This window comes from Psychrobacter communis, assembly GCF_014836505.1.
Lineage (GTDB): Bacteria > Pseudomonadota > Gammaproteobacteria > Pseudomonadales > Moraxellaceae > Psychrobacter > Psychrobacter faecalis.
Genome location: NZ_JACSQR010000007.1, coordinates 1 through 57,671, shown reverse-complemented (window position 1 = coordinate 57,671; position 57,671 = coordinate 1). Strand labels below are relative to the sequence as shown.

The window sequence follows — 57,671 nt, the reverse complement described above, 5'->3', positions numbered from 1 at the left end:
CAATGATAGGTAGCGCGGTTAAAGAACCAGTTTTACCAACCACTTCACCATTGGTGAATTTTTCTACGTATGCCGCGTTTACGCGTGATGCACGCTCAAGTAAACGTGAGTGTAAGTAGAATACGTCACCAGGATAGGCTTCACGACCTGGCGGACGACGTAGCAATAGTGAGATTTGACGATAAGCAACGGCTTGTTTTGATAAGTCATCAAATACAATCAGTGCATCTTCGCCGCGGTCACGGAAGTATTCGCCCATCGTACAACCTGAGTACGGTGCGATATATTGAAGTGCTGCTGGCTCTGACGCTGAAGCGACCACCACAGTGGTATATTCAAGCGCACCAGTTTGCTCAAGCTTACGTACGACGTTAGCAATGGTAGAACGTTTCTGTCCGATTGCGACGTAGACACACTTAATACCAGATGCTTTTTGCGCAATGATCGCATCGATAGCCATGGCGGTTTTACCCGTCTGACGGTCACCAATAATAAGCTCACGCTGACCACGACCGATTGGAATCATGGTATCAACGGCTTTATAACCTGTCATGACTGGTTGATCAACTGATTGACGGTCGATTACGCCTGGGGCGATTTTTTCGACTTTATCAGTCATCTTGGCATCGATAGGACCTTTGCCATCAATAGGGTTACCTAAAGCATCAACAACACGGCCTAGCAACTCAGGACCTACGGGTACTTCCAAAATACGACCAGTACAATAGGCTTTTTGACCTTCTTGTAGTTTTAGGAAGTCGCCTAATACTACTGCACCAACAGAATCACGCTCTAAGTTAAGCGCCATTCCGTAGATTTCACCTTCAAACTCAATCATTTCGCCGTACATGGCATCTTCAAGACCATGAATCTGCACGATACCGTCAGATACTTTGACAATCGTGCCTTCATTCTTTGCAGTTGCACCCGCATCAAGGTCTTGAATACGCTGCTTAATCAGATTACTGATTTCCGCTGGATTCAATTGTTGCATTGCCTTGTTTCCTTTAATTTATGATAACCCGCCACTGACTTAAATGCTCTTATATCACGCAAGCTTTAGTAAGCTGCACGGATGATTGGCATTAGGCCGTTAGCTGTGTTTTTAACTGTTGTAACTTGCCACGCATCGAATCATCAATGACTTTGTCACCGACTTTAATCGTAGCGCCCGCCAAAAGACTAGGATCAACCGACTCATGAATCACCACGCTCGCATTGAGCGAGTCAGCAAGACGCGTTTGCAGCGTCTGACGCTGAGCATCAGTTAATGGATAAGCAGAGGTCACATAAGCGTCAAGCTGCTTTAAGCTTATTGCCTTGTGACGGCGATAATGCTCATAAACTTCAGGAAGCAGCGCCAGACGCTCTTGTTCTGATAACTGTTTAACGAAGTTACTAAGTGCTACTGATACTTTAGGATAGCTGGCGTTTTGGTCATGACGAGCCCCTTGGGTCTCACCTAATAACTGCTTAAAAGCAGAATCATTCACGCTAGCTACTTGCGTATCATAAAGATCGACCAAAGCAGCTGACTTATGCTCAGCAGAAACAGCTGGATTGTCTAGCCAAGTACTGAACGACTTGTCATTGACAACGGTAGCGGCAATAAATAAGAAGTTTTCCCACTCATTTACTACCCCGTTTTCATTGGCATAGTCAAACGCGGCTTTAGCGTACGGTCGTGCTAAGGTTGATAAGTCAGCCATGATATCCTCACAATTACAGCTTCGCCGCCAGTTGGTCTAACATACTGGCATGTTTTTGCACATCGACTTTGTCTTGCAAAATCTTTTCAGCACCAAGTACAGCCAGTTCAGCAACTTGGGCACGCAATGATTCACGCGCTTGATTGATTTCTTGGTCGATAGAGGCTTGCGCTTGTTGACGAATGCGTTCGCCTTCTGCTTGGGCTTGCAATTTTGCATCTTCAACAAGCTGATTGGCGCTCTTGTTCGCTTGCTCAATTAGCGCAGCAGCTTTAGTTTTTGCAACATCAAGCTCCTGCTGTACATTTTGCTCCGCGGTCGCTAAATCTGCTTTTGCTTTTTCTGCGGCGTTTAAGCCTTCAGCGATTTTACGCTGACGCTCATTAATGGCACCGATAAGTGGTGGCCACACGAATTTCATGCAAAAAATAACAAATATTGCAAAAGCAATGGCTTGACCGATGAGGGTAGAATTGATATTCACGTGATCACCTCTTTGTTAATGAAAAATCAGTTTCATTGATCATATTTGATAGCCAAACTTTGGCTATGTTTAATATACAAACTTTGACCACCAAACATTTACAACTGAGCTTTCTGATTAACCTGCTAGAGGGTTAGCGAACAACAATAGCATAGCAATACCAACACCAATCATCGGTACGGCATCAAGTAGACCTGCCACGATGAACATACGAGTTTGCAGTTGTGAACCAAGTTCTGGTTGACGTGCAACACCTTCTAAGAACTTGCCGCCTAGAATAGCAAAACCAATGCCTGTGCCAAGTGCGCCAAGACCGATAAGCAGTGCTACTGCGATAACTGTGTAACCACCTAATACTGGATCCATTGATGTATCCTCATTTACCTATTGAATGTATATAATTAATGTTCAGTTGATGATGCAAGCGACATATAAACTATCGTCAACATCATAAATACGAACGCTTGAAGGGTAATAATTAAGATGTGGAAAATCGCCCACGGCACCGATAACGCCCATTGAATCCAAAACGGCATCAGGGCAATCAATACGAAGATTAGCTCCCCAGCATACATGTTACCGAACAGACGCAAACCTAGTGAAATGGGTTTGGCAATCAAAGTAACAAACTCTAAGATAAAGTTGATGGGGATTAAAATGATTTGCATGATTGGGTTTTTGGCGCTAAACGGATGCAATGTTAACTCACCGATAAAACCACCCAACCCTTTTTCTTTAATACTGTAGTAAATAATCAACGCAAAGACAGAAAATGACATGCCTAGGGTGATATTAGGGTCAGTCGTTGGTACAATCTTGAAGAACACGTGATGTGGATCATGACCCATCGCAGCGCCAACTTGACCTGCTAGACTTGGAATGAAGTCGATAGGCAATAAATCCATCAAGTTCATTAAGAAAATCCATACAAAAATGGTCAACGCTAGCGGCGCAATCAATTTTGACGTACCACTATAAGAATCGCGAACGTTGTTATCAACAAACTCAACGATCATCTCAACCGCTGCTTGAGTTTTGCCGGGAATGCCTGAAGTAACTTTTTTGGCAACCATCCAAAAGATGGCACAAAATAAAATACCCAGACCGATTGACCATAACATGGAATCAAGATGGATAGCTTTAAAACCCATTAACCCTGCTTCTTCAGCAGTATAGGCAACTTTCCAACCTTCGCCCGGCAGATAGCCGTACGTCCAATTCGTTAAGTGGTGAGAGATATATTCTGATGATGTTTGCTCGGATGCCATAATGTAAGCTTCTTATTAATCAACGATTTAATCAACTACCAAAAAATATGGTTGTCATCTGATGAGGCGTTTGCGTTGTCACCAATCTGCGATTAAGCAAATCCAGAAAAACACTTACAGCCCTCATGTAACCAATAACATCCAACCCATAGCTCTATAACTACTCTGTTATTCTTAAATAATTAAGCGGAATAACCAATTTTTTTATTGCGGCGGCTCAATTTGATAGTCATGGATAAATTTTAGCTATCAAAAAAGGGCGCACGATTATTCATTAATGGCCCTTGCATATCTACGCAAATTTTTAAGTATGTGTTTACTTATCTTATTTTCATCACACCCAATACGGTGCTCAGCAGCAAGACAGTTAGCTGTCTATATTAATGCAGCGTTGTAATCGTGTAAAGTCAATTATGACTTTTTTATTTACGGTATGAATACGTTAAGCGCTGTTAACGTTCGCTACTATGGCTTTGCGTCTATCCATCAAAGCCGATAATTCAATTGTATTTGAACACCCTATTTAAAAAGAGGGTTCCTTATCGCGATTTTTACGCTTAGCTCTAATTAAGCGTCTTTATTCATACTTTTATTGTAAAAACAGTTTTCAGTCACTTAATCATTGATTGATGACTTTTTAACAGTAATCTTAGAGAAGCTGGACCGCAGGATGACAAATGTATGTGCTGTATTATTGAGCTATTAAAATTATAATAGCTTATAAAGTTAGCGTATCTGCCACAACATCCAACTGTGACTAATCTGCATTACCATAAAACCGACGAATAGCGCAGGCGCTGATAGAGGTTGTATGGTAATAAAAATTAGTGCAAAACCACATACGGTCAGTAGCCATTTGACCATTTGACCACGATATAGCTGGCTGACAATGTGTCTGCGCGCGCGATATCCGGTATACCAAAAGATAAATCCAGCAAAGACCGCTTGGATGGCAAAACTGAGTAGCGCCCCAATAGCGTTGCTCTTTGCAATAACAAGCGTATTGCCGTTATTACCCAACCAAGTAACATCTACTATCCAACCGAGCACAATCAGGATAAATAAAATCCATGCTTGGCGTTTTAGATAAATAGCAATCTTATCTCTTTGGGTGCGTTTGGCAGGTTTGGTCATTGATATTTCTATAGCTCTATAACGTGGGGACAATGCCGCACCGTTGCGACAATATTATCCGTGAATGGCTCACTCTACAGACGTTATCTTTTAACCAAAATAAAACGCCACTTATTATAGGGAGCAAGCAGATTTTAAGCAAGTGAAATATGACTTTTATCAAGCATTTAGTTATTTAGCGCTGAAAATCTCTCTACAGAGTCAATAAAGTAGCACTAATAACCTCTAAATCCATCTATTCTACCGTTAATTTAACTTGCATCATTTCAAATAGCCTAAAAGCTCAGCTTGCTATTAGGGTTACCGATATTTAGGAAATACACTGACGGATTTGCTGTGCCATTGTCTGCCAGCCGCTAACAAAATCTTTACTGTTGCTCATGTCTTCCGCTTGCACGGTACTCTTAACTGGCTGTAACTTTGTAAGCAAACCTTTAGCAGGCTGACTTGGACTAACCAAGCACATTTGTTTTGCTGGGCGCTGCTCATTTAACCAGCGCAACTGACTGGCTTTTGGCGCTAAATGATGGTCAGTACTTAAGCTGCCAATTAATTGGAACTTGGCGCTGTCTTCCATATATTGATAAGCATCATGATAGGCCCAATACGGCAAAGGTTTTTGCGCGTGGTTTGCATGAGCTGACGCCACGGCTTTATTCATGCGCTGGGCAAATTTTTGCGCATTGGCATGATAGAGCTTTTTATATTGCGGATTGGCATGACTGTGAATGACAGCAAGCGCTCGCGTAATGGCTTTAGCGTTTTCAGGATCGAGCCAAATATGCGGATCGAGCGTACCAGCAATGGCTTTGCCTTTAACATCGCGCAGCGGATGACGATTAAAGGCATCGAACTTAAATAACGCAATCGCATTGGGCGCGCTATTGAGCGTGGTGGCTAGGTTGTTTTCTAGCGGCTCGCCAAACCAAACCACAAACTTACTATTTTGAATGGCCTTGATATCGCCGGGACTGATACTGCCGTGATGTCCGACCTCCCCTGCTTGCAATAATTGCTTGGCTGATGGCGCGCCTTCCGTCACCGCTTGGCTTAATAAAAACAGCGGATAGTTACTGACGCTCACTGTTGCTGCTTGCGCGCTCATCATGAACGAGGCAAATATAAGCACACCAGTTATGAGCAATCGCGGTAAGCGCAGAGGTAAATGCATAAAGTTTTTAAATAATGGAATCATAATGGCGGCTTTTAAGGTTCAAGGATAAATGACAAAGATAGTTATAAATATTTTGCAACGTTATTCTAGTTATAAAACAGCAGACCTGTGAATAAATGCAAAGGACCTCTCTGTTTTACGTTTTAGTATGTTATACTATAACAATATAAAAAACCATTATAAAATATCCATTAACTAAAAATACTGTTCATCACACCGCTAAACCGTCTTTAGGAGCTTGCTGCATGTCTACTCATTCATCTGTTTGCGCTCATGTCCATGATGTGCAAGATTTTACAGCGTCCGATGTCAATGAGCGTTTACTAGCAGCCAAAGAGCAATGTCGCTCAAGCGGCGCGCGCTTTACGCCGCTGCGTCAGCAAATCTACCAGTTGGTGCTAGAAGCCAATAAACCAGTGGGCGCTTATGATCTAATCACTCAATTGCAGCAGATGCGCCTTGCCGAGCCTGAAGCAGAAAGCGACAGCTCGAACAATCAAGCAAATACTCAAACGCCAAAAAATGTCGCGCCGCCGACGGTTTATCGCAGCTTGGAGTTTTTATTGAGCGAGGGCTTGATTCACCAGCTAACCTCGATTAATGCTTATGTGCCTTGTTGTCACCCACGCGCCCAACATACAGCGGCGTTTTTAATCTGTGCCCAGTGTCAGCGGGTACAAGAATGCAGCAGTTTGCCAGTACAAGAAATGATGAGCTTTGCAGAGCAAGACGTTGGCTTTACGGTCGAGCGTAGCGTCATTGAATTGAGCGGTCGTTGCCAAGCGTGTCAGTAAAATAACGGTTTGCTTATATTTTTAACCTGAATTTTAGGTTTACGCTTTCATGCTGAATCATTATTCTGCCATTTCTTAATTGTCATTAATACATCAGTACTATCCTATGAGCCTAGCAATTTTACCAACCAAGCCCTCTGCTATGAATATAAGCGATAAAACCATGCCTAACGCGGCTAAACTGCTGAGCTTAAGTAATATCAGTTACCATATCGGGCAGCAACGTATCCTCTCGCATATCGATATTGATATCGCTGTTAATGAAACGGTTAGTCTGATCGGACCCAATGGCGCGGGTAAATCCACCTTAGTTAAACTAATTTTAGGTTTAATCGAACCGACCAGTGGCCAGATAACGTCGCACCAAAACTTGCAACTTGGCTATGTGCCGCAGCGCTTTGCCGTGCCGCCTATTTTACCGTTACGCGTTTGCGATTTATTGGCGCAAGCCGATAAAAAACGCTTAACGGCTGAGCAGCGGCAATTTATCTTTGATAATTTGTCGTTGACGCATTTATTGTCGCGGCAAATGCTGCATTTATCAGGCGGTGAAACCCAGCGAGTATTATTGGCGCGTGCCTTATTAGACAAGCCCAATTTATTAATTTTAGATGAGCCGATGCAAGGACTAGACCCTGATACCGAGGTTTGGCTGTATCAGTTTATCGATGAGCTGCCGGAGTTTTTGCGCTGTGCCATGCTGGTGGTGTCGCATGATTTGCATTGGGTCATGAAAGGTAGCAGGCGTGTCATTTGTTTAAATAAGCACATTTGCTGCGAAGGGCAACCAAGCGAGCTTGCGATTAGTTCGGAGTTTCAGAAGCTTTTTGGCCATCATTATGAGCAGCCATATGTGCATCAACCGCACGCTTGCGAGCATCACGCCCCGAGTGAGATATAATTAAAAAACCAAGCTTTTTAGGCAAATTGCCTTGTTCCTTTTATAAAAACGTTACGGATATCTATTATGACCGCTTGGTTAGCCATCATAGCTCCTGCTTGGATTGCTGGTAGCATTTTAGCGCTACTTTCTGCGCCTTTAGGCTGCCTAGTCTTATGGCGGCGCATGGCATTTTTTGCCGATGCCTTGGCACATGGCACGTTACTTGGTGTGGCATTGGCAGTTTTGTGGCAATTACCAATGGGCATTGGCATTGGCATCGTCAGTATTTTGGTCGTACTGGGCTTAGTATTCATCGATGATGAGCGTCTGCCGGTCGATGCAGTGCTGGCCGTGGTTGCAGTATCGCTGCTGTGTTTAGGTTTATTAACCTTGACGCAGCTTACCGATCAGCAAGCCAATGTTTTAGGTTTTTTATTTGGCAATTTGCTCGAGCTTGACTGGGCAGATTTGCCGTTGATTGCAGTAAGTGTTTTGGTGGGCTTAGGATTACTGATTTATATATGGCCAGCACAAATCAAGCTTGCCACCCACGAAGCTTTGGCACGCACTCAAGGAATTAATCCGATGCGCCAGCGCTTGTTTTTTATGGGCGTATTAGCTGGGTTTTGTGCTATTGCCTTGCAAGCGGTTGGGAGTTTATTAATCAGCGGCCTATTGGTGTTGCCAGCATTAACAGCACGTTTATGGTCGGCCTCACCAAAACAAATGGTTGTTATCTCTTTAATCATTGCCCAGCTCGGCGTTACGCTTGGCGTTTGGGGCAGTATTTGGCTAGATATCCAAACGGGGCTTGCTATCGTTTTGGTACTGGCTATTTTATTTTTTGTGGCGCTCATTATCTCAAAGCTAATAAGCAAAAAATCAGGGTCGGAATCCATATTAGCAAAATTCTGGTCCCCACGCCGTTAGCGTTATTTACATGTAGCACCAAATTACCACGTACCTCAGCCATGACATTTAGGTCGTGATTTTGATATTTACTTGGCCTTTGTCGAACTTTATTTCATCAATATTGCTAGAGCTTTAATGCCCATTATGTTATAAACTTTCCTGAATACTATCAATGCGATAGTTGGCGAATTTTTGAGTTAATAAATACTCGGTACACCAATTTAAGATGTTTTTTTAACGAACGTTTTCGTTTCATCATATTTTAATTTATTATCGTTTTGCTTGATAAGGGACTAACCCCCATGCTTAGCTACCCCGCCAGCGCAGTCAGCACGCCCGACGGACAAGTCAATGTTTTGCAAATTACCGATTTGCACTTATCCTCCCACGTGCCTGCGGCGGCTGACGAAACCAGTAGTGAAGTAGCGGTTTGCCAATACAATTTTGAGGCGATTATTAAGCAAGCGTTGAGCGCAGAGCGGCGCTGCGATTTGATTCTCGTGACAGGCGATTTGGTCGATAAAGTACAAGCAGAGATTTACGATCATATTTTTGACGTACTACAAGCAACGGGCATTCCTTTTGCTTGTATCGCCGGTAACCATGACGTTACCGATGAAAACAACAGCGAGCTGCCATTTTTTCAGCGTGAACTGATTGCCAGACCCGCGGACAGACGCTTATTGAACCGTCATGTTATCGAAACCGACCATTGGCAGTTGTTGTTAATAGATTCTTCGATGACAGGCAAGGTAGAAGGTGAAGTGACGCTAAGCGACATTGATTGGCTCTGTGAGCAGTTAGAGACATGCGCGAAGCCTGCGCTTATTGCGCTGCACCATCATGTGATAGCGGTCGATTCAGACTGGATTGATCAGCATATGGTGGAAAACGCCGATATTTTTTGGCAACGGCTGGCAACATTTGAGCATCTCAAAGTCATTATCAGCGGCCATACCCACCAAGAGCAAGTCCGCCATCGGCATGGGGTAACGGTTTATAGCACGCCATCCACTTGCTATCAGTTTAAGCCTTTTGAAGATGATTTCGCTTATGATAAAAGCGCCCTGCCCGGCTATCGCTGGTTGCAATTAGCCAACAATGGAGAGGTTGCAAGCTGGGTCGAAAGACTAGATACTTGACAACCAGTTTTATTGGCAGAAATTTGGCTAGTATTTAGCTAGTATAATACCGCCAGAGTGTGTATGTTATAGGGCTAGCTAAAATTACTGGTTATAGACAGCCACAGCGTGATTGCTAATACTAGTAACCTAACCGTAAAGCTAAAAATGATAAATAAGTTATATCATAAATAATGTAAAAAATGAGAACGGTCTACATTTAGACAAAATTATAATAGCTAGGACGGCTAAATTGACCACAAGCTAAGTTTCCACAGTCAGTGATTTGTATCTTTATTTAATGGCTAGCATTTAAATAAAAAGATTCATAACAATATACCTGACCATTGATAATCGATAGATCGCTAGCAGCATATCGAAATAACCGTATGTTTAGATCAGCTGTGTTACTTGTGTCACTAAGTGGTAAAACGCTTATAAAAGAAACCATTTATAGCGTTTGGTAAATTGATAACGCCTTGTCTGTCGATAGGTCGTTTTATTGAATTAATTTGAAAAAGTAGGATACCCATATGAGCACCCTGGCCCCAAACCCAAATCCAAGTGATGTAAAGTTCACCCCTTATGCGCCTGCCGAAAACGAAGAATACATGTCGGATGAACAATTGGCGCACTTTAAAGCCATTTTATTAGATTGGAAGCATCAATTGATTGGCGAAGCAGATCGTACCAAGACTTATATCCAAGATGAGTCCAGTGCCATGCCTGATATCAATGACCGCGCCACTCAAGAAGAAGAGTTTGCCCTAACCTTGCGAACGCGTGATCGTGAACGTAAGCTGATTCGCAAAATTGATAAATCTATCGCTGAAATTGAAAACGAGGATTATGGATTTTGTGAAACTTGTGGCGTCGAGATTGGCCTGCGTCGTCTTGAAGCCCGTCCAACTGCGACCCAGTGCATTGACTGTAAAACTCTATCTGAGATTAAAGAGCGTCAAAACCAAGGCGCTTAAATCCAGTTATTTTAATAGTCATTAATCATTTAAATACAAATACGAGCGACCATTCATTGGTCGCTCGTTGCGTTTTACGGCGTTATTTTTTATTAAATAGCTTTTAGTGGTTGACACGGCACCAACAAAATACGCATATTTAGCAAATATCTTTTTGGCATCGATTTATTTATTCTATCTATTTCCACTTTCGCTAAGTGTCTATTTTGAAAACATCTGCTACCTCTATGGCAAACACGCCTATTACTCCTACTCTGCCCCAACCTATTGGCCGTTTTGCGCCGTCACCAACCGGTGAGCTGCATCTTGGTTCCTTAACCACCGCGCTTGCCAGCTTTTGTCAGATCAAATCTCTTGGTGGCAAATGGCTACTGCGTATCGAAGACACCGATACCGAGCGCTGTGATCGACAGTTTACTGAGCAGATTTTGATTGATTTAGAAGTGCTTGGGCTGCACTGGGATGGCGATGTCATCTACCAATCTGAGCGCCTTGATATTTATAATGATTATTTATCTTCAAGCCTATATCCGCTGACTTACGGCTGTCAATGCTCGCGTAAAAGCCTTGAGCGTTATTGGCAGCAAAAAGCGATGGGAGAAAGCATGGACGCAGAGCAGGCACAGGAAAAACTGCTGAACAGACAACGCTATCCGCGCTGTTGTCTAAATGCCAATCTTGATAAAGAAAAAAACAAACTGCGTATACAGCTACCAGATTACCGTATTGGCTTTAAAGATGGTATTCAAGGTGTGCAATGGAGCAATCCGCAGCAAAGCTTGGGAGATATGGTGGTGCGTCGCCAAGACGGCATGATCAACTATATTTTGGCTGCCAGCCTCGATGATGGCTTGCAAGGTGTGACGCATATTATGCGTGGCTTGGACATTTTACCGATGACCACCGCGCAAATTAGCATTATGCATGCAGCGCATTTGCCAGCTATCGATCATTGGTACCATTTACCATTGATATGCAGTCCTGATGGTCAAAAGCTCTCTAAACAAAACCTTGCCCAGCCAATTGATACCCGTGACCCAAGTCATCTAATTGCCCATGCTTTGCAGCTATTACAGCAACCTGCCGTTGATAGAGACACGCCGACAAACATGCTTACCCAAGCAATTGCGCAATGGGACAACTCGCCATTACAAAATATGCAGACTTTTAATACAAGCGACATTTAACAAAAAACGCCGCTATAAGCGACGCTTCTTTATCATCAATAACTGGATTGCCGTAAACACTCTAATCATTACACGACTTAGTAATAACGGCACTGGCTCTTTTCAATCTCAGGGCTTTCTTTATAAATCCTTAGCAATACTGCGACCATTACTAAGCTAATCAGCATCGATGAGCCGCCATAACTGAAAAACGGCATGGTCAACCCTTTGGTGGGAATCGCGCCCATATTCATCGCCGCATTAATAATTGTCTGCGCAATAAACACCACCGCGATACCAAAGGCGGTATAGCTCATACGCATTTGCCGGCGTTTTAGGGCATTATAACTGATGCGCATCGCACTTCCGATAATCAGCGCCTCAAAGATGAGAATCATGGTCACCCCAACGAAGCCCAACTCCTCACCAGTAATGGCTAGTAGAAAATCGGTATGCGCCTCTGGTAAATGCGACAGTTTTTGCACGCTTTCGCCATAGCCGACGCCAGTAAACTGACCGCGACCAAAGGCAATTAAGCTACGGGCTAGCTGATAATCGGTATCTTGTACATCATCAAAAGGGTCCAAAAACGACATTACCCGTACCAGTCGGTATTGTACGGTCGCCACCATTAATACAGCACCGCCAACGGCCACAGCGCCGAGCGCGATAAATTGTTTATAAGGCGCACCAGCAATATAAAAGATGGCAAAGACCGTCCCAATAATAACCACAAACGAGCCAAAATCTGGCTGCGCGAGCAACAGAACGGTGATTAATCCAACCACGATGGCTATGCGTAAAAACCCATCCCAGCCGTTACGTACCTCAAATGAGCGCCGTACAACGAAGTCTGAAACAAAGATAATCATCACCAATTTGGCAAGCTCTGCGACCTGAAAATTAAAACCGCCGAGCGTGAGCCAACGCTTCGAGCCATTAATAGGCGTACTAAATAAAGTGGCAAATAACAATAACCCTGTGATGGCCAAGAGCATAAACTGGGTTTCGGTTTTATAAAGCCTTTTTAGCGTTACTGCTTTATAAGAAATACCAGCGATAACCAGCCCAATCGCCATGTATAAAAGCTGATTATAAAAGAAATGCAGCTCGCTCATGCCGCGACTAAGGGCAAACGGGATAGAAGCAGAAGCTACCATCAATAAGCTGAGCACCAACATACAGCCAACGCTTGCTAATAAAATGGCGCGCGCTGAGGGCATGGAGAGAACGCCATCTGAGCCAGTAGCTCGCGGCGATTGAGAGTTTGATCGAAAAAAAGAAGAGAGCGCCATAATTTTGTATACACTAGCAAACGAGAAAACACGGCGTTATAAAACGCCACCGTTTAAAAAAATGAAGTTGATTTTATCCAATAGATAATAGCAGACAGCAAAGCGGCGACAAACCCCGATTGTTAATCGTTTAGCTTGTCAGTATTAATGGTACAGTGGTTAGCAACATGAATAGCAACGATGGTTTGCAAATCGTTTGTCGTCCGCTTTATTACCTAGTTGACAGTAGCAGCAATTTATAAGCAAAACAATCATTTATCAAAAAACGCTTTCCATTTTTATAACATCAGTAAAACTACTTAAAACCTAACGCTGATACTACTTTAAGTCAAAACGTATGATAAAGCGTCAAGATGCTTTATGAAGCCTTGTCTAACTGGTTGACCAGCTGACTAAAGTACTTGCCGCGTTCGGCAAAACCACTAAACTGATCGAAACTGGCACAAGCTGGTGATAAGAGCACCGCTTGTACCTGCGATAAACTGCTTTTTGTGACTTGCTGTATCGTCGCAAAAGCGCCTTCTAGCGTTTGACATTGATGCATATAGACATCATCGTCGTTGATACCAGCGGCGCGTAAATGTTGCTCAATCTGCTGGCTATCTTCGCCAATAAACAACACTTGGCTGACGTATTGATTGATAAATGGCGTTAATTCGCCAAATTGCTGACCTTTACCCTGCCCACCTAAAATTAATAGTAGCTTACCATCTTTAGGCGCATATACCGCTCCTAAGCCCTCGACTGCCGCCATGGTTGAGCCAATATTAGTACCCTTAGAATCATTAAAATAATCAATGCCATCGACCGTAGCCACATATTCGCAGCGATGCTCAAGTCCTGTAAAATTCTGCAAGGTGGCGAGCATACTATCAAGCGGTAAGCCTGCAAGCTCGCCAAGTGCTAAAGCTGCTTGCGCATTGAGTAAATTATGCCGACCTTTGATACGCAGTTTGTCTGCCGACAGCAAACGCTCTGTCCCGCGGGCCAAATACGTCTGCCCTTCTGAGTCGGTAATCAGTCCATATTGACCTTTGTCAGGGGCGTGAATGCCCGTGCTTAAGCGTGGCAAATTATCCGCCACTAGCGGCCGCGTCAAGGCATCTTCGCGATTTATCACTACAGACTTGGCGCCTTGAAAAATACGATGCTTGGCTTGATGGTAGCCGAGCATATCGCCATGGCGGTCTAGGTGGTCAGGCGACATGTTCAGTACCGTTGCCACTTGTGCGCCTAAATTGGTCACCGTTTCTAACTGGAAACTTGATAGCTCGAGAACTGCCAATTCCATCTCGGTATTGGACAGTAACGTCAGTGCTGGCACGCCAATATTGCCGCCTACGCCAACATTGACCCCAGCATCGGCGGCCATTTGTCCAACCAAGGTGGTGACGGTACTTTTAGCGTTAGAGCCTGTAATCGCAACAATCGGTACGCGGCACGCTTCACAAAATAGCTGAATGTCACTGACAACGGCAATATTCGCCTCTCGCGCCGCAGCAACCGCTGGGGTTTTTAAAGAGATACCTGGACTGATGATAATACGAGCCGCTCGCTGCAATAAATCGGCGTCTATCGCGCCAAACTGGCGAATCTCAACAGCAGCAGGCAATTGGTCTGCTAAAGTGGGACTGACTTGATTGTCGGTGACAGCGACTTGGTAACCTTGCTTGGTCAAATACTGCGTAACCGACAGCCCCGACTGCCCCAAACCGACCACGACTTGTAAACCACTGCCCTTATGGAGTAAGGCTTCTGTTGCGGTGTTAGTGGTCATATCTATTCCTTTTATCTATTGGACGAACAAAATTGTATCAAGCATCTTGGCTTTATCAATAGTATTGATATTGGGCTTTACGCTAAACGTCAGGGCTACAACTAATCTCAGCCAGTTTTAGCAAGTCTGAACCAGCTTGAACCAGTATGAGTAAGCTGCTGTGGATGATGAGCATCATAAAGCCATTGCCGCAATTTCGGTACTGGTTTTTTGAGGCTTTGTGTTATTATGCACCTGTTTTTATATTGCGCCGCTAATGCTATAATAGCCGCCTTAATAAGAACCGCTACGATAGTAAACGCTCTTTAACCAAATCTTTAATTTAGTATTTTAGTTTAGCATGTTGTCACCTTTATCGCGCCATTGTCATCGTCCTGCAGTTATGTTTTTTATGCTGAGGTGGATATGACAGGCAACCGCTGCCCCATATTTTGGCGTTTTTTCTGACAAGAGACGTATCTTCTTCCGCCGTATTTCACGGCAAACACTTATTCATGTTTTTAAGAGCTGTTATCCTAATGATTAAGGGTAACGGTTTGTGCGATACCGCTATAAAGGTCGATAACCCTTAGTTTCGATACAATCATTTTAGGGTGACGCTTTATTGCTCGATCATAAATGGTTGTTTTTTTTGCCTCTAACCCTATACAGTTTACTTATGACATCTTTTTTTGGCAGTTTGCGTGAAGAGTGGTTTTCCAATATTCGCGGTGATACGTTATCAGGTTTAGTGGTCGCACTAGCCTTGATTCCAGAAGCGATTGCCTTTTCTATTATCGCTGGTGTCGACCCAAAAGTCGGTTTATATGCTTCATTTTGCATCGCCGTGGTCATTAGTTTTGTCGGTGGACGTCCGGGTATGATTTCGGCGGCGACTGGCGCAATGGCACTGGTGATGGTTGATTTGGTCGCCGAGCACGGGCTGCAGTACTTGCTTGCCGCTACGCTACTTTGCGGCGTCATTCAAATCATCATGGGTATTTTAAAACTTGGTAACTTGATGCGCTTTGTGTCGCGCTCGGTGGTCATCGGTTTTGTCAATGCGCTGGCGATTTTAATCTTTGCCGCCCAGCTGCCTGAGCTGAACCCGATGACTGAGCGCGTCGGCATGACGGTTTATATCATGACGGCGGCAGGCCTTGCGATTATTTACTTATTTCCGCTGCTTCCTAAAATCGGACGCGTGATTCCCTCACCTCTGATTTGTATCGTTGGTTTGACTGCGGTTGCCATGTATATGAATCTTGATATTCGTAACGTCGGTAGTATGGGCGATTTGCCCGATTCTTTACCGGTGTTTTTATTGCCTGACATTCCGCTTAACTTTGAGACCCTAATCATTATCGCGCCTTATTCTATCGCGCTTGCCATCGTAGGTTTATTAGAATCTATGATGACCGCGACCATCGTCGATGAATTGACTGATACGCCAAGTGATAAAAACCGTGAGTGCCGTGGTCAAGGCATGGCCAACGTCGTGTCAGGCTTCTTTGGCGGTATGGCAGGCTGCGCGATGATTGGGCAATCAATGATTAACGTCAAATCTGGCGGCCGTACGCGTTTATCAACACTTATTGCTGGCGTGGTGCTACTCATCCTGGTGGTATTTTTAAGTGAGTGGGTCAGCCAAATTCCGATGGCGGCATTGGTAGCGGTGATGATTATGGTTTCTATCGGTACCTTTAATTGGCAATCTATTCGAGAGTTTAAAACCCACCCGCTGTCCTTTAATATCGTGATGCTGGCGACCGTGATAACCACTGTGTTTACCCATAACCTCGCGTACGGCGTCGGCGTCGGCGTGCTGCTCTCAGCGTTGGCGTTTGCCAATAAGATCGGGCAATTCTTAACGGTCTTTAGTGAGTATGACGACAGTAGCAACACTCGTTATTACTATGTGCAAGGACAGGTTTTCTTTGCGTCAACGACACAGTTTCTGCAAAGCTTTGATACCAAAGAAGCGTTGGACAGCGTACAAATCGATGTTAGCCACGCCCACTTTTGGGACGTGAGTGCCGTCGATACCTTGGACAAACTGGTCATGCGTTTGCAGCGCGAAGGTATTGATGTCAAAGTGGTTGGACTCAACAGCGCCAGCCGTACCCTTATCGATCGCTTTTCGATTCACGATCGCCGAGATATTGGACTGTTAGATTAAACAAAACGGTATTGCTGTTATCAAGCTGAGCGCAATAGTGTTTTTATTGTTCAGCAATTATATTGGTATATAAAATCAGGCTCGCGGCTTAAAGGCACTCCTTTAAGCCGCGAGCCTGTGTTTTTATTATTGAGATATGTGGTGCCCTTATGAGTAATTTGAAGCCAGATAGTGTGATTGCTTGCTTGGACTGCCCCAATCATGTGCAAGCGGTATTAGACGCCAGTATGTGGGCCTCTATTCGTCTGCAGGCACCCATTGGTCTACTGCATTCTGTACCAAGTTTGCAACAAAAAGCTGCCGTTGATTATTCTGGTTGTCTCAATATTGACGATGAAAATGTCTTGCTAGACCAATTCACCGCACAAGAGCATTTGAGCAATAGCGAGCTAAAAGCCCAAGGTAAACTGCTGCTGCATCAGGCCAGCACTTATTGTGAGCAACAAAGTCACAAGCTTAAAACTTATACCTTACATCGGCATGAAAGTCTGAGTGACAGTATTGATTACGTCGATGACAAAGCACAATTAATGGTCATCGGTCATCATGTGACTTGCAAATCAACCTTGAGTCAGCTGATACGTTTGAGCCACTGCCCCATTTTGGTGACGCATGCACCATTTTTGCCCCCAACGACGGCGTTATTTGCTTTTGATAACAGTCCAACTTCGCATAAGCTGCTCAATTGGCTGTGTAAAACGCCGCTTATTCGTGCGTTGACCGTACATATTGTCATGGTTGCTAAAGAAAACTCAGAAAACTGCGATGCACTGCGGGAAGCCTATGCGCGCCTTAAACAAGCGGGTATCAAGTGTAAAAAAGCCTTGCTCGACTGCCGTGATGTGACCGCTGCCTTAAATTACTATCAAAGCAAAAATGATATTGGGCTGCTGATGACCGGCGCCTTTGGGCAACCGCGTCTGCTTGAGCTGCTAAAAGGTAGTGAAACCAAAAAACTACTTGGCAGTACCAAAACCCCGTATTTACTCTTCCCCAAAGCTTAAAACCTTCTTTTTATGTATAAACTTTTGATTTTAAACGCTATTATTCATAATGGCGTTTTTAATAATCGACGTTTTTACAATGCTTACGCGCTTACTTTTCTCCTATCTCTTCCCATTTTTCTTATCAAACCTCTTATCAAATCGTCACATGAAATAAAGCGATAGCCTCCCCAAGGGCTTAAAAAGTTGGTTATAATAAAGTGTTTATTCTCCCAACGTTAAAGGTTGATAACTCCAACTTATATCCCTAAAAGCATAGTTATTGTTGCGATATAGGCAAGAGTTTTTGTCATTATCATGGTTATTTTTAAGCAAATGCGCGCAACCCTACCAACCCCCTTGAGTAGGTTTGGCACAATTCTTGAACTATTTACCATGAGCCTGACAATAATACGAACCAGCAAACGGTCTCTATTAACCTGCGACATCATCTATATAAGGATTTTTTTATGAAGCTAATCACTGCGATCTTAAAACCATTTAAGCTCGATGATGTGCGCGAAGCGCTTTCTGACATCGGTGTAAAGGGTGTCACCGTCACCGAGGTCAAGGGTTTTGGTCGTCAAAAAGGTCATACCGAGCTCTATCGCGGCGCTGAATACGTGGTGGACTTTTTACCTAAGGTGAAAGTTGAGGTAGCAGTGACGGATGAGATGGTCGAGCCTGCTATCGAAGCCATTACGCGCATTGCCAGTACCGGCAAAATCGGTGACGGCAAGATCTTTGTGACCAATCTTGAACAAGTCATTCGTATTCGTACGGGTGAGACAGGTCCTGACGCTATTTAGTAGTTAAGAATAATTAAGCGCTAGACCACTTATAAACACAGATTTATAGGTTATCTCGATCACTGTATTGCATCTATTCAAGGGGGAATTAATATGCAAAACCAAATCTTTGAGCTCCAGTACGCGCTAGATACATTTTATTTTTTAATCTGTGGCGCGCTAGTCATGTGGATGGCCGCCGGCTTCACCATGTTAGAAGCTGGACTGGTACGCTCAAAAAACACCGTCGAAATCCTCACCAAAAATATCGCCCTCTTTGCCACCGCCTGTACCATGTATATGATATGCGGTTATGCCATTATGTATGATGGCAATCTGTTTTTGAGTGGTATTGCTGGCACTGAAACTTTAGTAGCAGATGCATTAGCGACCTCAGCTGAAAATGGCTTTGCTGGCGATGCCGTATATTCGGCCGCCTCTGATTTCTTCTTCCAAGTGGTTTTTGTCGCCACCTGTATGTCAATCGTTTCAGGTGCCGTAGCTGAACGCATGAAGTTATGGTCTTTTTTGCTGTTTGCCGTTGTTATGACCGGAGTTATTTACCCATTAGAAGGCAGCTGGACGTGGGGCGGTAAAGCCGTGTTTGGCCTATTTAGCCTTGGCGATTTGGGATTTTCTGATTTTGCGGGCTCAGGTATCGTCCATATGGCAGGAGCTGCTGCTGCGCTATCAGGCGTATTACTGTTAGGGGCGCGTAGAGGTAAATACGGTCCCAATGGTGAGATACGTGCTATCCCTGGTGCCAATTTACCCTTGGCCGCACTTGGTACTCTTATCTTATGGATGGGCTGGTTTGGTTTTAACGGCGGCTCAGTACTCAAGCTTGGCGATATTGCCAGCGCCAATGCAGTTGCGGTAGTGTTTTTAAATACCAATGCCGCTGCTGCGGGTGGTGCCATCGGCGCCCTTATTATCGCGCGCGTTATCTTTGGTAAGGCAGATTTGACCATGCTCTTAAATGGTGCATTAGCCGGTCTTGTCGCTATCACTGCCGAACCCTCTACGCCATCGGCGCTTCAGGCAACCCTATTTGGAATGGTGGCAGGCGTCATCGTTGTACTATCCATCTTAATATTAGATAAAATAAAAATTGATGATCCAGTTGGTGCTATTTCGGTGCATGGCGTGGCAGGCTTATTCGGTCTACTAATTGTCCCTCTGACCAATCCAGCCGCTACATTGCTCGGTCAAATTGCTGGTGCTGCAACCATCTTTACTTGGGTGTTTATCAGTAGCTTGCTTGTTTGGAGCATTATTAAAGTCGTAATGGGTCTGCGTATCTCTGAAGAAGAGGAATATCAGGGCGCAGATATTGCAGAATGTGGTATGGAAGCCTATCCAGAGTTTATAAGGTAAAAAGTATTTAAGAGGGTTTTATTGTTGATTTGCTAATCATCGATAAAACCCTTTTATTAGAAATCTATCCCATTAAAAATCCCGCAAAACCTTTCGGTCTTGCGGGATTGTTTATTCTTTAACACTATAGTCTTTAACAGTTTGTCTTTTTATAATGCCCAGTCTAATAGCTGAACTTTATAGAGTAAGATTATATTGGCTTATTTCTTTTTCCACGTTTGACTGCGTGAGAACGGGCCGATATAACCTTTTAGTTTTAAGCTGTTGCCACTTAGGTTAGCCGTCATACGATAATCTTTGCCTTTTTCAGGGTCAGTAATTGTACCGCCGCTATATTTGCCACCGCCGTCAGCTTTTAAACCTTTAATGATAGTCGTACCAATATGCTTTTTACCTTTGGCTGAGTTGGTATCGATAAGCTTACCCGTCAATACACCATTTGATTCAGTGATTTTAACCAAACCTTTTGGCTTACCTTCATCATAAGTCTGCCAAGTGGTGTTATGTAATGGGTCAGCAGCAAATGCCATGCTTGCCATACTGATACCAGCAACTGCTAAAGTGGTTTTTGCAAATAATTTCATAAATTGACTCCCTTCATTCAATGATTACTAGAAACGGTGTGTTTCTGATGTCCCACGCTTATCCTTTTATCAACAATCTTTTAATGCAAGCACTGCGGTTCTATTCTAATTTCAAGTTAGTCACCGACATTAATACTCAATTAATGAGTAGCTTTCCATAAAAGTTTTGATCGACATAAGCGATGTCTTGACCCATTATAAGCAATTTTAAGATTTTGCCTAGTAATTTTTTTGTAGTTTATTATTTCTCTAAAATCAAAAGCATATCAAACAGTTACAGGAACGGATTGTCTATAATTTTGCCCGATTGGTCATCTTTTTCTTTTGACTTATCCTTACTATTGCTATATTGGTTTCGGTTTTTAAATGCCAGCATAATTTTACTGGTAAGCTCGTGTAACTGCTGTGCTTGCTCATATCCAGCTTCATCAAATACCAGATTAATGTCTCCATAAATAATTATTTTATCTTCTTGGTTTTCAATGACCAGCTCGCCAATTTGCATACTTTCATGATTATTCATAAATGGTTCAATCATTTGAGCTTCCTCTACCTTAACAGCAATTTACGTGATTTTGCAATACTGTGAGAATATGGTGATATTTAGACGCCTTATGCTTTTAATTGTGCCATGAGCCAATCGATAATAGCCAGCACAAATAACATCCAAGTAGGCTCTTGTGGTGAGTCTTCGGGTAAATCTGAGCTGTCACCTGCTTTTAACGGCAGATCAAACGCGCGTGCTTTGGTTTGAGCATCTAATACGGGCAACACGTCGATGCCAATCTTGGCGGTTAATTGATCCAGACTAATCACTTCTATACGCTCTGATTCATCATTGGGCGCATAATACACGCCTGCTTGGTTGCTCGCTGGAATATAGACCGCTTTAAAAAAATGACTGGGCACCAGCACACGATCCGCCAGTTGTTTGGTCTTTTTATTCGTAAACGCCACCCCAGTAATGGTATAAACTTCACCGTATTGCTGGGTCAAATAGCGCGTGGCTGACTCGATATTACGCCAAATATAGCGGTTATTGCGCGGCGATTGCGGCGCGATGTTGGCAAGGCTAAAGCTATCGTATTGCTGACTGCGATTGGCCATATTACCATTGGGCGCTAAATGCCCGCGATCATAACCTGAGCCTGAGTAATCGGACAGTTTGGCGCGCATGGATTTTGGCAGGCGGCTTTCTTCATGAAAGCTGTCTTCACGATCAATCTGTTTGGCTTGCTGCAAGCGCTTACGGTCGAGATATTCTGCTGACCACAGCGGGGTACGTGATACGCCTGAGTACATAACGGCAAAACCGTCCATGCATAGCGCTTGGGTATTATTACTGAGCTTAGGATTGGTAAATTCAGGATAGACGCCACCATAAAACGATTGGCTACACTGGCTAAGGTCATCCGCTTGTGCAGCCGATATTCCTATTAAGACCGTGAATACGGTCATTATGGTGTTATTTTTGACCCGTGCTTTATCTTTAAAAAAACTTATCATGCCACTTCCAACCATCTATGCCTGCCATTACGTATGCGCTATCCTAGCAGGCCGTTAGTAATAAAGAAAGATGCTGCGCAGGCCGTGACATTTTAAATGCTATCCGCTATACTTAGGCAGCCAAAAATCTTGGTCTTGCAAAAAACGGTGAAGTGGGTGAGTGGCTGAAACCGCACGCCTGGAAAGTGTGTATACGTTCATAGCGTATCGAGGGTTCGAATCCCTCCTTCACCGCCAATCCTATATTGCTTAATCAAAGACTGCAGTTTTCCTATTTTTTTCTACTCTTTCACAAACTCCCTAAACACTCGGCAATTTAGGCAGCCAAAATACCAACGCCAATAGCGTGGCTAATAATACGGGCGGCGTTATCAGCAGACCAACCTTCATATATTGTCCCCAGCTGATTTTATAATCCTTTTCTGCCAATACGTGTAACCACAATAGCGTCGCCAAACTACCAATAGGCGTGAACTTTGGGCCCAAATCATTGCCGATGACATTGGCATAAATCATCAGCTCTCGAGTAGCAGCGGGCACTTGGGCACTATCAATTGCCAGCGCGCCTATCAGCGTCGACGGCATATTATTCATCACAGACGCTACGATGGCGGACAAGAACCCTGTGCCGACCGTCGCAACGAGCGCGCCTTGTTGACCTAGCCAATTAAGTATTCGTGCGCCATAGGCGGTAAGCCCTGCATTGCCCAAACCATAAACCACCAAATACATACCGATTGAAAACAATACAATTTGCCACGGTGCTTTTTTAAGAATATTGACGATAGAAAACTTAGCATCACGCCCGCCTTGCCACCAGCGTCCAGCTATGGCTATTAGGAGAAGCGCCGCTGCACCTGTTACTACAGAGATAACCAGCCCGAGCGATTCAGTCGCGAAATACGCCACTAATAATGATGCTAATAGTGGAAAAGCCGCCCGAAATACCAGAGGATCTTTGATAGCCGATTGAGGTGCGCTAAGATTTGCCGTTGAGTAGTGCCTCGGAATGTACCGCGCATAAGCAAGCCACAATACCGATAGCGTCGCTAGAACAGAGACGATATTTACCGGTACCATCACCGCCGCATAGCGACCAAAACCAATATCAAAATAATTGGCACTGACGATATTAACCAAATTAGAAGTCACTAATGGCAAGCTTGCGGTATCAGCAATAAAACCAGTGGCAATAATAAAAGCTAAAGCAGATTTGGGGGGGAAATCAAGGCGCAGTAGAATAGCAATCACAATTGGCGTCAGCAGTAAGGCCGCCCCATCATTGGCAAAGAAGGCGGAGATAAACGCTCCTAGCAGCACAATCATCGGAAATAGCAAACGCCCCCGCCCATTGCCCAGCCGAGCGACGTGTAATGCCGCCCAGCCAAAAAATCCCGCTTCATCTAAAATAAGGGAGATGATAATCAATGCCACAAAAGTAAAAGTGGCGTCCCAAACGATATCCCAAACGATACCAACGTCAGACCAGTGCACCACACCAAATACTAAGGCAACCAAAGCGCCGCCCATCGCACTCCAACCAATGCCAAGCCCTTTCGGCTGCCAGATGACCAAGACCAAAGTTACGATAAAAATAGCGAATGCGAGCATGAAGTAACCTTAATGAGCCAATTGAAGCAATGAAATATTAATAAAGGCAATAATAAAATAACAACGTTAGAGCGATTTTTGATTGACGCGTTGTGAGACTTCCGCAGCGCTTTCAACCCGTTCTGAATAGCGATCGGTCAGATACACCGAACGACCTCGGGTAAGCCAGGTAAATTTGACCAATTCTTCGCAAACGTCAACCACACGCAGATAAAGTGGGGACATTTTCATGCGGTCATTATCGTCAAATTCCAAAAATGCTTTAGGGATAGAAGATTGATTGGGGATGGTAATCATGCGCATCCAGCGCCCAAGAATACGTAATTGATTGACGGTATTAAAACTTTGGCTGCCGCCACTGACTTGCATGATAGCGAGAGTTTTACCTTGGGTCGGACGTACGCCGCCGAGCGCCAATGGAATCCAGTCAATTTGCGCTTTCATAATACTGGTAATGCTGCCATGGCGCTCGGGACTGACCCACAGCATGCCCTCTGACCACTGTGCCAGCTCGCGTAACTCTTGCACCTTTGGGTGGTCGCTATCTGCGTCATCTGGCAGTGGCAAACCTGATGGATTAAACATGCGCACCTCGCAGCCGTACCAACGCAATAGACGGCTTGCTTCTTCAGCGGCCAATCTAGAAAATGAGCGCGCTCGCAGAGAGCCATATAACACCAATATTCTTGGCGCATGGCGTGGGTCATCTTTACCGACCAAAGACTCAATATCAATGGCTTGTATTTGATCAAAATCAACATTGGGTAAATCGTTATTAAGTGAATCAGCAGCGGGCAAATCAGTAGCGTCAATATTACTAGTACTTTTATTACTAAGACCGTCTACTATTAAGACTTCTGTCTTTTTATTCTGTAACATGCTTCACCACTTCCCCATTCTCTTTTGTGAAACTACTGACCGGATTTTCCAGTAATTCAAACACTCGCTCTGCCGGTCGGCACAGCACCGCGCCTTTATCGGTAACAACAATAGGACGATTGATTAAAATAGGGTGCGCTATCATGGCATCAATCAGTTGCGCATCCGTCAATGCTGGATTGTCTAAACCAAGCTCGGTATAAATACTCTCTTTACTGCGTAAAAGCTCGCGCGGAGTATTCTGCATCAATGCCAACAACTCAACCAAGTACTCACGAGATGGCGGTGTTTTTAGATATTCCACCACATCTGGCGTCTCACCTGAGGCCTGCATAATGGCAAGGGTATTACGAGAAGTGCCGCATTTTGGATTATGAAAAATTATTGGCGTCATAAGGTTCTCCTTTTTACGTTAAAGGGATTGGATTTGGTATGTTTTGATATGACCAAACCGCCATGCAATTAAAACAACGTATAATTAAATAGACAAATAAGCACTTGATTGAATAAACCCTAAACTACAGCAGCTTTACCTAAACATAATAAATTTAAAACTATGGCAAAAGAATTACTCATTATAGCGCGAGTTGGATTGGTCGTTATCGGTACCGTTATCATGGTTGATTGTGCCGTGTTAATGACGGTTGGCAAAATCAACTTTGGCACCGTGGTACCGTTTTTATTGGGCAGCGCATTTGTCGCCCATGGGATATTTTGGCATGCCATCCGCAAATTTACTAGGCAAAACCCATTTCGCAATCGTCTTTGGTACACGCTATGGCTGCTGTTTTTTATTTGGCTGATAAGTTTTGGCTTATTTATTTTCTCGTTGCAGCAGCAGATTAAGCGCAGCGCACAGCCTGTGCCTGAGGTCGCGGCGATTATTGTATTAGGTTCAGGTACTATCGCAGGCAAGCCAACACCGACGCTTGCTCAGCGTTTAGATACGGCGGCCCCGCTGATTAAAGCACAACCCGAGGCATTGGCGCTGACCAGTGGCGGCATTGGTATGGGGCAGACGTATAGCGAAGCCAGTATTATGGCGCGCTATTTACATGAGAAGCATGGCATTGCTCTTGAGCACATTTTGCAAGAAGGTAAAAGCACCAGTACTGCCGAAAACTTAATTTACAGCCAAGTAATTTTGGCAGCAAAAGAAGTGCCTATCACGGCGCCTATTGCCATTGTGACCAGTGATTTTCATACCATTCGCGCGGCTGCCATTGCCAAGCATCAAGGCTATCAGCGACCTATTTTGCTCGCCAGCCCGACGCCGCTATCGATTCGCTACAATGCGTGGTTTCGTGAGTATTTTGCCTTTGTCAGTGGTTGGCTGTTTGGTGAATATTAATGATAAAAGCCATCAATAAGGCAACTCGGCCAATAATTTAGTCCTGAAATATAACCAAGAGCAACCATAACCTTCATAAATATAATAACAACGGATTCCGCTATGCTCGTCGATATTTTATTAACCATTCACTTTATACTGCTGGTGCTAATATCGTTGCGCGTCCTTGCGCGCCATGACTTAACGGCGCCGGCGCGTTTGGCTTGGTTGGTGATTTTATTTCTCTTACCTTATTTTGGCGTCTTGGTTTATTGGATGTTTGGTGAGGTGCATTTAGGGCGCAACTTCACACGCGAACGTCAGAAAATCATCGATAAATTGCATCGTCATCGCCCAGAGGTACTTGGTAGCGATATGGCGTTATTACATTGCCGTTAAGCCTGAGTACCGCGCAGCCTTTGCTTATTCAGCAAAAGCCACCGGCTTTCAGACGACAGTTGGCAATCGCGCTGAGCTAATGGCAGATGCCAATGAGACGCGCACACGTATGATTGACGACTTTGATGCGGCAACAGACCATATCCATGTGCTGTATTATATTTGGCTGGTCGATGGCATGGGTACGGCTACCGCAGAAGCCCTAATTCGGGCAGCAAAGCGCGGCGTCACCTGCCGAGCGATGGTCGATGGCATGGGCTCGCGCAAGATGGTCGGCTCAAAGTTATGGCAAGAGATGAAGGACGCGGGTGTGCAGCTCAGTGTGGCGCTACCGTTAACCAATATCATAAAGGTTATGCTCTTTAGCCGTATTGACTTGCGCAATCACCGCAAAATTACCGTGATTGACGGTAAGGTTGGCTATTTTGGTAGCCGTAACTGCGCCGACCCTGAGTTTCGCGTAAAGCCAAAATACGCTCCCTGGGTTGATATTATGCTGCGTATCGAAGGGCCCATCGTTGCGCAAAATCAGATGCTATTTGCCAGTGATTGGCTAAATGAAAACCCTAATACGCCGCTCGATAACTTTCCGTATGCGACGGATTTGCAGCCAAATCTGCCGACCAATGATTTTGCTGCGCAAGTTTTCTGTGATGGTCCTACCCAGCGCCATGGCACCACGCCGCAGTTTTTGGGCGCTTTGATTAGCCAAGCTCAACACACGCTAATGATTTCTACGCCTTATTTCGTACCCGATTATTCACTGGTGAGCATTCTATGTGCGACCGCCTATCGCGGGGTTGAGGTGACGATGGTTTTCCCGAAGAAAAACGACTCCTTTATCGTCGCCGCGACCAGTCATAGCTACTATTGGCAATTACTTGAAGCAGGGGTGAAAATCTATGAGTATAAACCTGGGCTGCTACAAGCCAAAACTCTGACTGTCGATGGTGAAATCAGCTTGATTGGTTCAACCAATTTGGATTTGCGCAGTTTTCATTTGAATTATGAAAACAATATCGTCTTTAGTGATAACAAACTGACCGCCGATATTATGGAGCGCCAATATCAGTATATCGCTGATTCTGATGAAGTGACGCTTGAAGAGGTTAACGACTGGCCGCTGTCTTATCGGATTTGGAATAATATCGTTGCCACTATGGGACCCGTTTTATAAGTTGACCTTTAGCAAATTAAGCCCATTAATGAGCGGGCTTTTTTTGTAAAACATAGACAACAAACTTAGCTTCTGTTGCAAAAGGTTGTACTGCCCCCTCTGCTAGTAGCCGCTGCCTTTTTTCGCTACGGGCCCGATAGGCATAAGGGGTCATGGTCATTAAATCTGCCAATGCCTCTGCCGCTAAACTGAGCTTACTACTGACATGATGGGTCTCTAACAACTGAAAATAAGGCGCTAATTCGTCCAAAAACTTATCAGAATCATGCTCACGGACGTCATCAAATAACGCCTCACGCATCGTTGCCAAATGCCCGATATCGGGCTTGGCAATGATCAAATAGCCCTCGTCGCTTAACACTTCATTAAATGCTTCTGGCAAAATGGGACTAAAGATACTGCTAATACCATCGATACTATGCGCGCGTAGCGGCAAATGCGCCGCGCTAGTTACCAGCGGGTAAATAGCTGCTGCATAAGTCCCATCTTCCTTAGCCTCCTCAGCCCCTTGATACCAAAGACGACCTAAAGCCTTACTGGTTCTCGCCAGCTCTACAACAGCAGGTTTACTGATATCGGCAGCGATAAGCATATCCATACCTGTTTGCGCCATTGCCTGCGTGTAATAGCCCTCTCCGCAGCCAATATCCAGCCAATTAATGGGTTTATTTTTTTGCTTAAGACTGGCTTTTTTTGCCATCAATAACGCTGTCATCTTTTGGCAAATTAAGTCATTTAGTGGCTGATAATGCCCGGCATTTAAAAACCGTTTACGCGCCTCAATGGATTGCTGACTGTCGCCCGGTGCTTTGGATTTTTTTTGTTGCACCGGTAATAGGTTGATATAACCCTGACGCGCCACATCAAATGGATGAGTGGTTTGCTTAGGATTTAAGCTACCATCACAGCGCCACGTATGGTCAGCGGGCTGCAGGGGTGATTGGCAAAGGGGACAAATAAATAAGCTCACAAGTATCTCAACGTTAGCGCAATATGGCTGCCATTTTAACAAAGTTCCGGCTAAGTAAGGGATAAATGCCGCAACAAAAAGAAGTTCGCATAAGACCTAAAAAAGCCATCTTAACTTTTAAGATGGCTTTTGATTTGAAAATTTTTTGATTTAAACCTGTTTGACAACTTAACGCAGTTTTAAGGTCATTAACCCAAGAATCACAAGGATAATGGCAATAATCCAAAATCGTGCCACCACTTGGGTTTCTTTCCAACCAATCTCTTCAAAGTGATGATGCAGTGGTGCCATACGAAAGACGCGTTTTTTACGCAGTTTATACGAGCCAACCTGTAGCATCACCGACAAGGCTTCGGCAACAAATAAACCGCCCATAATGGCAAAGGCAATCTCTTGACGGGTCATAACCGCAATTGTACCGAGCATCGCGCCCAATGCCAGCGCCCCAACATCACCCATAAATACTTGCGCTGGATGAGCGTTAAACCATAAAAAACCTAACCCTGCGCCAATCATCGCGCCGCAAACAATAATCACTTCTGAGTTATAAGCAATATAAGGCACATGTAAATAATCAGCAAAGCGTACGTCGCCTGAGACATAAGCCATGGCGCCTAAACCTGCCGCCACCAAGACCACCGGCAAAATCGCCAAACCATCTAAGCCATCAGTTAAGTTAACGGCGTTTGAGGCACCATTAATTACAAAATAGGTAAAGATAATAAAGCCAATTCCAAAGGGCACTGCCGAAAAAGGAATCATCCAATCTTTAAAAATCGGTAATAGCAAGTCCTGCATCTCACGCGTGGTCGCTATATCTGGCTGCAAGGTAGCAATATAATATAAAGAAATCCCGACGAATAACGCCCCCATCGACAGCCAAAAGTATTTTTTGCGGGCGATCAGACCTTTGGGATCTTTATACTTAATTTTAAGCCAATCATCCGCCCAGCCAACCGCGCCAAAGATAATCATCACGATGAGCAAAATCCACACATAGGGATTGTTTAATCGCGCCCACAGTAACGTCGATACCCCAATTGCGCTTAGAATCAGCACCCCGCCCATGGTTGGTGTACCGGTTTTGACCAAATGCGACTGCGGACCATCATTGCGAATCGCCTGACCGTACTTGAGCGCACGCAGGCGATTGATGACGCGACTGCCAAACACCATACTGAACGCCAGCGCAGTAATAACCGCCAACAACGCCCGTAGCGTCAACGAAGAAACCGCAGAAAACGGCGTATAATACTGACCAAGCCAGCCAAACAACCAAACTAACACCGCCTACTCCTCGACTAGCGCATTGATAAGGGTTTCCATTTCCATGGAACGTGAGCCTTTAAACAGCACCGTACAAGGCTGCGCCTGCTGTGCTTGTAAATAAGACTGCAAATAGGCCAATAAACTGTCTTTATCAGCAAAGGCATGGGCATTGATAGCAGAAATCTCTTGCGCGCCCGCCACCGTATAGGGCGCATATTGACCAACGCACAACAGCACATTGATGCCAGTGGTCGCAATGGTACGACCTAAGCTTTGGTGCTCACTGATCGCCGCCTCTCCTAGCTCGCCAATATCCCCAAGTACCATCACCTGCGTACCCGTTTGCGCCGCCAGCACTTTAGCAGCTGCGCGCACCGAATGCGGATTGGCGTTATACGTATCATCAATCAATCGATGCATACCAAGGAGCTGACTATTCAAACGCCCTTTTGCAGGACGGGCGTTTTCAAGCCCGACGACAATATCGCTAATATCGATATTTAACGCATGGGCACAAGCAGCAGCAGCCAACGCATTATTGACATTATGCTCGCCCGCTAATGGCAAATTAATATCATGGACTTGGCTACCAATATGCAGCTTAAACTCACTGCGCTCAGGCTCGACATCTAAATGACTGGCACTGACATCGGTATTGCCAAATCCTATAACGTTTGGGGTATGCTTTTCAGCGATACGGCGCAATTGATTGGTAAAATCATCTTTATCAGGAACTATGGCAAATTGGTTATCATGTAAGGTATGGTAAATTTCAGCTTTGGTTTGGCAAATGCCTTCGCGGCTGCCAAATTCTCCCAAATGCGCGGTACCAATATTGAGAATACATGCCACGTCAGGCTGCACAATCTCAGCAGTATAAGCAATCTCACCGATATGGTTTGCGCCCAGCTCCAAAATAGCGTAGCGATGATGATCGGATAATTCGAGTAGCATCATTGGCACGCCTAAGTCATTATTGAGGTTGCCACGGGTAATCAGTGTTGGTGCCAAGCGACCAAAGATACTACCGAGCATCTCTTTACAGGTGGTTTTGCCGCTTGAGCCCGTAATGGCAATGACGGTCAAATCTTTGTGCTGCTGCCGACGATAAGCCGCCAATTGACCGAGCGCCAAACGCGTATCATCGACAACCAATTGCGCAATATCAGCAGCAATCGGACGTGAAACGATAGCCGCAACCGCACCTTTTTCTATAGCAATATCCAGATAATCATGTCCGTTAAAATTATCACCGGTTAATGCTAAAAAGATATCACCCGCTTTTATAGTACGCGTATCGGTAGCGATACGCGTACTACTAATGGGTTTGTTTGCGTCATTGTTCGACTCTACAGGTACTGCCCCAAATTGCCAATGGCCAGCGAGAGTTTTGGTTGCCGCAAGCAGATTTTCTACTTGCCAAACATACAGCCCTTGCGACTGAATGCTGTTATCGTTGTCGGCTGTCATAATGATTACCTTATATATGATGACTACTTATCTTTGATATTTTTAAGTATAGGTTTTTTAAAACGTACAAAAAATGAATGGCAGGCGCTATTACTTCGCTATAAATACTATAAACGTCCGGCTTGCTTAAGGGCATGTTGCAAAATAACGCTATCGTCAAAATCATAACGCACGTGGTTAATCTCTTGATAGGTTTCATGACCTTTGCCCGCGATAACAACGATATCAGCAGGCGCTGCTTGATTAACCGCATATTCGATGGCGGTTTGGCGCGCCGGTTCGATATGGGCTCGCTGATATTGCTCGTTGGTCATGCCCGCTTGCATATCTTGCAAGATTACATTTGGGTCTTCGGTACGTGGATTATCCGCCGTCAATACAACTTTGTCGGCACCCGTCAACCCCGCTTGCGCCATCAATGGGCGCTTACCTGCATCGCGGTCGCCGCCACAACCAAACACTGCCCATAGCTGACCTTTACAATGGGTTTTTAGGCTGGCAAGCACTTGGCTTAACGCATCAGGCGTATGCGCATAATCAACAATAAAACAACCATCATTGGAGGGCACACGCTGCATACGTCCAACGGCACCTTGTAGCTGCGGGATAACGGCCGCAATGCGCTCCAAACTAATCCCTAGGGCTATAGCTGCGGCAATAGCGGCAAGTAAGTTGGCAACGTTAAAACGCCCGAGTAATGGGCTGACGATATTAATGCTATTGGTTTCTTTGTTTTTAAAATCAGTATTATCAAAGTTACTGTTACCAAAATCAGTACGCAGCGCAATCTCAACACCTTGCAAACTTGGCTTGATTTCAGCGGCAACAAAGGTCGCAGATTTTGCAGGGTCTAAACTATAGCTCCAAACGGTCAAACCACTGGCATGCGCCGTGTCGAACATAATCTGGGCATGCTCGTCATCGATATTGATAATGGCGTGGGTTAACTCGGGGAAATGCGCTTTATCAAACAGCTTGGCTTTTGCCGCCGCATATTCTGCCATATCAGCATGATAATCGAGGTGGTCACGGCTCAAATTGGTATAAATCGCCACCGACACCGGCATACCTTGTAAACGCTGCTGATCGAGACCGTGCGAGCTCGCTTCTAAGGCCAATAATTGCGCCTTCTCGAGACCCATTTGATATAAGAACTGCTGTACCGCTAAGGCATCGCCGGTGGTATGGCTGGCTTGCACTAACGCGCCAAGCCTACCGTTACCTGCCGTGCCCATCACCGCGCTACTCATACCCGTCAATTGCGTCAATTGTGCCACCAATTGGCTGATGGTGGTTTTGCCATTGGTACCAGTCACCGCAACGACCGTCGGTAAGGTCACAGGCTGCTGATGCTGTAAGCGCGCTTGAATCAAGTCACCTAAAAAATCACGAATATTTGGTACGTATACTACTGGACAAGGCAGTGCTGCTAATTGCTGCTGCGCTTTAGAGCGATCACTATCGTTTGTGAAGGAAGTATTGGCGTGTGGCGGCACACTAGCGGTAGACAGCAAAGCGATTGGGTCAATTTCCGACAGGATAAACGCCGCCTGCTCAGCGGATTGATATAAGTAGTCACGACTTTTTTGGCAATTTGGTGTCTGACTTTTTAATAACACAAAGACATCGTTTGCTACTAACTGACGGCTGTCTAGACGGAACTGCTCAAAGGGAATATGAGCAATCGAAGTTTTTGCTTTCGGTAGTTGACTGCTATATGTGCTTATCAGCGTTGTTAATGCTTGCGTTAAGCTATGGCTTTGCCTATCTCTATCGTTGCCACTGGTTTCAATCAGCTGTTGTAAGGTGACTGCGGTATTGCTTTTTGGCGAGGTAGACAGAGACATTGGCAAATCCTAAACGGTTAAAACGCATCAAATAGTTAACAGCTGAAACATGGAGCTTAGTCATGAAAATTGGTCATAAAACTCAAGCATGGAATTTACTTTTTTAGCTACGGCTCTTCAGTTTTCAATGGTTTATCTAACGGCACATTATATAAACGTAGCGCCTCTTTCATAACATTATGAAAGACAGGGGCTACCGTTAAGCCAGCATAAATCTGACCACGCGGGTCTTCGATAAGCATCACCCCGACCAGCTTAGGATTGGACGCGGGCGCCATACCGGCAAAGACGTTTCGGTACTGGTCGCTATAGTAACCACCTTTGGGGTTAATACGGCGTGAGGTACCTGTTTTACCCGCCACACGATAGCCATCAATCGCAGCAGCCTTTGCCGTACCACCTGGTTCTGTAACGCTTTCTAGCATCTGTACGATAGACATGGCTTGTTCGTGCGCCATGATACGTTTGCTGGGCTGTTTTTTGTCGTCTTTAATTAAGGTTAATGGGTGCATTACCCCACCAGCGGCAAGCGCCGAATACGCCTGTGCGACCTGAGCTAAGGTGACTTGTAGACCATAACCATAACTGACCGTTGCTCGTCTTGACGTTTCTTTTTCTTTTGGCGTAACGACAAGACCACTGCCCTCGCCGGGGAATTGCAGCGGAGTTTTTGCCCCAAAGCCAAACTGTCTTTGCATATTGGTAATGGCATCAGGCGGCAAGGATAACGCAATCTTGGTTGAGGCGACGTTACTAGATTTTTGTAGTAATGTCGCAAGCGTAATGCGTCCCAGATTATTGTGGTCGCGAATGGTATAACCGCGCACACGAATAGAGCCAGGATTGGTATCAATCAAAGACGTGGTGGTATATTTACCTGAATCCAATGCTGCTGCCACGGTAAATGGCTTCATGACCGAACCCGGCTCAAAGACGTCGAGCAGCGCACGGTTACGCTGGTTTTCACCCGTCATCTCGTTCAGATTATTAGAGTTAAAGGATGGCCACGTCGATAGCGCTAGCACTTCGCCCGTTTGTACATCAACAATCATACCAGTCGACCAGCGCGCTTTTTGCAGGCGACCGGCTTTTTCAAGCTCTTTATAGAGCAGATACTGTAAGCGCGAATCAATCGTTAAGGCGACATCTTTACCCGGTACTTCTGGCTCGACTTGCTTGATTTCTTTTAAGCTATTTTGCTTGGCGTCTTTTAATACCAGCACCTTACCGTCTTCACCCGCTAGCTCCGTTTCATACTGACGCTCAATACCAGCACGGCCTTCATAACCGCCTTCAGGATCATTGGCGTTTTGCCCCATGAACCCTAATAACTGTGAGTTTGGTTGCGGCTGCGGATAATAGCGCTGAAAGAAGTTTTTCTCATAGACACCCGGAAAATCAAGCGAGCTGACACTTTGGGCGATCTCAGGCGTGACTTTATTAAGAAGCGGCAGATAATGTGAACCTGCGCCCGATGGTAGCGCCGCTTTCACCGCTTCTTCATCGGTGACATCAATACTGTCATCGATAGCCGTGACTTTTTTCAGCTCAGTGACTGAGATATTGGCCGCTGCTGCAAGCGTGGTTAAATCCATATTATCTAAACGCTTTTGCATACGCGCGACAAGCTGAGGACTATCAGGGTTGGTCAAGATGATACGTTTCAGCTCATAATATTCGCGCGCATAATCGTGCGGGCTAAACGACACGGTCGCAAGCGGCGCACTGACAGCTAAAGGCAAATCATTACGATCGGTAATCATACCGCGATAGGATTTTTGCGTACGCACGCTGGTAATCAGCTCATTGCCTTTATCTTGATAAAACTGCGCATTGGCGACTTGTATATAATAAGCACGGCCAATTAATAAGCCTAAAATGACTAACGATATTGCCCAAATCGTGCGAAAGCGGTTTTTGTCCAGCTCAACACCGCCGCGCGACGATGCCCCAGAGGCTTTACCCAAAAAGGCTCTTTTGCTTTTTTGGGTTTTTACACTGGTATAAGCGCCCTGCTCTTCGTTCTTTTTTAGGCGGCTAAATAGCTTAGCTTTGCGGTTATCGGCCGCTTTATTGTCAGCTTTGCCGCTTGTTTGTCCAGATTTGGCAACACTGGCACGGCGTAGCGGCTTAGTGACTTTGCCGCTGGCGGATTTTTTACTGTTATTTTTGGCCGCTTTATCGTTTTTGGCAGTGGGCTTTTTATCAGTCATCGTCCTGCCTCCGCAGCGTTAGCATCCGCCTCAAAAAAATCTGTTTCATTGGCAGCGGCAGCATCTGTGCCATCGTCCTCGAGCACTGGCGCGACGGCAACTGCCGCTCCCGGCTGAATAATCAGCTTATCTTTAAGCGTTGGCGAAAACATACCCAATTCAGCAACGGCGCGACTGGCAATTTGCGGGGTCGCACTAAAGGTTTGCTGCTCGATAAGCAAACGCTGGTGTTCTACCTGTAGCTTGCGCTCTTGTTTTTTCATATCTTGCAAAGTTTTATAATCCTGATGATATTGCTGCACGCCCTCTGCCGTCTTGATGCCGCTCCAGATAATAGCCGCTGCCAGTAACACTAATATGACCACGTATATACTGACCACGTTAAATCGGCGCACGAATAATTCGCCAACATCAGTATTAGGAGGCATTGCGGCGCGGCGGTTTACAGGTTTGTCAGATATTGCCATGACGATCTCAAAAAAGTGAACTTCAAAATAAAAAAAGCGCTAAGATTTGCGAGTGAACACACCCTCATGAGCCATCAGCACCATCAATAAAAATAACTACCAATAAAATCAATAAACACATAACCAAGCAAAAAGTAACTGCTGAGCCTAGCAGAGAATGTTTACAGCTTTTTAACAGCCGCGTAATCATTAAAACATTCAGTCATATTTTACCCACATAACTGAATAGCAAGTTTTAAGACTTAGCTTAAGAATTATCATCTGCTTTATAATCTGTATCGCTACGAGTCGCCATGCGCAGCCACGCACTACGCGCGCGCGGATTATTGCTTATCTCAGCCTGACTGGGGCCAACACGTTTTGGTTTACTAAAATAACGCGGACGCTTGGGCGGCATCGGCAAGTTTTCATCTTCTGGATACTGACCTTTGCTATGGCGCTGCAAAAACTGCTTGATACGGCGATCTTCTAACGAGTGAAAACTAATCACTGCCAGCTGACCGCCCGACTTTAAAATTGGAATACTTTGTTCCAAAAAGTCATCCACATCGCCAAGCTCATTATTGATAAAAATGCGCATGGCCTGAAAACTTTGCGTTGCAGGGTGCTTACCGCGCTGCCAATTTGGATGCGCCGCTTTGATCACTTCTGCCAGCGCAAGCGTCGACTCATAACTGTCCATCTGCTTAATCGCACGGGCAATACGGCGGCTGTGACGCTCTTCGCCAAACTCATAAAGCACATCGGCCAAGGTTTCATCATCGACCGTCTCAAGCCACTCGGCAACCGACTGTCCGCGACTGGTATCCATGCGCATATCGACCGCGCCATCGCGCATAAAACTAAAACCGCGGCTACCGTCATCGATTTGCGGCGAGGAAATACCCAAATCCGCCATCAGACCGTCCACTTTCGTGATACCCATCGCCGCTAGGCTATCGGTCAAGGTTGCAAAGCTATCATGCACCACTTTGACGCGGCTATCAGATTTTGCCAATTCTTGCGCAACGCTAATCGCTGTTGGGTCTTTATCAAACACAATTAAGGTTGCATCATCAGCAAGCTGACTTAATAGCAGGCGGCTATGCCCACCGCGCCCAAAAGTTGCATCCACATAAATGCCACTTTTTTGTAAGCTGTTTTGACGGCTGTCATCTGTTTGTTTGGGCAGCGTTTTGACACCCAATACCGCCGACACCGTTTCTTGTAGTAGCACGGCGTCATGGACAAAACTTAATTCATTAGAACCCGCTTGCTGTATGACGGGCTCTTGAGCAGAATCGTTTTCAACAATAGACGAATTGACCTCTGACTCAGAACTATCAATGACTGAAGAAGGGGGTTCTTTAGAATTTAACGTGTTTTTTGACTTTGGATTCGATATGGACACAAACGACTCAGTAGATGATGACCTTTTTGGCCAGTAATAGTAAAAAATCAGATGAAAATAAACAAGTTATGACTTGCCTAGCATTATTATCGCAAGGATACACTGGTAGTCAAGCGCTAGGAGGGCTTTTCGTTAAAAATATCCCATCTCTCTGTTATACTAGCGCTATATTTTACGCTATTTTTCCACATGGACGGCTATTGTTTATGCCGTATTTTTTGTGCAGACCTTTGATTCACATTTGTCATCGGCATTTTTAACCATTATTTTTTAGTGCTATTTTTGACTGCCATATTCATTCATCACCCTATTCCGAGATTTTTATGATGCAACCATCAACTTCTACTAACAGTACGCGCCCTGTCCGTACTCGTATTGCGCCATCTCCAACTGGTTTTCCGCATGTCGGCACCGCTTATATTGCCCTATTTAACTTAGCCTTTGCCAAAGCCCATGGCGGCGAGTTTATTTTGCGTATTGAGGACACCGATCAAACACGCTCAACCGAGCAATCTGAACAAATGATTTTGGATGCGCTGCGTTGGGTCGGTCTTGACTGGGCGGAAGGACCAGATATCGGCGGTCCGCACGCACCTTATCGTCAGAGTGAACGTAGTGATATTTATAAAAAACATGCCGAGCAGCTGATAGAAAATGACCATGCGTTCCGCTGTTTTTGTACCCCTGAAGAGCTTGATAGCATGCGCGCTGAGCAAATGGCCAATGGCGAAACGCCGCGCTATGACGGTCGCTGCGCACATTTAGCGCCAGAAAAAACCGCGCAATTGGTCGCTGAAGACAAGCCTTACGTTATTCGTATGCGTGTGCCAACCGAAGGCGTCTGCCAGATACATGACATGCTACGCGGTACGGTTGAGATTCCTTGGACGCAAGTCGATATGCAAGTGCTGCTAAAAACTGATGGCATGCCAACTTATCATCTCGCCAACGTCGTCGACGACCATTTGATGGAAATCAGTCATGTTATGCGCGGTGAAGAATGGCTCAACTCGGCACCGAAGCATCAGCTGCTTTATGAGTATTTTGGTTGGGAGATGCCAGTTCTTTGCCATATGCCGCTACTGCGTAACCCTGATAAATCAAAGCTGTCAAAACGTAAAAACCCAACCTCTATCACTTACTATCGTGATGCTGGCGTGCTACCTGAAGCCCTGCTAAATTATCTCGGTCGTATGGGCTACTCAATGCCAGATGAAGCGGAGAAATTCACCTTAGAGGAAATGATTACCAGCTTTGATATTCAACGTGTATCGCTTGGCGGCCCTATTTTCGATATCGAAAAACTCAACTGGCTAAATGCAGAATGGCTACGTGCGCTTACCCCTGAAGAGCTTAAAAACAAAATCCTTGAGTGGGCAAGTGACAGCGATAAACTGACCGCGATTGCCGCGGCGATTCAACCACGTATTGAACTGCTGTCTGATGCGGTTAACTGGGGCGGCTTTTATTTCCAAAATCTGCCTGCTATCACCGCTGAGAGCTTTACCCATAAATCGCTGACGCCTGAGCAAATTACCGAGATGCTACAACTGGCGCTTTGGCAGCTAGAAACCTTGCCGACGTGGACGGAAGAAAACATCTATGCCACCCTAAAAGGTCTTGCTGCACATCTTGATATCAAGATGCGTGACTTTATGGCGCCGTTCTTTATCGCTATCGCTGGTAGCACCTCATCGACGCCTGTCATGAACTCTATGGCGATTATTGGCGCTGATATGACGCTGACACGCTTGCGCCATGCGGTTGATGTCCTAGGTGGCCTTGGTAAAAAGAAGCTGAAAAAACTTGAGAAACAAGCGGCAGAATTGCCAGACTTCTTGGCGGCTGAATAGTTTGGCTGCTAAATAACCTTGTACTGGTTAATTAAGAGTAGAATGCATAAGTAATAAAAAAGGGTCAGGCTACTACTGGCCTTTTTTTATATTCATCTCCGTACTAAAGTGCCCATAATTAGCCATTTAAATACTTTTACTAACTTTTTTTGCATTATTTTGCATTATTTTTAAAATAGCGGTTGACAAGACTGCTGGTCTTACCTAAAATACGCACACTCTTAGCGAGGGGCTATAGCTCAGTTGGTAGAGCACTTGCATGGCATGCAAGGGGTCAACGGTTCGACTCCGTTTAGCTCCACCATACTATTTATCGCAACGTTCAGTTTACTGACACTTTGATAAATACTCGCTAGTAGGACGATATCAGCACCTAGGCAAGGCTTGCTCTATTAATAGATAAGCACTCTGATATTGTGAAGTACCGTTGTAATGCTATTGTAAAATAGTGGTTATGACACTCTATGCGTCCCCATCGTCTAGAGGCCTAGGACACCGCCCTTTCACGGCGGTAACGGGGGTTCGAATCCCCCTGGGGACGCCACTATTCGGCGTCAATGATTAGCACTTTTGCTTAGCGCCTTTAAGCATCAGATTAGACTAATAAGCGCACAATAAAAAATCCCAGTCATCATACGGTGACTGGGATTTTTTATGTCTGTGATTTATTATAGACGTTTAATGCTATCACAAGGAAATATTGGCTATGTTTGGTATCGAGAATTACCTAGGGTTTGTCTTGGCGGCTATCTTGTTAAACCTGACCCCTGGCAGCGATAGCATGTATATCATCACCCGCAGTATTTCACAGGGGCAAACGGCGGGGTTTTATTCCGTGCTTGGTATTATCTCAGGGATTTTAGTACATACGTTATTGGCGGCGCTGGGCTTATCCGTTTTACTGGCCAACTCTCCTACCGCATTTATGATTGTTAAATATATAGGTGCTAGCTATTTGTGCTATCTAGGCGTCAAAATACTTATGAGTAAACAGCAGCCTTTGATAGGCGCGAGTTTACAAGAAAACGGAAAACCTTCTTCTGCTAAGACTTTAGATTATTGGCAAATATATAAGCAAGGTATGCTCACCAATACCTTTAATCCAAAAGTCGCGCTATTCTTTTTGGCTTTCTTTCCGCAATTTATCAATCCTAACTATGCGAATAGCACCTTGTCCTTTTTACTTTTGGGACTAACCTTTGCCGTCACTGGTTTTATATGGTGTTTATGTTTGGCATTACTGGCGTCAAAATTCAGTGAAAAGCTGCGAGAGAATCCAGCTATCGAATCTATTTTAAATAAAATTAGTGGAGTGGTGTTTATTGGCTTAGGTATTAAGCTATTGACTGAGAAGGGTTAAAGGTAAAAATAACGAATTAAAAAGTATTGCGCATAAAAAAGCCCAATCATCACGACCGGGCTTTTCTTATTCTCACTTTAATTAAATATTACGCTGCGTTTTTACTTTCAGCTGCTAATTGACGTAGTACATAGTGCAATACGCCGCCATGACGCACGTATTCGCGCTCTTTTGGCGTCTGTAGCATGACGTTTACCTCAAAGGTTTCAGTTGAACCATCAGCACGGGTCGCCGTCACTGTTGCGGTTTTACTCTCACCATTATCAAGGCCTGTGATACTTAGCACTTCAGAACCGTCTAGGTGATAAGTATCGGCGTTTTCATCATCTTTAAAGGTTAATGGCAACACGCCCATACCAACTAAGTTTGAGCGGTGAATACGCTCAAACGAGCTGGTCAATACCGCTTTTACCCCGAGCAAAATCGTACCCTTCGCTGCCCAGTCACGGCTTGATCCAGACCCATATTCTGCACCGCCAAGTACCACAAGTGGGCGCTGATCTTCTTTATACTTCATTGCCGCGTCATAGATGGCCATTTCTTCGCCGTCTTTTAACGTCGCGTTGTCGCCTTTAAAGTAGTAAGTATAGCCGCCTTCTTTACCGCCCATCATCTGGTTTTTGATACGGATATTGGCAAAAGTACCGCGGGTCATGACCGCATCGTTACCACGGCGTGAGCCATAACTATTAAAGTCGGCTGGCATCACACCACGCTCTTGCAAGTACTTACCCGCAGGAGAATTAGCATCGATATTACCAGCTGGCGAGATATGGTCAGTGGTGATTGAATCGCCAAATAGACCCAAGATACGCGCGCCTTCGATATCAGGGATACCTTCTGGCTCCATGGTCATGCCATCAAAGAACGGTGGGTTTTTGATATAAGTAGACTTTTCGCTCCATGGATACAGCTGACTATCGGCTGAGCTAATGGCGTTCCATGCAGCACTACCGTCAAATACTTCGCCGTAGTTTTTACGGAACATATCGGCGTCGATATTATTGGCAATTAATTCATTAATTTCATCGGACGTTGGCCAAATATCCTTTAGGTAGACATCGTTACCGTCTTGGTCTTGTCCTAGCGGATGGGTGGTCAAGTCAATATCAACCGTCCCTGCCAGCGCATAAGCAACTACCAGCGGTGGCGACGCCAAGTAACTGGCCTTGACGTGCGAGTGAATACGCCCTTCAAAGTTACGGTTACCCGATAACACCGCAGCGGCAACCAAATCGTTTTCTTTGATACCTTGTTCAATCGACTCTAAGAGTGGGCCTGAGTTACCGATACAGGTGGTACAACCATAACCAACCAAATAGAAGCCTGTTTTCTCTAGCTCATCCATCAGTTTGGTTTTTTCAAGATAATCGGTAACAACTTTTGAGCCTGGTGCCAATGAGGTTTTTACCCAAGGCTTGGCTTTTAAACCTTTGGCAGCGGCTTTTTTCGCCACCAAACCAGCGCCAATCATCACCGCCGGGTTTGAGGTGTTGGTACAAGAGGTAATCGCGGCGATAACCACCGAACCATCACGCAGTTTGTGGCTCTTATCATCGATATTAACGTCAGAGAAGACATTAGGCTTGGCATACAGCCTATCGGCTTGCTCTTGCTGCGCACCTTCTTGATCAAAGCGCACTTTACCATCGACTTCTGACTTACGGTCTTTGGTCATTTTCTCTAGCGTTTCGCCAAATTTTTCATGCATATCAGACAAATTGATACGCTGCTGTGGCAAGTTAGGACCGGCAAGGGCTGGTTTCACCGATGATAAGTCCAGCTCAAGCTTACTTGAATACGTCGCCGCTGGGGTATCGGCATCGTGCCATAAGCCTTGTGCTTTGGCATATTTTTCAACCAGCTCAATCTGACTTTCTTCACGACCTGACAGACGCAGATAATCAATCGCCATTTGGTCAATCGGGAAAATACCACAGGTTGCGCCGTATTCTGGTGACATGTTGGCAATGGTTGCACGGTCAGCGAGTGGCATACTGTGTAAACCTTCGCCATAAAATTCGACGAATTTACCTACCACACCGTGAGCACGTAACATCTCAACCACGCGTAGTACCAAATCCGTTGCGGTCACGCCTTCGGTCAATTTGCCTTTGAGCTCAAAACCGACCACTTGTGGAATGAGCATTGAGGACGGCTGTCCAAGCATCGCCGCTTCCGCTTCGATACCGCCAACACCCCAACCGAGTACGCCAATACCGTTAATCATCGTCGTGTGACTGTCTGTACCAAATACCGTATCTGGATACGCGGTCAGCTCTCCGTCTACTTCAGCAGCCATTACTACACGCGCTAAATATTCTAAGTTAACCTGATGCACGATACCGGTTGCTGGTGGCACAACGACAAAGTTTTTAAAGGCGTTTTTGCCCCAATGTAAAAACTCATAACGCTCGTTATTGCGCTTAAATTCAATTTTCTCGTTTAAGTCTAGTGCATCTTCGCGGCCATAAGCGTCGACCTGTACTGAGTGGTCAACGACCAACTCACTTGGGATAAAGGGGTTAATTTGCTCGGCACGACCGCCAAGCTCAACGACCGCATCACGCATCGCTGCCAAATCCACCACTGATGGTACACCAGTGAAATCTTGCAAGACCACACGCGCAGGCATAAAGGCGATTTCTTTTGACGCTTCTGCGCCAGCGTCCCAATTGGCAACGGCTTCGATGTGGTTTTTGCCGACAGATTGACCGTCGTCTTCATTACGTAATAGGTTTTCTAAGACGATTTTCATACAAAACGGCAATTTGCTGATGTTCTCGTAAGTGTCAGTCAGCTTTGGCAAGCTATAATAAACGTGCTCCTTGCCAGCGACTTCAATCGTATCTTTTACATTAAAAATATCACTCATGGTAGCTTCCTTATCGTTGTTATAGATCCTAAGCATAAATCCTTATGCCATTAATACGATTGTGAATGCATGGCAATTTATGCTGATAACTGGTGGCTTATTTCTTCTTAATTTAAATGAATGTGCTTAAATCGAATGGCGACACCTATTTTTTAATAAGCGCTCGTTTTTAACAAGTGCTAAGTACAGTAGTTAACGGTGTTTTTATTTGAATAAATGTTTATTGATAACGGTGAGGTGAACAAAATCGCCGTTAACAAAAGATATATGCATCTGTTTAGCGTTTAACAGTAACGTCCTTTTACCATAACAAATAAGGAGCACTTTGTTAACGACTAGATGGTGTTGAATCGTGGCACAATCGTAACCACGACAATGCTTTAGCAGTTAAAATTCAACGTTTACCGGACAAGGTGTGCCCATATCTTTTAACTTTGACTACGACGACCGCTCCGAAAGACGTGGCTATCATCATAAAAGCTCGGCTGGACATTTTCTGCCCAATAGTATGGCACGCCCAAAATGGGCAATGGCGACAGTTTGCGCGGGGACACATCTGGCTCTGATAATAACGCATCCATATAATCGGCCACTTTTTGATCCAGAAGATTAATGCGCTCAGATAGCGATAAGGCAAAAAAATCTTGCGTGACATTTATCACGATACTATGGGCGCACAATGCCTTGCGTGGGTGCAGTAGCTTCTCTAACAGTGCATGACCAAAAATATAAACTGCTGCTTGAGCTTGTTTATTAAGTTGCTTTGGGTTATCCCATTTGTCACGCGGTGCAACCAAACTTTCCTGCCAATCGAAATCAACCAACGCCTCACCGATACTAGACTCAGCGGTCACCAATATTGCGCCATTTTCATCAAAGACGGTAATGGTATCGCGGACACGGCCGCGACTGGCGCCAATACCTTGCTCCTTAATCTCAAGCATATGATAATAATTCAGCAGGGCTTTAGTCTTGGGAAAGGTGAGCCAAATACTACCGTTAAATAAATCATGCAAATTATCACGGGTCGGGATATTACCGGTGGTGCCGATAAAGCGCTCGTACGCTTCGCCTTCTGGCAGCGCCTTTTGTGAAACGAATTGTAAGGTTTGGGCTTGATTGTTTAGCGCAGGTTTGGTTTGCGGTAATGGCTGTTGTAAATCATCAGCATGCTTCTGTAATGCGCTATTTAAAACCTTGGCGATGATATCAGGCGTCTGTTCGAGTTTATCTGTCTGAGCAGGGTCATTTTTTAAGCCGCTTAGCGGTGTAATGGATTTACTTATATAGCCTAACTGGTTTAAATGACACAGCCATGGCGCTTGCCAGTCAATAGCAGCAAAGCTGTCATCAAGCTTGCTGGCGCATGCAAATGGTTTATTAATAGATGCATCAGAAGTAGCATTTCGATAAGGCTTGGCAGGTAAATCGGTGGCGGTCATATTGACTATCTCTATTAGACGACTGGCGTGGCTATGGTATCATGGAGCGCTTTTTTACGGCTAGACAAGCCGCTCGAAATACAGATTTCGCGCGCTATTTATTGATGAGTTTTTATGGCTAATTTTAACACCCACTTAAATGTTGCATTCATGGCAAGTGGTACGATGAGTCTTGCGGTTTATAAAGCGGGCTTGATTGATGATTCAGGGTTTTTGATGTGCGTGGCACTCGGCACTATCGGTGGGCTGCTGCCTGATTTGGATTCTGATAACTCGACGCCGATTAAGCTTGGGTTTAATATCACCTCATTTATCTTTGCCTTTGGTCTGGTCATGCATTGGCGCAGTGAGCTGAGTCTACTGGCGCTCATTGCATTGTGGCTGGCGGGCTACGGCTTTATGCGTTATGTGGTATTTTCGATTTTTACCAAAATGACCGTGCATCGTGGTGTCATACATTCGGTGCCCTATATGGCGATAATGGGACTTGGAATGACCTACGTCAGCTACGATATTTTAGCCTTACCGCTAACCGTTAGCTGGTTTTATGGCTTATTTTTATTCGGCGGCGCCATGGTACATTTGGCATTGGATGAGCTATATAGTGTGAATTTGTCCAATATGAAAATGAAGCGCTCATCGGGTACAGCAATGAAGTTTTATCAGCATAAAGATAAATGGTGGTATCTGCTCCTGTACGTCATCCTTGCGCTCTTGGTCTATTTTGCGCCGCCGTTTGCTGAGTTTTGGCAGCAGCTGCGCGACCCCGCGCCTTGGGCAAAGCTTAAACTGGGGCTATGGCCAGAATTGATAAAAAACTGGCTCAATTGAAAGCTATAGTACCGTTAAAAAATGAATAATAACGCGAGTAAATAATGTCACTTTCCCTACCAACTTGCCCTTGCCAAATCAATCCAGTCTCAGATGCTATTGGCGCGCCGCTACTTTATCAAGATTGCTGCCAGCCTTATCATGACGGTCTTTTAGATAACGAAGCTGATAAAATTGACGGTGCAAAGCCAGACTCTGCTGAGCGTCTAATGCGGTCGCGTTATAGCGCCTTTGTCTTAGTTAAACCAGAATATATCGTCAAAACCACCCTACCCGCGCAGCAAAAATTGCTAGATATGCATGCGATTGAGTCTTGGGCAAAAGAGACAGATTGGGCAGGATTAGAAATCGTAGTACACACGCCAAAGCTAGGTAAACGCCATGCGCAGGTTGAGTTTAAAGCTTACTTTAATATCTCTGATAATAAAGATGACGGCATACAGGCGCATCATGAATTATCTGCCTTTGTAAAAGTCACAGACAAAACCAATAATGAGGCGCGTTGGTACTTTCTCGACCCGACCGTTTCTATGTCTGTCAACCAAAAACAGCGCTGTATTTGTGGCTCGGGTGAGAAGTTTAAGCGCTGTTGTGGCGCTTATATCTAACTGATATTTAATCAACGTTAAATACTTGCCAATCCTAAACACTCGCTCCAACCGCGCGTGCTACCGCAATGCCTTCGTCAATGGTTAAAAACTTACGCTGACTTGGACTGTCTTTATAAATGACATCACCATCTTGGAATATTAAGCATTCATTGACTGCCAACTGTTGCCATTTTTCATTTTCAGTCAATGGCACGGTGACCAATATCGTAACTTTATCGCTGTCGGTAGTCACATCACCAAAGTTAATGGCCAAATCATCATCAGCAAGCTTTGCTTCGCCAAACGGTGCTTTACGCGTGAGATAAAACAATAAGCTACCAGCATAAGCCAGCTGCCACCGACCGTTTGAAATTAGGCAGTTAAACAAACCGTTAGCAGAAAGGTAGCGACATTGGGTGGTTAAAAAATTAAACAGCGTTTGATCATCTGGGCGAGTTTTAAAGCTGCTTTTTAGGCGATTAACGAGATAACAAAACGCCATTTCAGAATCGGTATTACCGACTGGCTGGCAATGTGAGGCATTGCCATTGTCTTGCAGGCGCTGACAGCGTTTGATAAATTCGCTATTCATCTGTCCGTTATGGGCAAAAACCCACTGCTCGCCCCAGACTTCGCGGACGAAAGGATGGGTATTGGCCAAGCAATTCTGCCCTTGGGTCGCTTTACGAATGTGGGCGATGACGTTCATGGCTTTAATCGGATAATTATTCACCAAATCAGCCACGGGCGATAGATGGCTCGGATGATTGTCATGAAACAGTCGCAAACCAGTCGAAGCATTGGCGGTTTTATCATTATTGGCGCATTCACTGCGCTCAAAAAACGCAATACCAAAGCCATCTTCATGACTGTCGGTCATGCCGCCGCGACGGCGAAACCCTGCAAAGCTAAAACCAATATCGGTTGGGGTATTACAGTTCATTCCTAAGAGTTGACACATTTATACTTCACCGCCGTTGTTGTCTTTTGCAGAATTTAAAGTAGGGTTTAGAGTAGCTTCTGACACTTCATCAAACATCTCATAAGGCGTGGCCCCATCGGTATCGATATTCGCCAAAATACGCTGCGCATGTGCCAAATCCGTATCTTGTATCCACAGCACAATCCCAGAATTCATACCGGGCATGGCACTCAGCGGTTGCAGTGACACCGTAATGCCATTGTTACGCAGCAGATTGGCATGCAGCTCGCCTTGCATATTGGTATCGTAGCGCGCCAGTTTGTGCCAGTTAGCAACTTGATCGGTCATGGTAAATTCCTTTTAAACAGTTAAATATCTTGTTAATACAGATGGATTTAATAGAAGTCAAAACCTGATGACCAGTTAATTTGATTTAACGGATAAGCATCAATATGGAAACCGTTTGGGTACTCTTTAAAACCGGGTTGTGATTTTAATTGGTTGATAGCGGCTTGCGCTTGTTGCTCAGTAGCAAATACGCCGATTAATTTAATATCTTCGACATCGTTGTTTTTATCATCGTCTTTACAGCGTGCGTGTTCAAGCACGAATACCGTATTTTGTTCTTTTTCAACATGTGACCAATGATAAGCCGCTAAGCGTTTCATCAGGTCAGGGTTTTTGACCATGATATTATCGCCAGTGCGACCTTCGGTACGGTTATAGTGGATAACGTTTAAACGCAATAGCCAAAAAATCACCGCCGCCTTGGCGAGCATCACTGGTAAAGCGCGTTTTTCATCTTCGCCAAGCTGACGTTTTGACTCATAGCCTTGCAAAAAAGCCGCCATTTTACTGCGATCAAAATTGACGGTTTCGCCTTGCTCGGCATCGCCCCACGTCGTACAAAAATCATTAATGGTAATGGCAATATCCATCACATAATGCTCGACGCTGACTTCGGTAAAGTCTAACAATCCCGTTAAACGCGCTGCGCCTTTTTGGCTATTACTTAACGATAAGTCCCATAAGGTATTATCAGCGAACATGTCTAAATGGCATAAGCCTTTTGGCAACGTCGCAAGCGGTAATTCGCTATATGACTGCCAAATATCGCTCATGAGCTTGGCTTCGTCACCCGGCATAAACTGCATTTCACGGTCGCGTACTTCCGCCCATGGGTATAAAGGCACGCCATATTCTTCCGCAGGCTGTAATGCTTGTAAGGTCTCATGCAGCATGGCTAAAGCGGCGCCAATCTCATAACACATCGCTTGCGTCGTCTGCTGTGGATGCGCGCCAGCTAGACAAGGCACGAGGGTAATCGCTTTATTATCGTAGCGTATGACATAGCCTTTTTCTGCGCTATCAGCGCCTAAATCAAGCAATGCTAACGGCGCAGCGACTGGCAATTTACCATCCAGTTGATTAAGGATAACCGCCATTTTTTCGATGTCTTCTGGTGGACGCTCTTCAAATAAAGTAAATACATAAGAGTGCGCGCCATCTACATCATCAGTCGTCTGAATAAACCAGTTAGAGTTTTTGATACCTTGGGTAATCGGAATGGCACGCGCAAATGACACGCCAAAACGCTGGCAAAAAGCGGCAAACTGGTCATCGGTTAACTGGGTATAGACGGACATGACATCTCACTTATGGCAATTAAAAGAAGGTAAATAGGATAAATATCGACGGTAATGACAGTGATTGTACCGCGCATGAGCAAACTTTGGTTAAAAGCATAATAATCTTGCGAAAAGCTGCCTGATATGGCGGCGATTTTGCTAGACTAGCGCTTACGGATAAATTGATTATAAGGTGAAAGACCCTATGTTAGCAAAGCGTATCATTCCTTGTTTGGATGTGGATAATGGCCGTGTGGTCAAAGGCGTGCAATTTGTCGATATCAAAGACGCAGGTGACCCGGTTGAAGTCGCCAAACGCTATAACGAGCAAGGCGCCGATGAGATTACTTTTTTAGACATTACCGCGACCAATGATGAGCGCGATACCACTTATCATACCGTTGAGCGTATGGCTGAAACCGTGTTTGTGCCACTAACGGTCGGCGGCGGTGTGCGTAAAATCGCTGATATTCGTAATTTGCTCAATGCAGGCGCGGATAAAGTAGCGATTAATTCAGCAGCGGTATTTACCCCTGAGTTCGTTGGGGAGGCGGCACAGAAATTTGGTAATCAATGTATCGTCGTGGCTATCGATGCCAAACGCGTTGCAGATATAACGGTCGATGGCGTTATCGTACCGCGTTGGGAGATTTTCACCCACGGTGGTCGTAAGCCAACCGGTATTGATGCGGTTGCTTGGGCAAGTAAAATGGCTGCTCTCGGCGCTGGCGAATTATTGGTGACCTCAATGGATGGTGACGGCACCAAAAAAGGCTATGATTTGGCTTTAATGAAGCAGATTACCAGCCGTGTGAATGTGCCCGTCATTGCTTCGGGCGGCGTTGGTAACTTACAACATTTAGCAGAAGGCGTATTAGAAGGCGGAGTCGATGCCGTACTTGCGGCCAGCATTTTTCACTTTGGCGAATATACCGTGCAAGAGGCCAAAGCATATATGGCCGCGCAAGGCATACAGATGCGTCTTTAAGATTGCTAAAATATCAATGCCTATGCAAAAAATGGTATCATAGCGCTACTTATTTATTTTTTTCAGTTAACTATTGAAAACAATCGAGATTTTACATAAAAATTTTGTTTTAAACGCTACTTACCCAAAGGATTTTCTTATGTCAAATTTACAACAGCAGCGCAATGATATTACCCATATCGATGGCAATTTACATCAAAATGAAGATGCCCGCATTGGTATCGTCGTCGGTCGTTTTAACGGTTTTGTCGTTGAGTCATTGGTAGATGGCGCAATCGATGCCCTACTTCGCCATGGCGTATTGGGTAGCAACATTACCGTGATTCGCGTGCCGGGTGCTTTTGAGTTGCCATTGGTCGCTCAGCGCGCCGCTGAGTCTGATCGCTTTGATGCCATCATTGCGTTAGGTGCGATTATCCGTGGTAGCACGCCGCATTTTGACTTTGTGGCGAGCGAATCTGCCAAAGGTTTAAGCAGCGTTGCAATTGATTATAATATCCCTGTTGCCAACGGTGTATTGACCACTGACAGCATCGAGCAAGCGATTGAGCGCTCTGGTACCAAAGCCGGTAATAAAGGCTCAGAAGCAGCGATGGTTGTGCTTGAGATGCTAGCGGTTCTATCACAGTTAGACATTGCTGATGACTATGATAATAATGATGACGCATAATTAAATCTTCATTTTATAAAGCTTTATTCGTTATTTAATTGGCGCTGCGACTGATGTCACTTTTGATATAGACCGCAGCGCCAATATGATAGTACAAAGCACTATAAACAGTTCTATAAAGCACCGTTTTAATATCTGACTGTCACAGCCTGCCAGTCGTCTACTATTTAACAACTTTTATACTATTTCTTACAACTTGCTGTCTTTGCCAAGCTTGTTATTTGCGCCAAGATAGATGTTTAAAATGATAGTTATTTAAAATTTAGGTATTGACCCCCTATGACTGACCAACTCAAGCGCGCCATTAACGCTGCACAAACCGCCCAAGCCAATGATGCACAAGCTGAAGCTACTCGTATCGCGAGCAGCAGCGCGGGTGAGCAAACCTTTGATATGAGTGAAACGACTTATAAGACTAGCCACACCGCTGTGCGTAAGGCTCGTCGCTTTGCGATGCAAGGCCTATATGAGTGGTTGGTTACCGATCGCCGTTTTGATATCGATGGCAAGCTTGGCTGGAAGGACAATGCGCCGCATGATATCGCTGCCCGTACGCGCGCGACCAATGCCATGCATACCGTTCATATCGGCTACTATCATGAAATGATGCGCGATATTCCAGAGCAGATTGACGCTCTCGATGCGCTAATCAGTCAGCACCTTGATCGTGACATCGACAAACTCGATACCGTCGAACATGCCATTTTATTGATTGGGGCGTATGAGCTACAAAACCGCTTAGAAATTCCCTACAAAGTCGTGCTTGATGAAGCGATGAAGCTAAACAATCATTTCGGCGCTACTGACGCGCATAAATTGATTAATGCCGTCCTTGATAAAATGGCGATTGAATTGCGCGCGCTTGAAGTCGAAGCCGACAGCAAAGCCAATCTACGCACCTCACAAAAAGCGGCGACTCAAGCAAATACTAAGCAGACTGAAGCTCAATCTACTGCTGTTGAAGAAGCTAGCGAAAGCACTACTGAATCTGATGTCGATAGTACGTCAACTGCTTCGAACAAACCGCGTATCAGTGCCAATAATGCCAGTGTTAAACGCAATAGCGCGAGTAAAGCTCTAGCAAATATTATGGACTATAAGATCAATAAGAAAAACGACGCCGCAAAAAATGAAACGCCAAATAATATCGTTAATGACAAATCTGCAGAAGAAAGCGCTTTAGAAGAAAACTCTTTAGAAAAAAATGGGGCTACTAATGGGGTTAGCAAAGATGAGAATAGTGACGCAGCTGACGTAGGCTTACATGATTCAAACCTTGTTACTCCTAATGAAAACAATAAAGACTAGCCATGAACGAATTTGAGCTGATTGAGCGTATATTTGCGCAAATGCAAGCTGCACCGTCATTGTCCAACACTGCCGAAGCACACAATATCGAAAAAGGCATTGGTGATGATGCGGCGGTAATGAGCCTGCCTGCAGGTGCACACTTGGTTAGCTGTATTGATACCCTCGTTCAAGGGCGGCACTTTAGCGCTGATTGGAATGACGTAAACGAATTAGCCTTTCAAATCGGCTATAAAGCGGTCGCAGTGAATGTCTCAGACATTGCCGCGATGGGCGCAACGCCGCATAGTATTCTATTGGCATTGGCCTTACCTGAGCGTTTGGCGAATGAGCAATGGCTGACTGAATTTGCCAAAGGTTTATTTCACGCCTGCCAGCTATTTGGTATCACGCTTATTGGCGGTGATACCACGCGCAGTGATAGATTAGTGCTTAGTGTCAGCGCGCAAGGATTACTGGCTGCAAACATTCCGGCTGTCTACCGCTCAGGCGCGCAAGTCGGCGATAAAATCTATGTCTCAGGGTCGCTTGGCGATGCTGCTTATGCGCTACAGCATCCTAATACTGCTATCGGTATTGAGCTTGCCCATCGGCTGCATATGCCAACGCCGCGTATTGCCTTAGGGGCAGCAGTGGCAACAATTGGCGCAACTTCGATGATAGATATCTCTGATGGTCTGTATCAAGACCTTGGGCATATCTGTGAGCAAAGTGCCGTTGGTATGCGCATCCACCTTGAGCATCTGCCTACCAGTAAAGCATTATCAAGCGTTGGTCTATCTGAACGCTTATTATGTCAGTTGGCGGGCGGCGATGATTATGAGCTGGCTTTTACCTTGCCTGCCCATATCGAGCCACCGATTGATAATAATAGCGACACGCCTGTGACCTGTATCGGTGAAGTCATAGCCGCAAACAAGGCAGATACTGCTAAAAATGTACGACCCGAGATTTTTTATCAAGGCCTAGCAGTCACACCGACGCATCCCGCCCCATTTCCTACTTGGCCCAATCTGACGGGTTACCAACATTTTGCAGGTTAACCCATGATTGATCACAACCTATCTAAGCCTGATATCCGACAAGCCAATGATTGCCCGCCTCTACCCGCCAATGCCAGCGCGTTTGATCGTTTGGTTTATTGGCTTGGTATCGGTCTAGGTAGCGGTCTGCCGCGCCGTGCACCCGGCACTTGGGGTACGGTTGGCGCTTTAATCGTTGCGATACCATTATTAAGCCTAGGCTTTGTGCCGTTTTTGATGATTACCATTTTAGCTTGTTTGCTTGGTAATGCGATATGCGGTCGTACCTCAGAGCTGATGGGCGGTCACGATAACCCGCACATCGTTTGGGATGAGTGGGCTGGTATGTGGCTTACCCTCCTGCCGCTATCTTATATGGGTATCGCCAACGGTAGTTTTTGGCAAAATTTCACTCAAATACCTACTATCTTAGCCATCATTATTGCCTTTATACTATTTCGCTTTTTTGACATTATTAAGCCGCCGCCGATTGGCTGGGCAGATAAAAAAGTCGCGGGCGGTCTGGGTATTATGCTCGACGATATTATTGCGGGAGTGATGGCGGCAGCCGTTTGGGTGATTATTTATACCTTTATCTTCTCTTTTAGCTTTTAATCTTAAGTTTGTCCTTTAAACCTCAAATAAATGTTTTTACCATAAATAATTCTACTTTATCGCCTTTTATATCGCTCACCTATTTAGCGGTTAGATTTTCTGAACGCCTGCTGTTTAATTTATATCTATAGACAGCTAATGTCATAATCAGTTTACAAAGATGTCACGACATAGCGTTTTAGTTAAGTCGTAATTTGCGTTATAATTCAGAATTATATTTTGTTACATTTGTAGGCTCTTTTTTAGGAATACTATGACAGCTCCTCTTTCAGTAATTATCCTCGCGGCTGGTAAAGGCACGCGTATGCAATCAGCCAAGCCAAAAGTACTACAGACACTGGCTGGCAAGTCATTATTGGGTCATGTGCTTGATACTTGTCATCAATTGACCGTTGATGACACCATTATTGTCCATGGTTTTGGCGGCGAACAAGTCCAAGCAGACATTAATGAGCAATATGCGCATTTGCCGATTACGTGGGTTGCCCAGACTGAGCAGTTAGGTACGGGCCATGCAGTAAAAGTCACCCTATCTGAGTTACCAAAAGAAGGCCAAAGTCTGATTTTATATGGTGATGTGCCATTGGTCAGCTGCCAGACGTTAACAGCTTTAAAACTTGCCAATACTGATGGTATGTCGATGTTGACGCTAACAGTAGACAACCCATTTGGTCTTGGTCGTATCAAACGCGATAAAGAGGGCAATATTGAAGCCATCGTTGAGCAAAAAGATGCCAACGCCGATGAACAAAAGATCCAAGAGATTAATAGCGGTATTTACTGCGTTGATAATGCATTATTGCATAAATATCTGCCAAAGCTGTCTAACGACAATGCGCAGCAAGAATACTATCTCACCGATATTGTTAAGATGGCGGTTGCTGAAGGCATCAATATTGTCGCCATCGAGCCTGAACATAGCTTTGAGATTGAAGGCGTCAATAACCGCCAACAGCTTGCCAGCTTGGAGCGTACGTGGCAAGGTAAGTTGGTTGCTGACCTGCAAGAAGCTGGCGTCCAGTTTGCCGATCCGACGCGCGTTGATATTCGTGGCAGCTTGATCGCAGGCCAAGATGTATTCGTCGATGTGGGCGTTGTGTTTGAGGGTGATTGTGTCTTAGGTGACAACGTTTATATCGAAGCTGGCTGTGTGATTAAAAATGCGCACATTGGTAATGCCTGTCACCTAAAGCCGTACTGCGTCATTGACAGTGCGCACATTGGTAACGGCGTCGATATTGGACCTTTCGCCCATTTACGCCCTGATACTGTTTTGTCTAATAACAGTAAAGTAGGTAATTTTGTCGAGATTAAGAAATCGACTATCGGTCAAGGTAGCAAGGTCAATCATCTAAGTTATGTGGGTGATGCGACGGTTGGAACAAATGTCAATATCGGTGCGGGCGTGATTACCTGTAATTACGACGGCGTCAATAAATCGCAAACCATCATCGAAGACAATGCCTTTATTGGCTCTAACGCCAGCTTGGTTGCGCCAGTTACCATTGGTGATACCGCTACGGTTGCGGCAGGCTCAGTGATTACCAAAGACGTCGATGATAGCGCCTTAGCCTTTGGCCGTGCGCGCCAAACACAAAAAAATGACTTTCAGCGTCCAACCAAAAAATAAAGGCGGCGCTGATAGTTGACTCGATAAAATGATGGTAAAACCACTAAAGCAGTACGACAATAATTTGTGGTGCTGCTTATTTATATTTACAGATTAATGATTATCCATGTGTTGGCAACTTTCAAAATCACATGGTATGAGAACATAAAATTTAAGGAATAATTATGTGTGGAATCGTTGGAGCAGTTGCTGAGCGGAATATTGCCAATATCTTACTTGAAGGCCTTAAACGCCTAGAATACCGTGGTTATGACTCTGCTGGTCTGACTGTTATCCGTAATGGCGAGCTACATCGCGAGCGCCAAGTGGGCAAAGTACAAGCGTTGGTCGATGCCGTCGCCGTCAATCCTGAATTTTTCGACGGTCATATCGGTATTGCACATACGCGCTGGGCCACGCATGGCGAACCTGCACAGCGTAACGCCCATCCACATGTATCTGGTAAAATCGCCGTGGTACACAATGGTATCGTTGAGAACTATGCTGAGCTAAAAGAAGAGCTGATTGCTAAAGGCTACGAGTTTACCTCGCAAACTGATACCGAAGTCGTCGCTCATCTAATCAATGATATCTACAAAAATAAGCCTGATTTACTAGAAGCGGTACGCGCAGTTATTCCGTTATTACATGGCGCGTTTGCCCTTGGCATTGTGCATATTGATTGCCCAGACGAGCTGATTACCGTCCGTTTAGGGTCGCCTTTGGTCATCGGTGTAGGTATCGGTGAGAACTTTATTGCCTCTGATCAATTGGCGCTTTTGCCTGTGACCAATCGCTTTATGTACCTAGAAGAAGGCGATATCGCCAAATTAACCCGTAATAGTATTGAAGTTTATGCAGACGGCGTAAAAGTAAAACGCCAGATACACGAGATTGATGCCGCCCAGCATAATGCTGATAAAGGCGAGTTCAAACATTATATGCTCAAAGAAATCTATGAGCAGCCAGATGCGGTTGCCCGTACGATTGAGATGGCAATAGATAGTGATGCACCATCTAAGCTGCGCGATGACTTTTTGCAGCGTCATGAAGCGCAGTTAAAAGGTATCAAGAATGTTCAAGTCATCGCTTGTGGCACCAGCTATCATTCAGGTTTGGTCGCGAAATATTGGTTTGAAAGTCTAACCCGTGTGCCGTGTTCGGTTGAGGTTGCTAGTGAGTTCCGCTACCGCAATCCAGTGGTCGTCGATGACACCTTGGTCATTTGCATCTCGCAATCAGGCGAAACGGCGGATACCTTATCGGCGCTACGCGATATCCAAAAACATACGCCAGCAGGCCTCGTCAGCTTGGCTTTATGTAATGTACCGACCTCATCTTTGGTACGTGAAACCGATATCTTTTTACCAACGCTTGCCGGCCCTGAGATTGGCGTTGCTTCTACCAAAGCCTTTACCACTCAGCTTGCCGCGTTGATGTTACTGGTATTAAAAGTGGGTGTTGTACAAACGCGTATGACAGGTGAAAAATTAACCACCTTGCTGGGCAAATTACAAGCGCTACGCGGGCAACTACATGCCAGCTTACAACTCGATGCGCCTATCAAAGTCATGAGTGAGCACTTTGAATATAAGAAAAGCTGCTTATTCTTAGGTCGCGGTTTACAATTCCCAATCGCCTTAGAAGGCGCATTGAAGCTAAAAGAAATCTCTTATATTCACGCAGAAGGCTATGCCGCCGGTGAGCTAAAACACGGCCCATTAGCGTTGGTCGATAAAGACATGCCTATCGTGGTGCTCGCGCCAAAAGACAGTATGTTTGATAAGCTAAAAGCAAACATGCAAGAGGTACATGCGCGTCACGGTGAGCTGTTTGTATTTGCCAGTGAAGAAAGCAAGATGGTCGCAGAAGATAGAATGCACGTGGTTTATGTCCCTGAGGTTTGCGAGACGCTTGCCCCTATCGTTTATAGCGTACCGGTGCAGTTGTTGTCGTATCATGTCGCGGTGATGCGTGGTACGGATGTTGATCAGCCACGTAATCTCGCAAAATCAGTCACGGTCGAGTAGGATAAGTGTTTGATTCTAAAAGGTTTTTTGTTTATCGCAATAGTATATAACACTAAATGCTTTGCTGTCTAGTACCATATAGATAGCAAAGCATTTTTTTTATAATGGACATAAAAAATTTCAACAATTTGGATATATTTCAGTATAAATATTATATGCAGCAGCAAAGTAACCCAGAGTTGATTATGTCCCTATTTCAATTTCAGAGTCAGCCTTATTTAGGTTGTCGCAAATGTCTTTTGTGACCTCAAAACTAGCCACCTTACTATCATCTAAATCGTAATAGCTATACTGATAATCAAATCCCTTATTTATCCCTTGCATAACTTCTGCTTCTGCACAGGCTAACTTAGTATGTTCATTACGCATTGCCGTTTCAAGCTCTTTTCTTTTAGAAACATTATAATCAGATATCTTTAGCCGATAACCGAAAGTAACCGTTGTTCCATCAAAATCAATCTTTTCTAACGTAGTGACTTCATCAATTACGCTTGGCAGCTCTCTTTTTAATGTATCAATATTATGATACATCTCCTGTACATCGCGCTCGTGATTGCTAGCTGTGGTAACCTTTTCATCACGAGCTAAAACCGAATTATCATTCGAACAGGCAATGACTGTGAGAAAAGCTGAAAGTAGAATCAATGCTTTAAGTTTATTGAACATAATTATCTTTGTTGAACCTAATTAACCCCAATTCGGGATAAGGGCTCAAAAAAAAGATAAAAAAAGAAGTCCAAAGTTGCTAAAGTAAGTTTACCAAGACAAACTTCACAACAAGGACTTCTTACATGGACAACCTAACCGAACTATACT

Annotated in this window: 52 protein-coding genes and 3 tRNA genes (1 of these 55 running past the window's edge); 27 read left to right on the top strand and 28 right to left on the bottom strand. The window is 44.9% G+C overall.

Annotated features, from left to right (window positions below; all coding sequences use genetic code 11):
- The 7 genes from atpA to H9653_RS04225 all read right to left on the bottom strand — a co-directional run.
- On the bottom strand, positions 1 to 994 hold the 5' portion of the coding sequence (gene atpA, locus H9653_RS04255; RefSeq protein ID WP_068404258.1) for a F0F1 ATP synthase subunit alpha. It extends 551 nt beyond the left edge of the window; 994 of the gene's 1,545 nt are visible here — the first part of the coding sequence; it begins with the start codon at positions 992 to 994; its stop codon lies off the left edge, out of view.
- 91 nt (positions 995 to 1,085) lie between these two features.
- The gene (locus H9653_RS04250; RefSeq protein WP_191690705.1) at positions 1,086 to 1,709 is read right to left on the bottom strand and encodes a F0F1 ATP synthase subunit delta; all 624 of its coding nucleotides are present in this window, start codon (positions 1,707 to 1,709) and stop codon (positions 1,086 to 1,088) included.
- 13 nt (positions 1,710 to 1,722) lie between these two features.
- Positions 1,723 to 2,193, bottom strand: coding sequence for a F0F1 ATP synthase subunit B (locus H9653_RS04245; protein ID WP_025651436.1), 471 nt, complete (start codon positions 2,191 to 2,193; stop codon positions 1,723 to 1,725).
- A 117-nt stretch (positions 2,194 to 2,310) separates the two neighbouring features.
- A complete protein-coding gene (gene atpE, locus H9653_RS04240; protein WP_025651437.1) occupies positions 2,311 to 2,559 on the bottom strand; it encodes a F0F1 ATP synthase subunit C in 249 nt (82 codons plus the stop codon).
- A gap of 35 nt (positions 2,560 to 2,594) precedes the next feature.
- On the bottom strand, positions 2,595 to 3,461 hold the full coding sequence (gene atpB, locus H9653_RS04235) for a F0F1 ATP synthase subunit A (protein ID WP_191690703.1): 867 nt from the start codon (positions 3,459 to 3,461) through the stop codon (positions 2,595 to 2,597).
- Between the two features lie 726 nt (positions 3,462 to 4,187).
- Positions 4,188 to 4,595, bottom strand: coding sequence for an ATP synthase subunit I (locus tag H9653_RS04230; protein WP_191690701.1), 408 nt, complete (start codon positions 4,593 to 4,595; stop codon positions 4,188 to 4,190).
- A gap of 310 nt (positions 4,596 to 4,905) precedes the next feature.
- Positions 4,906 to 5,790 carry a metal ABC transporter substrate-binding protein gene (locus H9653_RS04225; RefSeq protein ID WP_191690699.1) on the bottom strand — a complete coding sequence of 295 codons (885 nt, stop codon included), beginning with the start codon at positions 5,788 to 5,790 and terminating at the stop codon, positions 4,906 to 4,908.
- 224 nt (positions 5,791 to 6,014) lie between these two features.
- On the opposite strand from H9653_RS04225, the gene H9653_RS12750 reads away from it, so the two are divergent.
- The 6 genes from H9653_RS12750 (at position 6,015) to gluQRS (ending at position 11,643) form a co-directional block, all read left to right on the top strand.
- Positions 6,015 to 6,563: a transcriptional repressor gene (locus H9653_RS12750; protein WP_191690697.1), complete on the top strand. Its 549-nt coding sequence runs from the start codon at positions 6,015 to 6,017 to the stop codon at positions 6,561 to 6,563.
- Between the two features lie 163 nt (positions 6,564 to 6,726).
- Positions 6,727 to 7,464, top strand: coding sequence for a metal ABC transporter ATP-binding protein (locus H9653_RS04215; RefSeq protein WP_191690763.1), 738 nt, complete (start codon positions 6,727 to 6,729; stop codon positions 7,462 to 7,464).
- A 66-nt stretch (positions 7,465 to 7,530) separates the two neighbouring features.
- Positions 7,531 to 8,376: a metal ABC transporter permease gene (locus H9653_RS04210; protein WP_191690695.1), complete on the top strand. Its 846-nt coding sequence runs from the start codon at positions 7,531 to 7,533 to the stop codon at positions 8,374 to 8,376.
- Between the two features lie 284 nt (positions 8,377 to 8,660).
- Positions 8,661 to 9,500 carry a metallophosphoesterase gene (locus H9653_RS04205; protein ID WP_191690692.1) on the top strand — a complete coding sequence of 280 codons (840 nt, stop codon included), beginning with the start codon at positions 8,661 to 8,663 and terminating at the stop codon, positions 9,498 to 9,500.
- Between the two features lie 512 nt (positions 9,501 to 10,012).
- Positions 10,013 to 10,456, top strand: a complete 444-nt coding sequence (gene dksA / locus H9653_RS04200; RefSeq protein ID WP_191690690.1) for an RNA polymerase-binding protein DksA — start codon at positions 10,013 to 10,015, stop codon at positions 10,454 to 10,456.
- 227 nt (positions 10,457 to 10,683) lie between these two features.
- Positions 10,684 to 11,643: a tRNA glutamyl-Q(34) synthetase GluQRS gene (gluQRS, locus tag H9653_RS04195; protein WP_191690762.1), complete on the top strand. Its 960-nt coding sequence runs from the start codon at positions 10,684 to 10,686 to the stop codon at positions 11,641 to 11,643.
- Positions 11,644 to 11,720: 77 nt separating this feature from the next.
- Here gluQRS and H9653_RS04190 read toward each other — a convergent pair whose 3' ends face one another.
- Together H9653_RS04190 and murD are read right to left on the bottom strand one after the other, a co-directional pair.
- Positions 11,721 to 12,845, bottom strand: coding sequence for an FtsW/RodA/SpoVE family cell cycle protein (locus tag H9653_RS04190; protein WP_191690688.1), 1,125 nt, complete (start codon positions 12,843 to 12,845; stop codon positions 11,721 to 11,723).
- Positions 12,846 to 13,275: 430 nt separating this feature from the next.
- Positions 13,276 to 14,694: a UDP-N-acetylmuramoyl-L-alanine--D-glutamate ligase gene (gene murD, locus H9653_RS04185; RefSeq protein ID WP_191690686.1), complete on the bottom strand. Its 1,419-nt coding sequence runs from the start codon at positions 14,692 to 14,694 to the stop codon at positions 13,276 to 13,278.
- 658 nt (positions 14,695 to 15,352) lie between these two features.
- On the opposite strand from murD, the gene H9653_RS04180 reads away from it, so the two are divergent.
- The 4 genes from H9653_RS04180 (at position 15,353) to H9653_RS04165 (ending at position 20,000) form a co-directional block, all read left to right on the top strand.
- Positions 15,353 to 16,852 (top strand): SulP family inorganic anion transporter, encoded by a 1,500-nt coding sequence (locus H9653_RS04180; protein WP_191690684.1) that lies wholly within the window; start codon positions 15,353 to 15,355, stop codon positions 16,850 to 16,852.
- A 149-nt stretch (positions 16,853 to 17,001) separates the two neighbouring features.
- Entirely contained in the window at positions 17,002 to 17,856 is an 855-nt protein-coding gene (locus tag H9653_RS04175; protein WP_191690682.1) for a universal stress protein, read from the top strand.
- Positions 17,857 to 18,305: 449 nt separating this feature from the next.
- Positions 18,306 to 18,644 (top strand): P-II family nitrogen regulator, encoded by a 339-nt coding sequence (locus H9653_RS04170; protein ID WP_191690680.1) that lies wholly within the window; start codon positions 18,306 to 18,308, stop codon positions 18,642 to 18,644.
- Positions 18,645 to 18,737: 93 nt separating this feature from the next.
- The gene (locus tag H9653_RS04165; RefSeq protein ID WP_191690678.1) at positions 18,738 to 20,000 is read left to right on the top strand and encodes an ammonium transporter; all 1,263 of its coding nucleotides are present in this window, start codon (positions 18,738 to 18,740) and stop codon (positions 19,998 to 20,000) included.
- Between the two features lie 200 nt (positions 20,001 to 20,200).
- On the opposite strand, the gene H9653_RS04160 is transcribed toward H9653_RS04165, so the two are convergent.
- From H9653_RS04160 to H9653_RS04150, 3 genes are all read right to left on the bottom strand, one after another.
- Positions 20,201 to 20,584, bottom strand: coding sequence for a DUF2147 domain-containing protein (locus tag H9653_RS04160; RefSeq protein WP_191690676.1), 384 nt, complete (start codon positions 20,582 to 20,584; stop codon positions 20,201 to 20,203).
- 274 nt (positions 20,585 to 20,858) lie between these two features.
- A complete protein-coding gene (locus H9653_RS04155; RefSeq protein ID WP_191690674.1) occupies positions 20,859 to 21,122 on the bottom strand; it encodes a hypothetical protein in 264 nt (87 codons plus the stop codon).
- Positions 21,123 to 21,196: 74 nt separating this feature from the next.
- Entirely contained in the window at positions 21,197 to 22,090 is an 894-nt protein-coding gene (locus tag H9653_RS04150; protein WP_225211603.1) for a DNA/RNA non-specific endonuclease, read from the bottom strand.
- A gap of 146 nt (positions 22,091 to 22,236) precedes the next feature.
- On the opposite strand from H9653_RS04150, the gene H9653_RS04145 reads away from it, so the two are divergent.
- Positions 22,237 to 22,327, top strand: a tRNA-Ser gene (locus tag H9653_RS04145).
- 63 nt (positions 22,328 to 22,390) lie between these two features.
- On the opposite strand, the gene H9653_RS04140 is transcribed toward H9653_RS04145, so the two are convergent.
- The 3 genes from H9653_RS04140 to arsC all read right to left on the bottom strand — a co-directional run bounded on the left by H9653_RS04140 (position 22,391) and on the right by arsC (position 24,974).
- Positions 22,391 to 23,701 (bottom strand): arsenic transporter, encoded by a 1,311-nt coding sequence (locus H9653_RS04140; protein ID WP_191690670.1) that lies wholly within the window; start codon positions 23,699 to 23,701, stop codon positions 22,391 to 22,393.
- Between the two features lie 66 nt (positions 23,702 to 23,767).
- Positions 23,768 to 24,580, bottom strand: coding sequence for an arsenical resistance protein ArsH (gene arsH / locus H9653_RS04135; protein ID WP_223808573.1), 813 nt, complete (start codon positions 24,578 to 24,580; stop codon positions 23,768 to 23,770).
- Positions 24,567 to 24,974 carry an arsenate reductase (glutaredoxin) gene (gene arsC, locus H9653_RS04130; protein WP_191690668.1) on the bottom strand — a complete coding sequence of 136 codons (408 nt, stop codon included), beginning with the start codon at positions 24,972 to 24,974 and terminating at the stop codon, positions 24,567 to 24,569. The genes arsH and arsC overlap by 14 nt, the downstream gene beginning before the upstream one ends.
- Before the next feature lie 162 nt (positions 24,975 to 25,136).
- Here arsC and H9653_RS04125 point away from each other — a divergent pair, with 162 nt between their 5' ends.
- The 3 genes from H9653_RS04125 to cls all read left to right on the top strand — a co-directional run bounded on the left by H9653_RS04125 (position 25,137) and on the right by cls (position 27,486).
- A complete protein-coding gene (locus H9653_RS04125) occupies positions 25,137 to 25,931 on the top strand; it encodes a YdcF family protein (RefSeq protein ID WP_191690666.1) in 795 nt (264 codons plus the stop codon).
- 102 nt (positions 25,932 to 26,033) lie between these two features.
- Positions 26,034 to 26,309, top strand: a complete 276-nt coding sequence (locus tag H9653_RS12455; RefSeq protein WP_225211602.1) for a PLDc N-terminal domain-containing protein — start codon at positions 26,034 to 26,036, stop codon at positions 26,307 to 26,309.
- Positions 26,275 to 27,486 (top strand): cardiolipin synthase, encoded by a 1,212-nt coding sequence (cls, locus tag H9653_RS04120; protein WP_225211601.1) that lies wholly within the window; start codon positions 26,275 to 26,277, stop codon positions 27,484 to 27,486. Before H9653_RS12455 ends, cls begins: the two co-directional genes overlap by 35 nt.
- Positions 27,487 to 27,511: 25 nt before the next feature.
- Here the strand turns inward: cls and H9653_RS04115 are convergent, their stop codons facing one another.
- From H9653_RS04115 to rsmH, 7 genes are all read right to left on the bottom strand, one after another.
- Complete coding sequence (locus H9653_RS04115) at positions 27,512 to 28,456, bottom strand: putative RNA methyltransferase (protein ID WP_318242145.1); 945 nt, start codon at positions 28,454 to 28,456, stop codon at positions 27,512 to 27,514.
- 168 nt (positions 28,457 to 28,624) lie between these two features.
- Entirely contained in the window at positions 28,625 to 29,743 is a 1,119-nt protein-coding gene (gene mraY, locus H9653_RS04110; protein WP_191690664.1) for a phospho-N-acetylmuramoyl-pentapeptide-transferase, read from the bottom strand.
- Between the two features lie 3 nt (positions 29,744 to 29,746).
- Positions 29,747 to 31,195: a UDP-N-acetylmuramoyl-tripeptide--D-alanyl-D-alanine ligase gene (locus H9653_RS04105; RefSeq protein WP_191690662.1), complete on the bottom strand. Its 1,449-nt coding sequence runs from the start codon at positions 31,193 to 31,195 to the stop codon at positions 29,747 to 29,749.
- Between the two features lie 107 nt (positions 31,196 to 31,302).
- Positions 31,303 to 33,042, bottom strand: coding sequence for a UDP-N-acetylmuramoyl-L-alanyl-D-glutamate--2,6-diaminopimelate ligase (locus H9653_RS04100; protein WP_191690660.1), 1,740 nt, complete (start codon positions 33,040 to 33,042; stop codon positions 31,303 to 31,305).
- Between the two features lie 107 nt (positions 33,043 to 33,149).
- Positions 33,150 to 35,255: a peptidoglycan D,D-transpeptidase FtsI family protein gene (locus tag H9653_RS04095; protein ID WP_191690658.1), complete on the bottom strand. Its 2,106-nt coding sequence runs from the start codon at positions 35,253 to 35,255 to the stop codon at positions 33,150 to 33,152.
- On the bottom strand, positions 35,252 to 35,722 hold the full coding sequence (gene ftsL / locus H9653_RS04090; RefSeq protein ID WP_068404308.1) for a cell division protein FtsL: 471 nt from the start codon (positions 35,720 to 35,722) through the stop codon (positions 35,252 to 35,254). The genes H9653_RS04095 and ftsL overlap by 4 nt, the downstream gene beginning before the upstream one ends.
- Positions 35,723 to 35,969: 247 nt before the next feature.
- Positions 35,970 to 36,983, bottom strand: coding sequence for a 16S rRNA (cytosine(1402)-N(4))-methyltransferase RsmH (rsmH, locus tag H9653_RS04085; RefSeq protein WP_318242146.1), 1,014 nt, complete (start codon positions 36,981 to 36,983; stop codon positions 35,970 to 35,972).
- Positions 36,984 to 37,435: 452 nt separating this feature from the next.
- Here rsmH and gltX point away from each other — a divergent pair, with 452 nt between their 5' ends.
- The 4 genes from gltX to H9653_RS04065 all read left to right on the top strand — a co-directional run bounded on the left by gltX (position 37,436) and on the right by H9653_RS04065 (position 40,325).
- Complete coding sequence (gene gltX / locus H9653_RS04080; protein ID WP_191690654.1) at positions 37,436 to 38,965, top strand: glutamate--tRNA ligase; 1,530 nt, start codon at positions 37,436 to 37,438, stop codon at positions 38,963 to 38,965.
- 228 nt (positions 38,966 to 39,193) lie between these two features.
- Positions 39,194 to 39,269, top strand: a tRNA-Ala gene (locus H9653_RS04075).
- Positions 39,270 to 39,433: 164 nt separating this feature from the next.
- A tRNA-Glu gene (locus H9653_RS04070) sits at positions 39,434 to 39,509 on the top strand.
- 162 nt (positions 39,510 to 39,671) lie between these two features.
- Positions 39,672 to 40,325: a LysE family translocator gene (locus H9653_RS04065; RefSeq protein WP_191690652.1), complete on the top strand. Its 654-nt coding sequence runs from the start codon at positions 39,672 to 39,674 to the stop codon at positions 40,323 to 40,325.
- 88 nt (positions 40,326 to 40,413) lie between these two features.
- Here the strand turns inward: H9653_RS04065 and acnA are convergent, their stop codons facing one another.
- Positions 40,414 to 43,200 carry an aconitate hydratase AcnA gene (acnA, locus tag H9653_RS04060; RefSeq protein ID WP_191690650.1) on the bottom strand — a complete coding sequence of 929 codons (2,787 nt, stop codon included), beginning with the start codon at positions 43,198 to 43,200 and terminating at the stop codon, positions 40,414 to 40,416.
- A 428-nt stretch (positions 43,201 to 43,628) separates the two neighbouring features.
- Complete coding sequence (locus H9653_RS04055; RefSeq protein ID WP_191690648.1) at positions 43,629 to 44,642, bottom strand: DUF3025 domain-containing protein; 1,014 nt, start codon at positions 44,640 to 44,642, stop codon at positions 43,629 to 43,631.
- Between the two features lie 114 nt (positions 44,643 to 44,756).
- On the opposite strand from H9653_RS04055, the gene H9653_RS04050 reads away from it, so the two are divergent.
- Both H9653_RS04050 and H9653_RS04045 read left to right on the top strand, forming a co-directional pair.
- Positions 44,757 to 45,473, top strand: coding sequence for a metal-dependent hydrolase (locus tag H9653_RS04050; RefSeq protein ID WP_102077451.1), 717 nt, complete (start codon positions 44,757 to 44,759; stop codon positions 45,471 to 45,473).
- A gap of 44 nt (positions 45,474 to 45,517) precedes the next feature.
- A complete protein-coding gene (locus H9653_RS04045) occupies positions 45,518 to 46,081 on the top strand; it encodes a YchJ family protein (RefSeq protein WP_191690646.1) in 564 nt (187 codons plus the stop codon).
- Positions 46,082 to 46,115: 34 nt separating this feature from the next.
- On the opposite strand, the gene H9653_RS04040 is transcribed toward H9653_RS04045, so the two are convergent.
- Genes H9653_RS04040 through H9653_RS04030 form a run of 3 tightly spaced genes read right to left on the bottom strand, consistent with a single transcriptional unit; the run spans position 46,116 to position 48,631 of the window.
- Positions 46,116 to 47,024, bottom strand: a complete 909-nt coding sequence (locus H9653_RS04040) for a class II glutamine amidotransferase (protein ID WP_191690645.1) — start codon at positions 47,022 to 47,024, stop codon at positions 46,116 to 46,118.
- Positions 47,025 to 47,333, bottom strand: coding sequence for a hypothetical protein (locus H9653_RS04035; RefSeq protein ID WP_225211599.1), 309 nt, complete (start codon positions 47,331 to 47,333; stop codon positions 47,025 to 47,027).
- Between the two features lie 47 nt (positions 47,334 to 47,380).
- Positions 47,381 to 48,631, bottom strand: coding sequence for a homoserine kinase (locus tag H9653_RS04030; protein ID WP_109592008.1), 1,251 nt, complete (start codon positions 48,629 to 48,631; stop codon positions 47,381 to 47,383).
- Between the two features lie 187 nt (positions 48,632 to 48,818).
- On the opposite strand from H9653_RS04030, the gene hisF reads away from it, so the two are divergent.
- The 7 genes from hisF (at position 48,819) to glmS (ending at position 56,855) form a co-directional block, all read left to right on the top strand.
- On the top strand, positions 48,819 to 49,601 hold the full coding sequence (gene hisF, locus H9653_RS04025; RefSeq protein ID WP_109592010.1) for an imidazole glycerol phosphate synthase subunit HisF: 783 nt from the start codon (positions 48,819 to 48,821) through the stop codon (positions 49,599 to 49,601).
- A 139-nt stretch (positions 49,602 to 49,740) separates the two neighbouring features.
- Positions 49,741 to 50,271 carry a 6,7-dimethyl-8-ribityllumazine synthase gene (ribH, locus tag H9653_RS04020; protein ID WP_102077446.1) on the top strand — a complete coding sequence of 177 codons (531 nt, stop codon included), beginning with the start codon at positions 49,741 to 49,743 and terminating at the stop codon, positions 50,269 to 50,271.
- A 279-nt stretch (positions 50,272 to 50,550) separates the two neighbouring features.
- Positions 50,551 to 51,579, top strand: coding sequence for a transcription antitermination factor NusB (gene nusB, locus H9653_RS04015; RefSeq protein WP_109592014.1), 1,029 nt, complete (start codon positions 50,551 to 50,553; stop codon positions 51,577 to 51,579).
- Between the two features lie 2 nt (positions 51,580 to 51,581).
- A complete protein-coding gene (gene thiL / locus H9653_RS04010; RefSeq protein ID WP_191690644.1) occupies positions 51,582 to 52,622 on the top strand; it encodes a thiamine-phosphate kinase in 1,041 nt (346 codons plus the stop codon).
- Positions 52,623 to 52,625: 3 nt separating this feature from the next.
- Positions 52,626 to 53,216 (top strand): phosphatidylglycerophosphatase A family protein, encoded by a 591-nt coding sequence (locus H9653_RS04005; protein WP_109592018.1) that lies wholly within the window; start codon positions 52,626 to 52,628, stop codon positions 53,214 to 53,216.
- A 253-nt stretch (positions 53,217 to 53,469) separates the two neighbouring features.
- Positions 53,470 to 54,846, top strand: coding sequence for a bifunctional UDP-N-acetylglucosamine diphosphorylase/glucosamine-1-phosphate N-acetyltransferase GlmU (glmU, locus tag H9653_RS04000; RefSeq protein ID WP_109592020.1), 1,377 nt, complete (start codon positions 53,470 to 53,472; stop codon positions 54,844 to 54,846).
- Positions 54,847 to 55,010: 164 nt separating this feature from the next.
- The gene (gene glmS / locus H9653_RS03995; RefSeq protein WP_191690643.1) at positions 55,011 to 56,855 is read left to right on the top strand and encodes a glutamine--fructose-6-phosphate transaminase (isomerizing); all 1,845 of its coding nucleotides are present in this window, start codon (positions 55,011 to 55,013) and stop codon (positions 56,853 to 56,855) included.
- Positions 56,856 to 57,038: 183 nt separating this feature from the next.
- Here the strand turns inward: glmS and H9653_RS03990 are convergent, their stop codons facing one another.
- On the bottom strand, positions 57,039 to 57,521 hold the full coding sequence (locus tag H9653_RS03990) for a hypothetical protein (protein WP_191690642.1): 483 nt from the start codon (positions 57,519 to 57,521) through the stop codon (positions 57,039 to 57,041).
- Between the last annotated feature and the right edge of the window lie 150 nt (positions 57,522 to 57,671).

Excerpts from the sequence above, each read along its gene's own strand:
- H9653_RS04250 (WP_191690705.1), bottom strand. The coding sequence starts at position 1,709 with ATGGCTGACTTATCAACCTTAGCACGACCGTACGCTAAAGCCGCGTTT.
- atpE (WP_025651437.1), bottom strand. The coding sequence starts at position 2,559 with ATGGATCCAGTATTAGGTGGTTACACAGTTATCGCAGTAGCACTGCTT.
- atpB (WP_191690703.1), bottom strand. The coding sequence starts at position 3,461 with ATGGCATCCGAGCAAACATCATCAGAATATATCTCTCACCACTTAACG.
- H9653_RS04230 (WP_191690701.1), bottom strand. The coding sequence starts at position 4,595 with ATGACCAAACCTGCCAAACGCACCCAAAGAGATAAGATTGCTATTTAT.
- H9653_RS04225 (WP_191690699.1), bottom strand. The coding sequence starts at position 5,790 with ATGATTCCATTATTTAAAAACTTTATGCATTTACCTCTGCGCTTACCG.
- H9653_RS12750 (WP_191690697.1), top strand. The coding sequence starts at position 6,015 with ATGTCTACTCATTCATCTGTTTGCGCTCATGTCCATGATGTGCAAGAT.
- H9653_RS04215 (WP_191690763.1), top strand. The coding sequence starts at position 6,727 with ATGCCTAACGCGGCTAAACTGCTGAGCTTAAGTAATATCAGTTACCAT.
- H9653_RS04210 (WP_191690695.1), top strand. The coding sequence starts at position 7,531 with ATGACCGCTTGGTTAGCCATCATAGCTCCTGCTTGGATTGCTGGTAGC.
- H9653_RS04205 (WP_191690692.1), top strand. The coding sequence starts at position 8,661 with ATGCTTAGCTACCCCGCCAGCGCAGTCAGCACGCCCGACGGACAAGTC.
- dksA (WP_191690690.1), top strand. The coding sequence starts at position 10,013 with ATGAGCACCCTGGCCCCAAACCCAAATCCAAGTGATGTAAAGTTCACC.
- gluQRS (WP_191690762.1), top strand. The coding sequence starts at position 10,684 with ATGGCAAACACGCCTATTACTCCTACTCTGCCCCAACCTATTGGCCGT.
- H9653_RS04190 (WP_191690688.1), bottom strand. The coding sequence starts at position 12,845 with ATGCCCTCAGCGCGCGCCATTTTATTAGCAAGCGTTGGCTGTATGTTG.
- murD (WP_191690686.1), bottom strand. The coding sequence starts at position 14,694 with ATGACCACTAACACCGCAACAGAAGCCTTACTCCATAAGGGCAGTGGT.
- H9653_RS04180 (WP_191690684.1), top strand. The coding sequence starts at position 15,353 with ATGACATCTTTTTTTGGCAGTTTGCGTGAAGAGTGGTTTTCCAATATT.
- H9653_RS04175 (WP_191690682.1), top strand. The coding sequence starts at position 17,002 with ATGAGTAATTTGAAGCCAGATAGTGTGATTGCTTGCTTGGACTGCCCC.
- H9653_RS04170 (WP_191690680.1), top strand. The coding sequence starts at position 18,306 with ATGAAGCTAATCACTGCGATCTTAAAACCATTTAAGCTCGATGATGTG.
- H9653_RS04165 (WP_191690678.1), top strand. The coding sequence starts at position 18,738 with ATGCAAAACCAAATCTTTGAGCTCCAGTACGCGCTAGATACATTTTAT.
- H9653_RS04160 (WP_191690676.1), bottom strand. The coding sequence starts at position 20,584 with ATGAAATTATTTGCAAAAACCACTTTAGCAGTTGCTGGTATCAGTATG.
- H9653_RS04155 (WP_191690674.1), bottom strand. The coding sequence starts at position 21,122 with ATGATTGAACCATTTATGAATAATCATGAAAGTATGCAAATTGGCGAG.
- H9653_RS04150 (WP_225211603.1), bottom strand. The coding sequence starts at position 22,090 with ATGATAAGTTTTTTTAAAGATAAAGCACGGGTCAAAAATAACACCATA.
- H9653_RS04140 (WP_191690670.1), bottom strand. The coding sequence starts at position 23,701 with ATGCTCGCATTCGCTATTTTTATCGTAACTTTGGTCTTGGTCATCTGG.
- arsH (WP_223808573.1), bottom strand. The coding sequence starts at position 24,580 with ATGTTACAGAATAAAAAGACAGAAGTCTTAATAGTAGACGGTCTTAGT.
- arsC (WP_191690668.1), bottom strand. The coding sequence starts at position 24,974 with ATGACGCCAATAATTTTTCATAATCCAAAATGCGGCACTTCTCGTAAT.
- H9653_RS04125 (WP_191690666.1), top strand. The coding sequence starts at position 25,137 with ATGGCAAAAGAATTACTCATTATAGCGCGAGTTGGATTGGTCGTTATC.
- H9653_RS12455 (WP_225211602.1), top strand. The coding sequence starts at position 26,034 with ATGCTCGTCGATATTTTATTAACCATTCACTTTATACTGCTGGTGCTA.
- H9653_RS04105 (WP_191690662.1), bottom strand. The coding sequence starts at position 31,195 with ATGACAGCCGACAACGATAACAGCATTCAGTCGCAAGGGCTGTATGTT.
- H9653_RS04100 (WP_191690660.1), bottom strand. The coding sequence starts at position 33,042 with ATGTCTCTGTCTACCTCGCCAAAAAGCAATACCGCAGTCACCTTACAA.
- H9653_RS04095 (WP_191690658.1), bottom strand. The coding sequence starts at position 35,255 with ATGACTGATAAAAAGCCCACTGCCAAAAACGATAAAGCGGCCAAAAAT.
- ftsL (WP_068404308.1), bottom strand. The coding sequence starts at position 35,722 with ATGGCAATATCTGACAAACCTGTAAACCGCCGCGCCGCAATGCCTCCT.
- gltX (WP_191690654.1), top strand. The coding sequence starts at position 37,436 with ATGATGCAACCATCAACTTCTACTAACAGTACGCGCCCTGTCCGTACT.
- H9653_RS04065 (WP_191690652.1), top strand. The coding sequence starts at position 39,672 with ATGTTTGGTATCGAGAATTACCTAGGGTTTGTCTTGGCGGCTATCTTG.
- acnA (WP_191690650.1), bottom strand. The coding sequence starts at position 43,200 with ATGAGTGATATTTTTAATGTAAAAGATACGATTGAAGTCGCTGGCAAG.
- H9653_RS04055 (WP_191690648.1), bottom strand. The coding sequence starts at position 44,642 with ATGACCGCCACCGATTTACCTGCCAAGCCTTATCGAAATGCTACTTCT.
- H9653_RS04050 (WP_102077451.1), top strand. The coding sequence starts at position 44,757 with ATGGCTAATTTTAACACCCACTTAAATGTTGCATTCATGGCAAGTGGT.
- H9653_RS04045 (WP_191690646.1), top strand. The coding sequence starts at position 45,518 with ATGTCACTTTCCCTACCAACTTGCCCTTGCCAAATCAATCCAGTCTCA.
- H9653_RS04040 (WP_191690645.1), bottom strand. The coding sequence starts at position 47,024 with ATGTGTCAACTCTTAGGAATGAACTGTAATACCCCAACCGATATTGGT.
- H9653_RS04035 (WP_225211599.1), bottom strand. The coding sequence starts at position 47,333 with ATGACCGATCAAGTTGCTAACTGGCACAAACTGGCGCGCTACGATACC.
- H9653_RS04030 (WP_109592008.1), bottom strand. The coding sequence starts at position 48,631 with ATGTCCGTCTATACCCAGTTAACCGATGACCAGTTTGCCGCTTTTTGC.
- hisF (WP_109592010.1), top strand. The coding sequence starts at position 48,819 with ATGTTAGCAAAGCGTATCATTCCTTGTTTGGATGTGGATAATGGCCGT.
- ribH (WP_102077446.1), top strand. The coding sequence starts at position 49,741 with ATGTCAAATTTACAACAGCAGCGCAATGATATTACCCATATCGATGGC.
- nusB (WP_109592014.1), top strand. The coding sequence starts at position 50,551 with ATGACTGACCAACTCAAGCGCGCCATTAACGCTGCACAAACCGCCCAA.
- thiL (WP_191690644.1), top strand. The coding sequence starts at position 51,582 with ATGAACGAATTTGAGCTGATTGAGCGTATATTTGCGCAAATGCAAGCT.
- H9653_RS04005 (WP_109592018.1), top strand. The coding sequence starts at position 52,626 with ATGATTGATCACAACCTATCTAAGCCTGATATCCGACAAGCCAATGAT.
- glmU (WP_109592020.1), top strand. The coding sequence starts at position 53,470 with ATGACAGCTCCTCTTTCAGTAATTATCCTCGCGGCTGGTAAAGGCACG.
- glmS (WP_191690643.1), top strand. The coding sequence starts at position 55,011 with ATGTGTGGAATCGTTGGAGCAGTTGCTGAGCGGAATATTGCCAATATC.
- H9653_RS03990 (WP_191690642.1), bottom strand. The coding sequence starts at position 57,521 with ATGTTCAATAAACTTAAAGCATTGATTCTACTTTCAGCTTTTCTCACA.